This is a genomic window from Bacillus sp. AFS041924 (genome assembly GCF_002577195.1).
Lineage (GTDB): Bacteria > Bacillota > Bacilli > Bacillales > Bacillaceae_G > Gottfriedia.
Genome location: NZ_NULG01000038.1, coordinates 1 through 57,671 on the forward strand (window position 1 = coordinate 1; position 57,671 = coordinate 57,671).

At 35.7% G+C, this 57,671-nt stretch carries 40 protein-coding genes and 1 riboswitch (1 of these 41 running past the window's edge); of the genes, 38 read left to right on the top strand and 2 right to left on the bottom strand.

The window, feature by feature from the left end; translation table 11 throughout:
* Nucleotides 1-281: 281 nt before the first annotated feature.
* From COC46_RS12075 to purD, 14 genes are all read left to right on the top strand, one after another.
* Nucleotides 282-1,379: a PRK06851 family protein gene (locus COC46_RS12075; protein ID WP_098809967.1), complete on the top strand. Its 1,098-nt coding sequence runs from the start codon at nt 282-284 to the stop codon at nt 1,377-1,379.
* 482 nt (nt 1,380-1,861) lie between these two features.
* The gene (locus COC46_RS12080; RefSeq protein WP_098809968.1) at nt 1,862-5,362 is read left to right on the top strand and encodes a S8 family serine peptidase; all 3,501 of its coding nucleotides are present in this window, start codon (nt 1,862-1,864) and stop codon (nt 5,360-5,362) included.
* A gap of 268 nt (nt 5,363-5,630) precedes the next feature.
* Nucleotides 5,631-5,732: riboswitch (purine riboswitch) on the top strand.
* A gap of 125 nt (nt 5,733-5,857) precedes the next feature.
* A complete protein-coding gene (purE, locus tag COC46_RS12085) occupies nt 5,858-6,343 on the top strand; it encodes a 5-(carboxyamino)imidazole ribonucleotide mutase (protein WP_098809969.1) in 486 nt (161 codons plus the stop codon).
* Nucleotides 6,340-7,488 carry a 5-(carboxyamino)imidazole ribonucleotide synthase gene (purK, locus tag COC46_RS12090; RefSeq protein WP_098809970.1) on the top strand — a complete coding sequence of 383 codons (1,149 nt, stop codon included), beginning with the start codon at nt 6,340-6,342 and terminating at the stop codon, nt 7,486-7,488. The genes purE and purK overlap by 4 nt, the downstream gene beginning before the upstream one ends.
* Nucleotides 7,485-8,780: an adenylosuccinate lyase gene (purB, locus tag COC46_RS12095; RefSeq protein ID WP_098809971.1), complete on the top strand. Its 1,296-nt coding sequence runs from the start codon at nt 7,485-7,487 to the stop codon at nt 8,778-8,780. The genes purK and purB overlap by 4 nt, the downstream gene beginning before the upstream one ends.
* A gap of 118 nt (nt 8,781-8,898) precedes the next feature.
* A complete protein-coding gene (purC, locus tag COC46_RS12100) occupies nt 8,899-9,621 on the top strand; it encodes a phosphoribosylaminoimidazolesuccinocarboxamide synthase (RefSeq protein WP_098809972.1) in 723 nt (240 codons plus the stop codon).
* Nucleotides 9,609-9,863 (top strand): phosphoribosylformylglycinamidine synthase subunit PurS, encoded by a 255-nt coding sequence (gene purS, locus COC46_RS12105; RefSeq protein ID WP_069032645.1) that lies wholly within the window; start codon nt 9,609-9,611, stop codon nt 9,861-9,863. The genes purC and purS overlap by 13 nt, the downstream gene beginning before the upstream one ends.
* Entirely contained in the window at nt 9,860-10,543 is a 684-nt protein-coding gene (gene purQ, locus COC46_RS12110) for a phosphoribosylformylglycinamidine synthase subunit PurQ (protein WP_098118148.1), read from the top strand. The genes purS and purQ overlap by 4 nt, the downstream gene beginning before the upstream one ends.
* Nucleotides 10,527-12,746, top strand: a complete 2,220-nt coding sequence (purL, locus tag COC46_RS12115) for a phosphoribosylformylglycinamidine synthase subunit PurL (protein WP_098809973.1) — start codon at nt 10,527-10,529, stop codon at nt 12,744-12,746. The genes purQ and purL overlap by 17 nt, the downstream gene beginning before the upstream one ends.
* Nucleotides 12,731-14,143 (top strand): amidophosphoribosyltransferase, encoded by a 1,413-nt coding sequence (gene purF, locus COC46_RS12120; RefSeq protein WP_098809974.1) that lies wholly within the window; start codon nt 12,731-12,733, stop codon nt 14,141-14,143. Before purL ends, purF begins: the two co-directional genes overlap by 16 nt.
* 83 nt (nt 14,144-14,226) lie before the next feature.
* Nucleotides 14,227-15,264, top strand: coding sequence for a phosphoribosylformylglycinamidine cyclo-ligase (gene purM, locus COC46_RS12125; protein WP_098809975.1), 1,038 nt, complete (start codon nt 14,227-14,229; stop codon nt 15,262-15,264).
* Complete coding sequence (gene purN / locus COC46_RS12130) at nt 15,264-15,827, top strand: phosphoribosylglycinamide formyltransferase (RefSeq protein WP_098809976.1); 564 nt, start codon at nt 15,264-15,266, stop codon at nt 15,825-15,827. Before purM ends, purN begins: the two co-directional genes overlap by 1 nt.
* Before the next feature lie 50 nt (nt 15,828-15,877).
* A complete protein-coding gene (purH, locus tag COC46_RS12135) occupies nt 15,878-17,413 on the top strand; it encodes a bifunctional phosphoribosylaminoimidazolecarboxamide formyltransferase/IMP cyclohydrolase (protein ID WP_098809977.1) in 1,536 nt (511 codons plus the stop codon).
* A 19-nt stretch (nt 17,414-17,432) separates the two neighbouring features.
* Entirely contained in the window at nt 17,433-18,698 is a 1,266-nt protein-coding gene (gene purD, locus COC46_RS12140; protein WP_098809978.1) for a phosphoribosylamine--glycine ligase, read from the top strand.
* A 397-nt stretch (nt 18,699-19,095) separates the two neighbouring features.
* Here the strand turns inward: purD and COC46_RS12145 are convergent, their stop codons facing one another.
* A complete protein-coding gene (locus tag COC46_RS12145) occupies nt 19,096-19,353 on the bottom strand; it encodes a YgaP family membrane protein (protein WP_255294891.1) in 258 nt (85 codons plus the stop codon).
* A gap of 221 nt (nt 19,354-19,574) precedes the next feature.
* On the opposite strand from COC46_RS12145, the gene pcrB reads away from it, so the two are divergent.
* The 9 genes from pcrB (at nt 19,575) to gatB (ending at nt 31,981) form a co-directional block, all read left to right on the top strand.
* The gene (gene pcrB, locus COC46_RS12150; RefSeq protein WP_098809980.1) at nt 19,575-20,273 is read left to right on the top strand and encodes a heptaprenylglyceryl phosphate synthase; all 699 of its coding nucleotides are present in this window, start codon (nt 19,575-19,577) and stop codon (nt 20,271-20,273) included.
* On the top strand, nt 20,274-22,451 hold the full coding sequence (gene pcrA, locus COC46_RS12155; RefSeq protein ID WP_098809981.1) for a DNA helicase PcrA: 2,178 nt from the start codon (nt 20,274-20,276) through the stop codon (nt 22,449-22,451).
* Nucleotides 22,452-22,466: 15 nt separating this feature from the next.
* On the top strand, nt 22,467-24,458 hold the full coding sequence (gene ligA / locus COC46_RS12160) for an NAD-dependent DNA ligase LigA (RefSeq protein ID WP_098809982.1): 1,992 nt from the start codon (nt 22,467-22,469) through the stop codon (nt 24,456-24,458).
* Between the two features lie 74 nt (nt 24,459-24,532).
* Nucleotides 24,533-25,735 (top strand): CamS family sex pheromone protein, encoded by a 1,203-nt coding sequence (locus COC46_RS12165; RefSeq protein WP_098809983.1) that lies wholly within the window; start codon nt 24,533-24,535, stop codon nt 25,733-25,735.
* Between the two features lie 203 nt (nt 25,736-25,938).
* Nucleotides 25,939-27,486, top strand: coding sequence for an L-glutamate gamma-semialdehyde dehydrogenase (gene pruA, locus COC46_RS12170; protein ID WP_098809984.1), 1,548 nt, complete (start codon nt 25,939-25,941; stop codon nt 27,484-27,486).
* 446 nt (nt 27,487-27,932) lie between these two features.
* Nucleotides 27,933-28,460, top strand: coding sequence for a deoxycytidylate deaminase (locus tag COC46_RS12175; RefSeq protein WP_098809985.1), 528 nt, complete (start codon nt 27,933-27,935; stop codon nt 28,458-28,460).
* Nucleotides 28,461-28,775: 315 nt separating this feature from the next.
* On the top strand, nt 28,776-29,066 hold the full coding sequence (gene gatC / locus COC46_RS12180) for an Asp-tRNA(Asn)/Glu-tRNA(Gln) amidotransferase subunit GatC (RefSeq protein WP_069032659.1): 291 nt from the start codon (nt 28,776-28,778) through the stop codon (nt 29,064-29,066).
* A 14-nt stretch (nt 29,067-29,080) separates the two neighbouring features.
* A complete protein-coding gene (gene gatA / locus COC46_RS12185; protein ID WP_098809986.1) occupies nt 29,081-30,535 on the top strand; it encodes an Asp-tRNA(Asn)/Glu-tRNA(Gln) amidotransferase subunit GatA in 1,455 nt (484 codons plus the stop codon).
* Between the two features lie 15 nt (nt 30,536-30,550).
* On the top strand, nt 30,551-31,981 hold the full coding sequence (gene gatB, locus COC46_RS12190) for an Asp-tRNA(Asn)/Glu-tRNA(Gln) amidotransferase subunit GatB (RefSeq protein ID WP_098809987.1): 1,431 nt from the start codon (nt 30,551-30,553) through the stop codon (nt 31,979-31,981).
* A gap of 48 nt (nt 31,982-32,029) precedes the next feature.
* Here gatB and COC46_RS12195 read toward each other — a convergent pair whose 3' ends face one another.
* Entirely contained in the window at nt 32,030-32,494 is a 465-nt protein-coding gene (locus COC46_RS12195) for a formate/nitrite transporter family protein (protein WP_098809988.1), read from the bottom strand.
* A 255-nt stretch (nt 32,495-32,749) separates the two neighbouring features.
* Between COC46_RS12195 and COC46_RS12200 the strand changes: the two genes are divergently transcribed.
* The 15 genes from COC46_RS12200 to COC46_RS12270 form a co-directional block, all read left to right on the top strand.
* A complete protein-coding gene (locus COC46_RS12200; protein ID WP_098809989.1) occupies nt 32,750-33,634 on the top strand; it encodes a diacylglycerol kinase in 885 nt (294 codons plus the stop codon).
* Between the two features lie 112 nt (nt 33,635-33,746).
* Nucleotides 33,747-35,129 carry a 23S rRNA (uracil(1939)-C(5))-methyltransferase RlmD gene (rlmD, locus tag COC46_RS12205; RefSeq protein ID WP_098809990.1) on the top strand — a complete coding sequence of 461 codons (1,383 nt, stop codon included), beginning with the start codon at nt 33,747-33,749 and terminating at the stop codon, nt 35,127-35,129.
* Nucleotides 35,130-35,356: 227 nt separating this feature from the next.
* A complete protein-coding gene (locus COC46_RS12210) occupies nt 35,357-36,331 on the top strand; it encodes a tRNA dihydrouridine synthase (protein ID WP_098810048.1) in 975 nt (324 codons plus the stop codon).
* Nucleotides 36,332-37,119: 788 nt separating this feature from the next.
* Nucleotides 37,120-38,040 carry an N-acetylglucosamine kinase gene (locus COC46_RS12215; protein WP_176545138.1) on the top strand — a complete coding sequence of 307 codons (921 nt, stop codon included), beginning with the start codon at nt 37,120-37,122 and terminating at the stop codon, nt 38,038-38,040.
* Between the two features lie 34 nt (nt 38,041-38,074).
* The gene (locus COC46_RS12220) at nt 38,075-39,202 is read left to right on the top strand and encodes a MupG family TIM beta-alpha barrel fold protein (protein ID WP_098809992.1); all 1,128 of its coding nucleotides are present in this window, start codon (nt 38,075-38,077) and stop codon (nt 39,200-39,202) included.
* A 26-nt stretch (nt 39,203-39,228) separates the two neighbouring features.
* Complete coding sequence (locus COC46_RS12225; RefSeq protein ID WP_218012463.1) at nt 39,229-40,596, top strand: nucleotidyltransferase family protein; 1,368 nt, start codon at nt 39,229-39,231, stop codon at nt 40,594-40,596.
* A 32-nt stretch (nt 40,597-40,628) separates the two neighbouring features.
* Nucleotides 40,629-41,345 carry an SIS domain-containing protein gene (locus COC46_RS12230; RefSeq protein ID WP_098809994.1) on the top strand — a complete coding sequence of 239 codons (717 nt, stop codon included), beginning with the start codon at nt 40,629-40,631 and terminating at the stop codon, nt 41,343-41,345.
* Between the two features lie 443 nt (nt 41,346-41,788).
* Nucleotides 41,789-43,729 carry a BglG family transcription antiterminator gene (locus COC46_RS12235; protein ID WP_098809995.1) on the top strand — a complete coding sequence of 647 codons (1,941 nt, stop codon included), beginning with the start codon at nt 41,789-41,791 and terminating at the stop codon, nt 43,727-43,729.
* Between the two features lie 253 nt (nt 43,730-43,982).
* On the top strand, nt 43,983-48,299 hold the full coding sequence (locus COC46_RS12240; RefSeq protein ID WP_098809996.1) for an InlB B-repeat-containing protein: 4,317 nt from the start codon (nt 43,983-43,985) through the stop codon (nt 48,297-48,299).
* 200 nt (nt 48,300-48,499) lie between these two features.
* Nucleotides 48,500-49,804: a PTS cellobiose transporter subunit IIC gene (gene celB, locus COC46_RS12245; protein ID WP_098809997.1), complete on the top strand. Its 1,305-nt coding sequence runs from the start codon at nt 48,500-48,502 to the stop codon at nt 49,802-49,804.
* 114 nt (nt 49,805-49,918) lie between these two features.
* The gene (locus COC46_RS12250) at nt 49,919-50,443 is read left to right on the top strand and encodes an RDD family protein (protein ID WP_098809998.1); all 525 of its coding nucleotides are present in this window, start codon (nt 49,919-49,921) and stop codon (nt 50,441-50,443) included.
* A gap of 28 nt (nt 50,444-50,471) precedes the next feature.
* Nucleotides 50,472-50,780: a PTS sugar transporter subunit IIB gene (locus COC46_RS12255; RefSeq protein WP_098809999.1), complete on the top strand. Its 309-nt coding sequence runs from the start codon at nt 50,472-50,474 to the stop codon at nt 50,778-50,780.
* Between the two features lie 143 nt (nt 50,781-50,923).
* Nucleotides 50,924-51,235: a PTS lactose/cellobiose transporter subunit IIA gene (locus COC46_RS12260; protein ID WP_098810000.1), complete on the top strand. Its 312-nt coding sequence runs from the start codon at nt 50,924-50,926 to the stop codon at nt 51,233-51,235.
* Nucleotides 51,235-52,551 (top strand): 6-phospho-beta-glucosidase, encoded by a 1,317-nt coding sequence (locus COC46_RS12265; RefSeq protein WP_098810001.1) that lies wholly within the window; start codon nt 51,235-51,237, stop codon nt 52,549-52,551. Before COC46_RS12260 ends, COC46_RS12265 begins: the two co-directional genes overlap by 1 nt.
* A gap of 629 nt (nt 52,552-53,180) precedes the next feature.
* Nucleotides 53,181-57,671, top strand: partial view of a S8 family serine peptidase gene (locus tag COC46_RS12270; protein ID WP_098810002.1) — the 5' portion only. Its footprint extends 315 nt past the window's final position; only the first 4,491 of its 4,806 coding nucleotides appear in the window; the start codon lies at nt 53,181-53,183; its stop codon lies off the right edge, out of view.

Here is a 57,671-nt window from a genome sequence, read left to right on the forward strand (position 1 = left end):
GTAGAACGTCGCCTGGTAAACAAAGCATCAGCTAATAAGCTGATGCTTTGTTTTTTGTTTATATTTAAATATGCGATTACTTCGCATAATTTTAATAGAAGCTGCCATAAATAGATAAAATAGGAAAATGCCAAGTTAAAGGACAAATAATAAATAAAATGAAAAAGGTACATGTTTCTTTTCAAAATGATAAAAATTAATAAAGTAAACAATAATATTAATGCTGGGCAAACACCCTTAAATAGAAATCTACATAGTTTAGATTGAATGGAGGGAAAAAGATGAGAGGAAAAATACTCAATTATTATGCAGGTGGTAATACTGCAAAAGGGTTTTATAATCTCTATGACTCAGCTTTAGAGGGTTTAGATAAACTATTCATTCTAAAAGGTGGTCCTGGTACTGGTAAGTCAACATTAATGAAGTCGATTGGTGAATTGATTGTAAACAAAGGGATTGATATTGAATATTTACATTGTTCCTCAGATACTAATTCAATTGATGGATTAATTATCCCAAAATTTCAAATAGGTATAGTGGATGGTACAGCCCCACATGTAATTGAACCTAAAGCTCCGGGTGTTATTGAAGAATATGTAAATTTAGGTGTTGCATGGGACTCTAAGGAGTTGTCTTTACACAAAGAAGCAATCCTATCACTAAATGATGAAATTTCTAAGAAGTTTCAGAAAGCTTATGACACATTTGCAGCATCTTTAAAGGCTCATGATGGGATTGAAGAAGTTTATATTTCAAATATGGATTTTGTAGAAGCTAATAAACTAACGAATGAATTGATAGCGCTTTTCTATGGTAATGATCGTAATAATGAAAAAGACTCTAAAGTAAAACATCGATTTTTAGGTGCAGCAACGCCAAGTGGTGCAGTAGATTATGTTCAAAATTTAACAGAAGACATTGAAAAACGTTATTTTATTAAAGGTAGAGCTGGTTCCGGTAAATCAACGATGTTAAAGAAGATAGCAGCTGCAGGAGAAGAAAGAGGCTTTGATGTAGAGATATATCATTGTGGGTTTGATCCAAACAGCCTTGACATGGTAATTATTCCTGAAAAAAGTATTGCAATCTTTGATAGTACAGCACCACATGAATATTTTCCTGATCGTGAAAATGATGAGATTATTGATATGTACGAAAGATGCATAACACCGGGTACGGATGAGAAATATGCTGATGAAATTGAAAGAACAACAAATTTATATAAAGAGAAAATGAAAGAAGCAATTTCTTACTTGGCTGAAGCTAAGGTTCTCAGAGATGAATTAGAAGCAATCTATATTGGAGCAATGGACTTTTCAAAAGTTGATAAAATTCAATCTGAATTAATAGAAGAAATTGAAAGTATTATTAAACAGTAAAATTATATTAATTGGAAGAAGGTGCACCCAAATCGGTACGCCTTTTTTATTATTTTTAAGGGAAGAAAGTATTAGTACTTTTTAATTATTTTTCTTCGACATTCGAGAAAATACACGCTTAATTAATTGAATTTTCTTTATATTTTAACAAATACTGATAGAAAACAATCAGAAAAACTAAAGAAAACCGACATGATTTTCTATTTTTCGATTAGTTATTTAGCATTTTTAACATTAAGTATGGCTTATAATGAGTTTTTTTGTATTTATTTGTAAAAAAATATCACATCAAATTATGGCAATTTCCCCCAATTTACTTCGGTATATGATGAATGTACATTTAGATTGTATGTATTTACTTGCATAGTGATAAGAGTTGGTCAGATCAAATTGATAATCTATTTTTTAAACTACTAATCTCTTAATCATCGTATTAAAGCTAAAATATCTATAATTTTACATTTATAAAAGGAGAGGCATTTATGAAATTAAGAATGTTAATACCGTTTAAAGTAATGACAACTGTAGCGATATCTTCTTTGATTTTCTCATCATATACAGCTCTTGCAGACAATACATCTATATCTCAGTCGGAAAAAAACCAAGTGCCGCAATTACTGGAAAAAGGTTCAAAAGATAAAAATAGCTTTTATCATGACGTTAAAAAAGAGGATCCAGAAAATAGCTATAAACCAACAGATAAGGTTAGATTTATTGTAGAGGTTGAACAACCAACAGCAACTGTCACATCAAAATCGAACAAAAGATCCTTATTAAAAGAAAAACAGGACAGAGTAATCGATGTCATCAACAAGAAACATAAATCTAAATCAAATTTACCTAAATTAAAGCAACGATTTTTTGAAGGGTTTAATGGATTTAGTGTTGAGACAGAATATCAGAATTTAAATGAAATTAAGGCTATTCCTGGTGTACTTCACGTAAATGTTGCGAGAACATTCCATGAAACGATGGCAACGAGTAAAGAACTAGTACAAGCTCAAAAGGTTTGGAACCAATATGGCTACGAAGGAGAAGGGTTACTTGTAGCCATCGTCGATTCTGGTATCGATTATACTCATAAGGACATGACTTTAACTGAAAAGGGTAAGCAAAAAGAAAAGTTAACGCAAAGTGGAATTAAAAGTAAACTAGACGCTACATCAGTAAATGATGTATGGTACACAGATAAAGTTCCATCGGGCTATGATTGGGCTGATCATGATACAGATGTTATACCTCGTGGAGATGGAAGCCCACATGGTACACATGTTGCAGGTACAGTTGCTGCAAATGGTGACGAGGTAAATGGTGGGGTTCAAGGAATCGCTCCTGGAACTCAATTATTAGCTGAAAAAGTATTCTCCGATTTAGGTGGAGGTGCTTATGAGGATGACCTCATCGCAGGTATTGAGCATGCAGTTACAATGGGCGCAGACGTTATTAATATGAGCTTAGGTGTAGATTCTGGTTTTGTAGGAGAAGATTTTGACCCGGTACAAAAAGCAATTCGTGTAGCAACAGAGCAAGGTACCCTAGTTGTGGTTGCTGCAGGAAATTCAGCTTATAGTACAGAAAATAATTTATTTTTTGAGCCTGCAGCACAACCATATGCGGAAAACCCTGATATTGGAACAGTAGGTGCACCGGGGGTAAGTCCATTTGCTTTATCAGTTGCTTCTTATGAAAATTCAAACATGCACTTAAATACTTTGGGTGATGCTAATGGAAATAAACTTCCTTTCCAAGACCAAACTATGTTTGCCCCAACAAAAAACTTTAAGCTCTCTAAAAATTTAACACCTGGGCAAGAGTATGAAATGGTATATGTTGGTGAAGGTTCGAAACCAACTGATTTTAACAATAAAAACGTAGAAGGAAAAATCGTTGTAGCAAAAATGAATAATCAATATACATCTTATTCGTTTGTTCAGTTTAATGCTGCAAAAAATAAAGCAAAAGCTGTTATTGTTATCCCACCTAATAATTTACCTGATTACCCGTATCTAAGATTTAGTGAATTTTCAATTCCAGCTGCTACAACAGGTAAAGTAGTAGGTCAAGAGTTAATCAATAAACTATCAAATAATCAAGTTGTTAAAATGAAATTAGATGGGGATATTTGGGTCGATAATCCAGATAAAAATACGATGTCAGATTTTACTTCATATGGTGCACCAAGTACTTTAGATTTTAAACCAGAAATTTCTGCGCCTGGTGGAAACATCTATTCAACTGTACCTGGTAATGACTATGAGGTAATGAGTGGTACATCAATGGCAACCCCTCATGTCGCAGGTGGTTCAGCATTAGTGCTACAGTCACTATATGAAAAGGGATTGCAACATTCTGAAGATTCAGCATTAAAAGCCAAAATTGCATTAATGAACACATCCAGTATTGTAATGGATCCAAAAACAAACGGGGAAGTTCCTTATTCACCACGAGTACAGGGGTCGGGGGTGATGCAAATTCAAAATGCAATTAAAACACCAGTAATTGTGACAAGAAAAGACACACCACTAGAGCAAGCGGGAGCAGTAGCATTAAAAGAAATTAAAAACGATCGAGCGATCTTTAATTTAAATGTAGAATCTCTAGAATCGAAAAATCCAAAAGTAGAATACGAATACTCTGTTAATGTAGACCTCTTAACAGATGAAACAAAAACAAAGCAGTTTGACTTAGATAGTGATGGAGCTTTAGATTCAAAGGATTATTTAACTTTAAGTAGTAAACGAATCGAAGGTGCTTCTATCTATGTAAATGGAGAAAAGTTAACTGGGACAGAAGGCGGGAAAATAAAAATTAAACCCGGAAAAGAGAAAAATCTAAACGTCGAGATTCGTTTCCCTAGAACATTAAGAAAGAATGCATTCGTTGAAGGATTTGTTCGCCTAATTCCAAAGGATCAAACTAAAGCAGTACCTTTATCGATTCCGTACATGGGCTTCAATGGAAAATGGGATGAACCAAGAAATATCGATCCACCAGCGTGGGAAAAGGATGCGTTTTTAGGTTACACAGCACTTTGGGATGGAACTTCTGAACGCTATCCAAAAGGGTATAACTCATCGACTGGTACATTTGATCTTAGTAAAATTGCTATTTCTCCAAACTACCATTTAGGTGGAATTTATTCTTCATTTACAGCTTTGCGAAATTTAGCAAAAACCGAAATGTATATCGAAAATCAAAAAGGCAAAATAGTGAAATATTTAGGAGATTTTAGTGAATTTAATGGTGCTCCATATAAATTCAGAAAGAATATTATGTCATACGGTGATACAAGCTATAATGAACTTTATGCTTGGAATATGACAGATGCGTCTGGTCAAGTTGTTCCTGACGGAGATTATAAATATGTTATCCGTACCACATTAGACTATCCAGGAGCTAAACCACAGGAAGTAAAAATGCCGGTAAAGGTTGATTCAATACTTCCTAAAGTCACAGATATTCGGGTAACTCCAAAAGATGGAAAATACGAAATATCTTGGAAAGGTACCGATAATGAAAGTGGATATATAGCTTCTGTTGTTTGGGTTAACGGAAACTATTATACACCGGGGGCTGCACAAACTTTACTAGTAAATATCGAACCAAAAAGTATTGTGATTGGTGGAGCTGACAACGCATTTAATCACTCTTATGCTGTATGGGGAGATCAAAGTGCGAAATATATGAGTGAATGGATGGTACTTTCGAACAGAAGTGTATATCCGACAACAAATATTAACAAGAATAGAGTGGCTTCAGTCGACTTCTTTGCTCAAAACAGAGTAGATTGGAATTTTAATGTGAAAGACGCTAATGGAAATGTAGTAGATACATTCGAGTTTAAAAACGAAAAAGAAGTTCATACAAAATGGTACCCAAAAGCAGATTTGCCAAGCGGAACATATTATATTTCTGCTGATGTTGTAACGAAAGATGGGTTTACAGTAACATCAACTCCGACGAAAGTAACAGTTCTTCAGTAAAAGTCAATAATTGAAAAAGCTATCTTTCCCATTTATTATAGGGATAGATAGCTTATTTTATTTTTACTAAACGAAAAAAGTACTACATGATTCTTTTGGTAACTAGAAATCCGAATAAGAAATAAAAAAATAACAGTTGCTATCAGTAATTTAATTAAACTAGACATCATAAAATGTTAAAAACATAGTAAAACACGAACATTAAAATATTTTTTTATAAAAACATTCATATTTTATTGTAAAAAGAGTTAAAAATTGATACTATAGAGATAGGAAATTTAGCAAACCTCATATAAGTTTGGGAATATGGCCCAAAAGTTTCTACCTAGTAACCTTAAATTACTGGACTATGAGGGGAAGTTAATCACACGTGTACGTTAGACTAGTATACGCCTAAGTAGATTATCTTTCTCGACATAGAGGGGATAGTACTATTTAGGCGTTTTTTGTTGAAAATTTATATAAAAAATAGCGAATTAACTTGGGGGAAAGCAGATGAAACCGGTAGTTGGTGTCATTATGGGGAGTACAAGTGATTGGGAAACAATGAAAAATGCTTGTGATGTGTTAGAAGAGCTAAATATTAGCTATGAGAAAAGGGTTGTTTCGGCACATCGTACGCCAGATTTAATGTTTGAATATGCAGAGGCAGCTAGAGAACGCGGTATTAAAGTAATCATAGCTGGTGCTGGTGGAGCTGCACATTTACCAGGAATGGTAGCAGCAAAAACAACACTTCCAGTAATCGGTGTACCAGTACAATCAAAAGCTTTAAATGGTTTAGATTCATTATTATCGATTGTGCAAATGCCAGGTGGAGTGCCTGTTGCAACTGTTGCGATTGGTAAAGCAGGCGCAACGAACGCAGGTTTACTTGCAGCTCAAATATTAAGTATCCAAGATCAAGAAGTTTATTTAGCATTAGAAACTCGTCGTGAAAACACTACAAAACAAGTATTAGAAAGCAGTGATTCGCTATGAATAGTAAAGTAATTCTACCAGGACAAACAATAGGGATTATCGGTGGAGGGCAACTTGGAAGAATGATGGCGCTTTCAGCGAAAGAAATGGGCTATAAGATAGCTGTTTTAGATCCAACTCCAAACTCACCTTGTGGGCAAGTATCTGATATAGAAATTACGGCTGAGTATTCCGATATTGAAGCAATTAAACAGCTTGCGGAAGTAAGTGATGTTATAACATATGAATTTGAAAATATAGATGTAAATGCACTTGAGTATTTAGATGAGCATTCATATTTACCTCAAGGCAGTGAGCTACTAAAGCTAACAAGAAATCGATTAACTGAGAAAACGGCAATTCAAAATTTAGGTATAAAGGTTGCCCCATTTCGTCTAGTAGAAAACGTGGAGCAATTTTCAAAAGCAGTAACTGCAATCGGGTTACCAGCGGTATTGAAAACGACGACAGGCGGCTATGATGGAAAAGGGCAAGTAGTTTTAAAATCCGAAGAAGACTTTGCTGATGGATTAGAACTTGTTAAAAAACAGCAATGTATTCTTGAAGGATGGGTTCCTTTTGAAAAAGAATTGTCAATAATTGTCGCAAGAAATCGTAATGGAGAGGTAAGTACGTTTCCAATAGCAGAGAATGTACACATTAATCAGATTCTGCATACTTCATCTGTACCAGCAAATACTTCGAAATTCGTAATCGAAACAGCTGAAAACTATGCAAAAAAGATTGCGAGTTCATTTCATCTTGTAGGTGTTTTAGCAATTGAGTTATTTGTAACGGAAGATGAGCAGGTTTATATTAATGAATTAGCTCCGCGTCCACATAATACTGGACACTATACAATGGAAGCAGTAGAAACTTCACAGTTTAAACAGCATATTCGAGCGGTTTGTAATTTACCATTAGGCAATACAGAATTACTGAAGCCTGTAGTAATGGTCAATATATTAGGTGAACATGTTGAAGAAGTCTTGAATGTAATGCAAAATGATAGTACATTAAATGTCCATCTTTATGGTAAAGAAGAAAGCAAAAAAGGCCGTAAAATGGGACATATTAATATAATGGCAGCATCAACAGAAGAAGCGATGCAAAAAGTAAAAGAGCTAGGGATTTGGGAACAAAGCCCGATGGAGGTAAAAATATGATTGAACGTTATTCACGCCCAGAAATGGCAGCAATTTGGACAGAAGAAAACAAATTTAAAGCTTGGTTAGAAGTTGAAATCTTAGCATGTGAAGCATGGGCTGAATTAGGAGATATTCCTAAAGAAGACGTAAAAGTGTTACGCGAAAAAGCTTCTTTCGATATAAACCGAATTTATGAAATTGAAAAAGAAACACGCCACGACGTAGTTGCATTTACTCGTGCAGTTTCTGAAACATTAGGCGACGAACGTAAATGGGTACATTATGGTTTAACATCAACTGACGTAGTAGACACAGCACTTTCTTACTTACTACGCCAAGCAAATGATATCCTATTAAAAGATTTAGAGAATTTTATTGGAATCCTTGAAACAAAAGCGAAAGAACATAAATACACAGTTATGATGGGTCGTACTCACGGTGTACATGCAGAACCAACTACATTTGGATTAAAGCTAGCATTATGGACTGAAGAAATGAAACGTAACTTAGATCGATTTAAAAGTGCGATTGAATCAGTTCGTGTTGGTAAAATCTCAGGCGCTGTTGGAACATATGCAAATATTCCTCCATTTGTTGAAGAATATGTGTGTGAAAAATTAGGAATTCAAGCTGCACCAATTTCAACTCAAACATTACAACGTGATCGTCATGCGCACTACATGGCAACATTATCGTTAATTGCAACTTCAATTGAAAAATTTGCAACTGAAGTACGCGGATTACAAAAAAGTGAAACTCGTGAAGTTGAAGAATTCTTTGCAAAAGGTCAAAAAGGTTCTTCTGCAATGCCACATAAACGTAATCCAATTGGATCTGAAAATATGACAGGTTTAGCGCGAGTAATCAGAGGTCATATGGTTACGGCTTATGAAAATGTATCACTTTGGCATGAAAGAGATATTTCACATTCATCAGCTGAAAGAATTATCTTACCAGATGCAACAATCCTTTTAAATTACATGTTAAATCGTTTTGGAAATATCGTTAAAAACCTTACAGTATTCCCTGAGAATATGAAACGTAACATGGATCGAACTTACGGATTAATTTATTCTCAACGTGTACTACTTGCACTTATTGAAAAAGGTATGTCACGTGAAGAGGCTTATGATACTGTTCAACCAAAAGCAATGGAAGCTTGGGAAACTCAAGTACAGTTTAAAGAGCTTGTTGAAGCAGAGGATAAAATTACTTCTTTATTATCTCAAGAAGAAATTAATGATTGCTTTGACTATAGTTACCACTTAAGTCAAGTCGATACAATTTTTGAACGCTTAGGATTAAATTAATTAGAAAAATTGTTTGGCTAAGTATATAGAAAAAGTTTCTTAGCCAAACAATTCAAATATCAGATAAAGCATAAATTCTATTGGGTGTTTAAATGAGGATATGGGAGGCATTGTTAGCATGGCAGAGCAAGTAATGTTGTATGAGGGAAAAGCAAAGAGGATTTTCTCAACTGAAAATCCTGAGATTGTAAGAGTTGAGTACAAAGATTCAGCAACTGCATTTAACGGTGAAAAGAAAGCAGAAATTGCCGGTAAAGGTCGCTTGAATAATGCAATTACTAGTTTACTCTTTTCAAAGTTAAAGGAAGCAGGGATTGCATCTCATTTCGTAGAAAAAACATCTGAACTTGAACAACTTGTAAAACGAGTAACAATTGTACCAATTGAAGTAGTTGTTAGAAATATCGTTGCTGGAAGCTTGTCGAAGCGTATGGGATTAGATGAAGGTGTTAAATTAGAAAAGCCAATCATCGAGTTTTACTACAAACGTGACGATTTAGGTGATCCGATTATTAATGAAGATCATATTGCTGCACTTAAACTTGCAACAACTGAAGATCTTGAAACAATTAAAGAAATTGCTCTCCGTGTTAATGATGTACTAGTAGAACAGTTTAATGAATGCAGTGTTCGATTAGTCGATTTTAAATTAGAGTTTGGCAAATTAAATGATGGAACAATTTTGTTAGCAGATGAGATTTCACCAGATACTTGCCGATTATGGGATAAAGATACAAACGCAAAATTTGATAAAGATGTATTCCGTAGAGATTTAGGTAACTTAACAGATGGATACGAAGAAATTTTAAAACGCTTAGGGGGATTATCATGTTCAAAGTAAGAGTATTCGTTACATTAAGAGAAAGTGTTTTAGATCCACAAGGAAATGCAGTTAAAAACGCACTTCATAGCATGAATTTTAGCGAAGTTCAAGATGTTCGTATCGGTAAATATATGGAATTATTGATTGATAAAAATGTTGCAGATTTAGATACTACTGTAAAAGAAATGTGTGAAAAATTATTAGCAAACATCGTAATTGAAGATTACCGTTATGAGGTAGAGGAGGTAGTCGCACAGTGAAGTTTGCAGTAATTGTGTTCCCGGGCTCAAATTGTGATGTTGATATGTATCATGCAATCAAAGATGAGTTAGGCGAAGAAGTAGAATACGTATGGCATGATTCAACGAATTTAGATGAATTTGATGGTATTTTATTGCCAGGTGGTTTCTCATATGGTGATTACTTACGCTCTGGTGCAATTGCAGGCTTTGCAAACGTGATGGATGCCGTAAAGAAAGCTGCTGCTGAAGGTAAACCAGTATTTGGCGTATGTAATGGATTCCAAATTCTAACTGAAGCAGGACTATTACCAGGTACACTTAGACGTAATGAGAAATTAAAGTTTATGTGTAAACAGGTTGAGCTAGTTGTTGAAAACAATGAGTCAATGTTTACAACTGGTTATGAAAAAGGTCAAGTAATTACAGTACCAATCGCTCATGGTGAAGGAAATTACTATTGTGATCAAGAAACTTATGAATCTCTAAAAGCTAATAATCAGATAGTTTTCCGTTATCAAAATAATCCGAATGGTAGCTTAGATGATATCGCAGGAATTGTAAATGAAAAAGGAAATGTACTAGGAATGATGCCACACCCTGAGCGTGCAGTTGATGCATTATTAGGCTCAGCAGACGGACTTCAACTATTTCGTTCGATTGTAAGAAACTGGAGGGAAAATCATGTCGTTACTTCTTGAGCCAAATCCAATGCAAATTGAAAATGATAGAATTTATGCCACTATGGGCTTAACTGATGAAGAGTTTCAATTAATTAAATCAATTATTGGTCGCAATCCGAACTATACAGAGCTTGGATTATTCTCAGTAATGTGGTCAGAACATTGTAGTTATAAAAACTCAAAGCCTTTATTACGTAAATTCCCAATAAGCGGCGAGCATGTTTTACAAGGACCAGGTGAAGGAGCAGGGATCGTTGATATTGGTGACGAGCAAGCTGTAGTTTTTAAAATCGAAAGCCATAATCACCCTTCTGCAATTGAACCATACCAAGGTGCTGCTACTGGTGTAGGTGGAATTATTCGTGACGTATTTTCAATGGGAGCACGTCCTGTTGCTCTTCTAAATTCTTTACGATTCGGTGAACTAGAAACTCCTAGAGTTAAATATTTATTTGAAGAAGTTGTTGCAGGTATTGCTGGATATGGAAACTGTATTGGTATTCCAACAGTTGGTGGAGAAGTAAACTTCGATCCATGTTATGAAGGTAATCCTTTAGTAAATGCAATGTGTGTTGGTTTAATCAATCATAAAGATATTAAAAAAGGTCAAGCGCACGGTGCTGGAAATACAGTTATGTATGTCGGTGCTTCAACTGGTCGTGATGGTATTCATGGCGCAACATTTGCTTCTGAAGAACTATCTGATGCATCAGATGAGAAACGCCCAGCGGTTCAAGTAGGCGATCCATTCATGGAGAAGTTATTACTTGAAGCTTGTTTAGAAGTTGTTCAAAATGATGCACTTGTTGGAATTCAAGATATGGGAGCAGCTGGATTAACTTCTTCATCTGCTGAGATGGCTTCAAAAGCAGGAATGGGAATTGAGATGAATCTTGATTTAGTTCCACAACGTGAAGCTGGTATGACTGCATACGAAATGATGTTATCAGAATCTCAAGAACGTATGTTATTAGTTGTAGAAAAAGGTAGAGAACAAGAAATCGTAGACTTATTTGAAAAGTATGATTTACATGCTGTATCTGTAGGACGTGTTACAGATGATAAGATGCTTCGTTTACTTCATAAAGGTGAAGTTGTAGCTAATTTACCTGTAGATGCTCTTGCTGAGGAAGCACCTGTATATCATAAGCCATCTACTGAACCTGCATATTACGGCGAGTTCCAAGCGATGGAAAACTATATTCCTGAAATTAGTGATTCAAAAGAAACGTTAAAACAATTACTTTCTCAACCTACAATTGCAAGTAAAGAATGGGTTTACGGTCAGTATGATTATATGGTTCGTACAAATACAGTAGTTGCTCCTGGTTCTGATGCTGCAGTTATCAGAATTCGTGATACAAAGAAAGCTCTAGCAATGACAACTGACTGTAATGCACGCTACTTATATTTAGATCCAGAAGTTGGCGGAAAAATTGCAGTAGCTGAAGCAGCACGTAATGTAATTTGTTCAGGAGCTCGACCTCTTGCAATTACAGATTGCTTAAACTTCGGAAACCCTGAAAAACCTGAGATTTTCTGGCAGTTAGAAAAAGCAACTGATGGTATGAGTGATGCTTGTAATGTTCTAAGCACGCCTGTAATCGGTGGTAACGTATCATTATATAACGAAACAAATGGTGAAGCAGTTTACCCAACTCCTGTAGTTGGTATGGTAGGTCTTATTGAAGACGTTGAACATATCACGACTCAAAACTTTAAAACTGCTGGCGATTTAATTTATGTAATCGGAGAAGCAAAAGCAGAATTTGGTGGAAGTGAGCTTCAAAAATTATTAAACGGCAAAATCTTTGGTAAAGCACCAAGTATTGACTTAGCGATCGAATCTAGTCGCCAAGAGCAAATTCTTGCAGCAATTCAAGCTGGTGTAGTTGCTTCAGCGCATGATTTATCTGAAGGTGGATTAGCAGTTGCGATTGCAGAAAGCACATTTGGTCCGTCAGAAGTTGGTGCAACGATTACAATCGAAGGAAATGAAGTTGTTTCATTATTTAGTGAAACTCAATCACGTTTCTTACTTTCAGTTAAACCTGAACATAAAGAACAATTCGAAGCATTAGTAGATGCAAAGTTAATCGGTACAGTTACAGAAGAAACATCAGTAACAGTTCGTAATGAAAACAATGAAACAGTTCTTCATGCTTCAGTTGAGGAACTGAAACAGTCTTGGAAAGAGGCGATCCCATGCTTGCTGAAATAAAAGGACTAAACGAAGAGTGTGGAATATTTGGAATTTGGGGGCATACTGATGCTGCCCAAATCTCCTACTATGGTCTTCATAGTTTACAACATAGGGGCCAAGAAGGAGCTGGAATTGTTGTAACGAATGGAAATGAGCTTGAAGGTGCAAAAGGACTTGGTTTAATAACAGAGGTTTTCAGTAAAGGTCAATTAAACGATTTACACGGAAAAGCTGCTATTGGTCATGTGCGTTATGCAACTGCAGGCGGAGGTGGGTATGAAAATGTTCAACCTCTATTATTCCAATCACATACTGGAAGCATAGCTCTTGCTCATAATGGTAACTTAGTAAATGCTTCAAGATTACGTAAGGATTTAGAAATGCAAGGTAGCATTTTCCAAACAACATCTGATACAGAAGTACTTGCTCATTTAATTAAACGTAATGGTTCGGCTCCATTAAAAGACAGCATTAAAGCATCTTTAAATATGATTAAGGGAGCATTTGCTTACTTAGTTTTAACAAAGGATGCAATGTATGTTGCACTAGATCCAAACGGCTTTAGACCATTAGCATTAGCTAAACTAGGTGATGCTTATGTTGTAGCGTCTGAGACATGTGCATTTGATGTAGTCGGGGCGAAATATATCCGAGATATTAATCCGGGAGAATTACTGATTATTTCAGACAAAGGAGTGGAAACTGATCAGTTTACTTCTTCAGTTAATCACACAATTTGTAGTATGGAATATATTTATTTCTCTCGTCCAGATAGCAATATTGATAATATCAATGTTCATGCTGCACGTAAGAGCATGGGGCGTGTTTTAGCAAAAGAAGCACCAGTAGAGGCAGACGTTGTAATTGGTGTACCTGATTCAAGTATTTCAGCAGCAGTTGGTTACGCAGAAGAATCTGGTATTCCATATGAACTTGGATTGATTAAAAATCGCTATGTTGGTCGTACATTTATCCAACCTTCTCAAGAACTTAGAGAGCAAGGGGTTAAAATGAAACTTTCTCCAGTTCGTTCGATCGTTGAGGGGAAACGTGTAGTAATGGTAGATGATTCAATCGTTCGTGGAACTACAAGCCGCCGAATTGTACAAATGTTACGTGATGCAGGTGCAATTGAAGTACATGTTCGTATCGGTGCACCACCATTGAAAAATCCATGTTATTACGGAATTGATACTTCTACTAGAGAAGAGTTAATTGCTGCGACTAATACAATAGAAGAAATATGCCAAGAGATTGGTGCAGATTCATTAGAATTTATTAGTCTTGAAGGATTACTAAATGCTATTGGTAGAAATCATGAAGGTCCAAATAGAGGACAATGTACTGCTTGTTTTACAGGATGTTATCCAACAGTAATTTATGATGAAAATGAATTAGTACATTCTCAGAATTAATATACAAAAATAGAGGCGGTGATCAAAGTCGCCGCCTCTTTTGAATTGAATTATTCATAAGGAACGGAAGGGGAAATCATCACATGGCGAATGCATATAAACAAGCTGGAGTAGATATCGAAGCTGGCTATGAAGCAGTGAACAGAATGAAAAAACACGTTCAAAAAACAATGCGTCAAGAAGTTCTTGGTGGATTAGGAGGATTTGGAGGAATGTTTGATCTTTCTAAATTCAACTATAAAGAACCAGTTCTTGTATCAGGAACAGATGGAGTAGGAACAAAATTAAAATTAGCTTTCCAAATGGACCGTCACGATACGATTGGCATTGATGCAGTCGCGATGTGTGTGAATGATATTGTGGTTCAAGGAGCGGAGCCTTTATTTTTCCTAGATTACTTAGCAGTTGGAAAGGCTGTACCAGAACGAATTGAACAAATTGTTAAAGGTGTATCAGATGGCTGTATTCAAGCAGGCTGTTCTTTAATTGGAGGAGAAACTGCAGAAATGCCTGGTATGTATCCAGAAGATGAATATGATATTGCTGGTTTTGCAGTAGGGATTGCTGACAAGTCAAAGCTTGTAACAGGATTAAACATTAAAGAAGGAGATATCTTATTAGGAATCTCATCAAATGGTATTCATAGTAATGGATATTCTCTAGTTCGTAAGGTTTTATTAGAAAAAGGCGGCTTAACACTTGATCAACATATTGATAAATTAGGTCATACATTAGGTGAAGAACTGCTTCGCCCAACAAAAATCTATGTAAAACCAATCTTAAATGTCCTAAACAAGTTTGAAGTAAAAGGTATGGCTCATATTACTGGTGGCGGATTCATTGAAAATATCCCTAGAATGCTACCAGAAGGTATCGGCGCTGAAATTGATTATGGTTCATGGCCAATCCAACCAATCTTTGATTTATTAGAAGAGATTGGCGAATTAAAACGTGAAGAAATGTTTAATATTTTTAATATGGGTATTGGTATGGTTCTAGCTGTTAGCGAAGAGAACCTACATGAAACGATTAAACTAATAGAAGAAGACGGAGAAAAAGTATTTATTATAGGAAGAACAACATCAGGCGAAGGTGTAACCTTTGGTGGAGGTTCTCTGTAATGAAGAAGATTGCCGTATTTGCTTCAGGGAATGGCAGTAATTTCCAAGCCATTCTTGATGCAACTGTAAGCGGGGAATTAAATGCTGAAGTGAAATTACTTGTTTGTGATCGTCAAAATGCATATTGTATCGAACGAGCAAATCAAGCAAATATTCCTTCGTTTAACTTTACAGCGAAAGATTATGAATCAAAGGAGCAATATGAAAGTGAGATTATTGCCCATCTTAAAGAGTTAAATGTCGAATTTATCGTATTGGCTGGCTATATGAGACTAATTGGGTCGACAATTTTAGACTCATTTCCTGGTAAAATCGTAAATATTCATCCTTCATTTCTACCATTATTTCCTGGAAAAGACGCAATTGGTCAAGCTCTCCTAGCTGGTGTCGAATCGACTGGTGTAACGGTTCATTATGTCGATGAAGGAATGGATACTGGGCCAATCATAGCGCAAGAGGAAATTCTGATTGAAAAGGGAGACTCTAAAGAGACCCTTGAACAGAAGGTCCATAGTGTCGAGCACGTTTTATATGTGGAAACATTAAAGAAATTATTTAGTTAACTAGATTTAGATAAAGAGCATGAAATCGATTAGATAGGGGAATGTAGATCATGAAAAAACGAGCTTTAGTTAGCGTTTCAGATAAACAAGGGATTATTGAATTTGTAAGTGGATTAATTAAACATGATTTTGAAGTTATTTCAACAGGCGGAACGTTTAATTTATTAAAAGATGCTGGGTTAAATGTAATTGGTATTTCAGAAGTAACAAACTTTCCAGAAATTATGGATGGTCGTGTAAAAACATTACATCCTTCAATTCACGGTGGTTTACTTGGCGTTCGTTCAAACGAAGAACATATGCGCCAAATGAATGAATTAGGTATTCAACCAATTGATTTAGTTTGTGTGAATTTATATCCATTTAAAGAAACAATCATGAAACCTGATGTAACATTTGAAGATGCGATTGAAAATATCGATATCGGTGGTCCTACAATGCTTCGTTCAGCAGCTAAAAATCATGAGTTTGTATCTGTAGTGGTAGACCCGACTGACTATGAAGTAATTTTAGCTGAGTTAGCTGATCATAATACGGTTTCTATTGAAACGAATCGCAGATTAGCTGCAAAAGTTTTCCGTCATACTGCAGCTTATGATTCATTAATTTCTAATTATTTAACAGAGCAAGTAGGAGAAGAAAATCCTGAAAGCTATACTGTTTCTTATGAGTTAAAACAATCTTTACGCTATGGTGAAAATCCTCACCAAAAAGCAACATTCTATCGTGCGCAGGTGCCAACAGCTTCATCTATTGCTTATGCAGAGCAATTACATGGGAAAGAGCTTTCTTACAACAATATTAATGATGCAAATGAAGCACTAAATATCGTACGTGAGTTCTCAAATCCTGCAGTTGTCGCTGTAAAACATATGAATCCTTGTGGTGTGGGCGAAGGTACTACAATTGAAGAAGCTTATGATCGTGCTTATACTGCAGATCCAGTTTCAATTTTTGGCGGAATTATCGCGACAAACCGTGAAGTGGATGCTGTTACAGCTAAGAAAATGCATGAATTATTCTTAGAAATTATCATCGCTCCTTCATTTACTGAAGAGGCTTTAGAAATCTTAACTAGCAAAAAGAATTTACGTTTATTAACAGTAGACTTAGAAACTAAGCCTACATTTGCTCCTAAATTAACGACAGTACATGGTGGTTTACTACGTCAAGATATGGACACATTTGGAATAGATGAAGCAACAATTACAATTCCAACAAAACGTCAACCAACTGATGAAGAGTGGGAGAACTTAAAATTAGGTTGGAAAGTTGTAAAGCATGTTAAATCAAATGCAATTGTTTTAGCGAAGGATCATATGACGATCGGTGTTGGAGCAGGTCAAATGAACCGCGTAGGAGCTGCAAAAATTGCGATTGAGCAAGCTGGTGAAAAATCAAATGGTGCTGCATTAGCTTCAGATGCATTTTTCCCAATGAATGATACTGTAGAAGCAGCGGCTAAAGCTGGAATTACAGCAATTATTCAACCAGGTGGATCAATCAAGGACGAAGATTCAATTAAAAAAGCTGATGAATATGGAATTGCAATGGTCTTTACAGGAGTTCGTCACTTTAAACATTAAGAAATAAGGAGATGACAAGATGAAAGTATTAGTCATTGGTCGCGGAGGCCGTGAGCATACAATTGCTTGGAAGGTAAATCAATCAGAGAATGTAACGGACGTATTTGTTGCTCCAGGAAACGATGGAATGATTGATGTTGCAACACTTGTCAATATTGATGAAGGTGACAATGAAGCACTTATTGCATTTGCAAAAAAGGAAGAAATCGATTTAACAATCGTTGGTCCAGAAGTTCCGTTAATGAATGGAATTGTAAATGAATTTCGTGCTGCTAACTTAAAAGTATTTGGTCCAACGAAAGAAGCAGCAATTATCGAAGGAAGTAAAAGTTTTACAAAAGATTTAATGAAAAAATATGAGATCCCAACTGCAGCATATGAAACGTTTACTAACTTTGAAGAAGCAAAGGAATATGTTGAAAAAATGGGTGCACCAATCGTTATTAAAGCAGATGGTCTAGCAGCAGGTAAAGGTGTTGTTGTTGCGATGACTATTGAAGAGGCGATTGTAAGTCTTCATGATATGCTACTTGATGAAAAGTACGGTGATGCAAGTGCTTCTGTAGTAATTGAAGAATATTTAGAGGGCGAAGAGTTTTCATTAATGTCATTTGTGAATGGAAATCGGGTTTACCCTATGGTAATCGCACAAGACCATAAACGTGCTTATGACGGCGATAAAGGACCTAACACGGGTGGTATGGGTGCTTATTCACCAGTACCTCAAATCCCTGAATCAATCGTAGAACAATCTTTAAAAGAAATCGTTTTACCAGTTGCGGAAGCAATGATTTCTGAAGGTAGACATTTTACAGGAATCTTATATGCAGGTTTAATGTTAACAAGCCAAGGACCTAAAGTAATCGAATTTAATGCAAGATTCGGTGACCCTGAGACTGAAGTTGTTTTACCTCGTTTAGAGAGTGATTTAGCTGAAGTAATGTTAGCAATTTTAAATGAAGAAGAGATCCAATTAGAATGGTCAGAAGAAGCCGTTGTTGGAGTTGTACTAGCTGCAAATGGATATCCAGAGGTTCCAGAAAAGGGTGCTGTCATTAATGGATTAAATAATGTAAGTGATGAGACAATGGTTTTCCACGCAGGTACAAAGCTTGAAAATAACGAATTTGTAACAAACGGCGGAAGAGTATTAATCATTGCACATAAAGGAAGCTCAATTAACCAAGCTTGTGAAAATGTATATAAGCAAATTGATACGATTCAATCGACTGGCTTATTCTATCGCCACGATATTGCGCATAAAGCAATTAAAGTAAATAGTTAATCAGAAAGGGTCGTCTCAGACTGCCCGCCAAACGCTCGCTTTCTTCGTTGCTTCGCCTGTGAAGCGGTACTCATTACCGTTTAAGGTAACTCCGCTCCTCATCAGGCTTCGCGCCTCGAAAGACAAGCGCTCGCAATCTTCTTTTAGAATCAAATTTTTGGGACTTTGTCTACACACTGGGTCGTCAGCTTTGACGACTCTTTTTTTAGACTGTAAACAAACTAGTTTTAGAAAAACAAAAATCTAATTCAAGAAAAAATCGGTAAAAACCCGCTAGGAATCCTAATCTCTTCTAGCGGGTTTTTACCGATTTTTGAAACAGTTTCTTTTTCTTTAAAAATAAGAACTAATGTTCTGTGTTATCTATACATTCAAGTCCAGATTTGTTAAACTACTTTTATGAAGGTTGAATATAATCTTCGAATGAATCTTCCTCGTCATGTTTATCTGCCATAATCATACATTTCTTACCGAGTGCAGTCATTGGGCAAAAACGTAAAATTCCTTCTGCAACTTTCATGGCACCGATTATAATCAAAATGATTACAGAATTACTACATCTTCTGCGTGTAAGCTTTGCTGTGCCGTAAGCTAAAATAGTCAATCCAGCAGTTATACGTATAAGTGCATTTATTATGCTAATATTTGGTCTCAACAGTAACTCCCCTTATAATAAGTATCAGTGACTACATCACTCTTTACCATTTTTCCCTTTAATTGTTTCAATATCATAGGAAACAATTAGCATTTATTACTTAAAATGGGAGGTAGGGTTACTTTTCCTTTTTTAATAAGATACAATACATTTATATTTTTGATAAAAAAGTACTTATAAATAGATAAATTTATCGTTAAAAAACAATTCCGGAGGACAAAATGTACGATTATTCACAATGGAATCACATATTTAAATTAGATCCAAACAAAGAAATCTCTGATGATGAATTAGAAAAAATTTGCGAGTCAGGTACTGATGCAATATTAGTTGGAGGTACGGACGGTGTAACGCTAGATGATACGTTATCATTGTTAGTTAGAATTAGACGTTATGCAGTACCTTGTATATTAGAGGTTTCAAATCTTGAAGCAGTAACGCCGGGTTATGATTTTTATTTTATCCCGACAGTATTAAATAGTAATGATCCAAAGTGGATTGTTGGAATGCATCAGGAAGCAATGAAGGAATTTGCTCATTTAGTTCATGCTGAAGAATTGGTGATGGAAGGTTATTGTATTTTAAATGAAGAATGCAAGGCTGCAAAGCTGACTAGTGCAGTAACCGATCTTTCAGTAGAAGATATTGTGGCCTATGCGGAAGTTGCAGAGCAATTATTAAAACTACCTATTTTTTATTTAGAATATAGTGGCACTTATGGCTCACCACAGGTCGTAGAAGAGGTTTCAAAAGTAGTAAACAATACGAAATTATTCTATGGTGGAGGAATTTCATCAACTCAGCAGGCGATTGAGATGAAGGAATTTGCTGATACAATTGTTGTTGGGAACATTATATATGAAAACTTACAAGAAGCTTTACTTACTGTGAAAGCTGTGAATGAAGGAGCGACGAAATAAATGAAAACAGCAGAAGAATTATTGCAAGGCTTAAATCCTATGCAAAAAGAAGCCGTTAAAGCGGTTGATGGACCTTTATTAATTATGGCTGGAGCGGGTTCAGGTAAAACTCGAGTACTAACACATCGAATTGCATATTTATTAGGAGAAAAAGGCGTCGCTCCATGGAATATACTTGCGATTACATTTACAAATAAAGCAGCTAGAGAGATGCAAGAGCGTATTTTTAATTTAGTTGGAAAAGATGCAGAAGATATTTGGATTTCAACATTCCACTCTATGTGTGTTCGTATTCTGCGTAGAGATATTGATCGTATTGGAATTAATCGAAGCTTTTCTATTCTAGATACAACTGATCAACTAACAGTTATAAAAAACATTCTAAAAGAGAAAAACTTAGACTCAAAAAAATTTGAACCACGCAGTATTTTAGGTACAATCAGCAGTGCGAAAAATGAGCTTCAAACACCTGCTGATTACTCAAGAGATGCTTTTACACCATATGAAAAAATTGTTGGTGAAATTTATGTATCTTATCAGGATCGACTACGTAAAAATCATTCATTAGACTTCGATGATTTAATCATGATGACAATTAATTTGTTTGAACGTGTTCCAGAAGTACTACAGTATTATCAACGTAAATTTCAATATATCCATGTGGATGAGTATCAAGATACAAACCATGCTCAATATAAAATTGTAAAAATGCTAGCCGAACAATTTAAAAATATTTGTGTAGTTGGTGATTCAGACCAATCAATTTATCGCTGGCGTGGTGCAGATATTTCAAATATTCTCTCATTCGAGAAGGATTATGAAAAAGCACAAGTCATCTTGTTAGAACAAAATTATCGTTCGACTCAAACGATTCTTGATGCAGCGAATGCGGTAATTACGAATAATTCAAATCGTAAAGCGAAGAAACTGTGGACTGAAAATGGACAAGGTAATCCAATTCATTATTTTAGAGCTGCTTCAGAGCAGGATGAAGGATATTTCGTAGCTGGAAAGCTAGCACAATGGAAAAAAGAAGGAATTCATCAATATGGTGATTGTGCAATTCTTTATCGTACGAATGCTCAATCTCGTGCAATGGAGGAAGTGTTAGTTAAGTCTAATATTCCTTATAAAATGGTCGGTGGAGTAAAGTTCTATGATCGTAAAGAGATTAAGGACATACTAGCATACTTAAGATTTATAGCAAATCCAGATGATGAGATTAGTTTTTCAAGAATTATTAATGTGCCAAAACGTGGTGTAGGTGCTGCATCTGTTGATAAAATTATTAACTATAGCATAATGAATGACTTATCTTTATCTGATACTTTAGAGCAAATAGATTTCGTTGGATTAAGCGGGAAAATTACGAAAGCAATTGGCGATTTTCATGCTATGGCGAAAAACTGGCAGCAAATGCTAGATTATTTATCAGTAACTGAACTAGTAGAAGAAGTTTTAGATAAAACAGGCTATATTCAAATGTTAAAAGATGAAAATACAATTGAGTCTGCTTCTAGAATTGAAAATATTGAAGAGTTTTTAACCGTTACAAATGCTTTTGAAGAAAGTAGTGAAGATAAGAGTTTAGTATCATTTTTAACTGATTTAGCGCTTGTTTCTGATATCGATCAAGCTGATAAAGAAGAGTCACAAGCAGATGAAGTTATTCTTATGACACTTCACTCAGCGAAAGGACTAGAGTTCCCAGTTGTCTTTTTAATAGGCATGGAAGAAGGGATCTTCCCTCATAGTCGTTCATTAATGGATGAAGAAGAAATGGAAGAGGAAAGAAGACTAGCATATGTAGGGATAACGCGAGCGGAAAAAAACTTATATATTACAAATGCTCAAACACGTACACTCTATGGTCGCACTAGTGTGAACCAGGAATCTCGATTTATTAATGAAATTCCTGATGAACTTTTAGATCGTGCAAATAAGAAGGTTGTTACTGAGCGACGTGCTGTTTCTAGACCAGCAGTGGCAATGAGAACAACAGGTGGCGAGTCACTTGGATGGCGAGTTGGAGATAAAGCTTCTCACGGTAAATGGGGAATTGGCACAGTTGTAAGTGTAAAAGGAGAAGGCGAAGCAATGGAATTAGATATTGCTTTCCCAAGCCCTGTTGGTATTAAACGTTTATTAGCAAAATTTGCTCCAATTACGAAAGCGTAGAAGGGATGGTAGCTCATGGATCAAAAAATCATAGATAAAATTGAAGAACTACGAACAACATTAAATCAATACAACTATGAGTATTATGTATTAGATCAGCCATCAGTGCCAGATGCCGAGTATGACTCACTTTTACATGAATTAATTGGATTAGAAGAAAAATATCCTGAATTATTAACACCAGATTCTCCTTCTCAACGTATAGGTGGACAGGCAATTGATTTGTTTGAAAAAGTTGTTCATAGCCACCCTATGTTAAGCCTAGGAAATGCATTTAGTGAAGGGGATTTAAGAGATTTCGACCAAAGAATTAGACAAGATTCACAAGATGTAACGTATGTTTGTGAACTGAAAATAGATGGCTTAGCAGTTTCTCTCCAATATGAAAATGGACTGTTTGTCAAAGGGGCAACTCGTGGTGATGGTACAGTTGGAGAAGACATTACACATAATTTAAAGACGATTAAAGCAATTCCGTTAAGACTTACAGAACCAATCACAATAGAAGCTCGTGGTGAAGCATTTATGCCAAAAGCTAGCTTCGAAAAGGTGAATGAATCACGTGAGAAAAATGGTGAGGAATTATTTGCAAACCCAAGAAATGCAGCGGCCGGTTCATTGCGCCAACTTGATCCAAAAATAGTTGCAAAAAGAGATTTATCATTTTTTGTTTATGGGTTCCCTACTGCTGAGGAATTTTCGATTCAAAAGCATAGTGGGGCGCTAGACTATCTACAAAAGCTTGGATTTAAAACAAATGTATTCCGTAAAAAATGCCAGACAATTGATGAAGTAATTGAATACGTTGAGGAATGGAAGGAAAAACGCCCTTCATTACCTTATGAGATAGATGGAATCGTCATAAAAGTAGATGAATACAGTACTCAGAAAAAGTTAGGATCAACTGCAAAAGTACCAAGATGGGCTATTGCATTCAAATTCCCAGCTGAAGAGGTAGTAACAAAACTTGTTGATATTGAATTAAGTGTTGGACGTACAGGTGTGGTAACACCGACTGCAATTTTAGAACCTGTTCGTGTTGCAGGTACAGTCGTAAAACGTGCGTCGCTTCATAATGAAGATTTAATTAAAGAAAAAGACATTCGAATTGGTGACTCAGTTGTAATTCGAAAAGCTGGAGATATTATTCCAGAAGTAGTAAACGTACTATTAGATCGTCGTACGGGGAATGAACAGCCATTTGCGATGCCAACTCATTGTCCTTCATGTGATCATGAATTAATAAGAGTGGCCGGTGAGGTAGCACTACGATGTGTAAATCCATTCTGTCCGTCTCAAATTCGAGAAGGATTAATTCATTTTGCGTCTCGTGATGCAATGAATATTGATGGATTAGGTGAAAGGGTAGTATCACAATTATTCGAAGCAAATTTGATTAAGACTTTTACAGATCTATATCACCTAACGAAAGAACAATTATTGTCATTAGAACGTTTTGGAGAAAAGTCAGCAGATAAATTAATTTCTGCAATAGCGACATCTAAAGAAAATTCATTAGAAAAATTATTATTTGGTTTAGGTATTCGCCATGTAGGAGCTAAGGCAGCAAAAACATTAGCTCAGCATTTCCAAACAATTGATCGACTAATGGAAGCGTCAGTTGACGAAATAACAGGTATTAATGAAATTGGTTCAAAAATGGCTCAGTCAATTAATGATTATTTTTCACAAGACGAAGTAAAAGAATTAATTTCAACATTTAAGTCTGTTGGCGTAAATACTGAATATAAAGGCATTCAAATAGAAAATATTGACACTGATTCTCTTTTTGCTGGTAAAACAGTCGTATTAACTGGTAAGCTAGAACAGATGACTAGAAGTGAAGCTAAGAAGCAATTAGAAGCACTTGGTGCAAAAGTAGCTGGAAGTGTGAGTAAGAGTACTGATTTAGTCATTGCTGGTGAGGCTGCTGGTTCGAAATTAGATGCTGCACGTAAATTAAATATCGAGATTTGGGACGAAGAGAGAATGATTAAAGAGCTTTAGGCAGCAATAACTCTTTCAATCAACTAGAGGGCGGATTAATTTCGTTCACTTTATAAATAGAAGGTGTGAGTTAGATGAAGAAACGTATAGGAATGCTCCTATGTTGTTTTTCGCTCATCTTATCTGGCTGTTCCTTAACAATAAAGAATGAAGATAAGGTTGTACAAGAGAGCAAAAATAAAAAAGGGGAAGACGCGATTATCCCTCGTTATTCAATTTCAAATGATTACTACAAGACAATACTTCCGTTTAAACCTAGTACAACTAGGGGTGCTGTCGTTGCAAATGTCGATAATAGACTTGATATTAATGAATTTGAATTAGGTTTAATGCGAATTGTACAAGAGCAATATTCAACAAAAGATTACTTGTATCAAGAAGGACAATTATTAACAAAAAAAACGGTGGAATCTTGGCTGAATAGGAAGTATACTCCTGCACAATTTAAAGCAAAACAAGATGCACTTAAAGCAGCTAACTTAAATCCTAAGTCGATCAGGAATGATGGATTGAATCCAATTCAAACGGACACTAAAAACTTAAGTGAAGATGAAAAAGCTAAACAAGCTCCAATTTTCTTAAACCATATTTTAGAGCAGGATTATCTAAAAAAAGATGGAAATGAAGTGAAAGTTGAAGGAGTAGCAATTGGTTTAGCGATGAACTCTGTTTATTATTATCAAGAGGAGCATGGCTATCCAAGAGAGCTTAAAATTCCTCAGGATGAAATGTTAAAGCAAGGGAAAGCAATCGCTCAAGAAATTTTGACTAGATTACGTAAAATGGATGAATTTAAGAATATCCCGATCACTTTTGCTATTTTCCGTCAGCAAAGCCAATCATCTGTTGTGCCTGGAAACTATGTTTCAATGACTTCAGTTTCAGGAAATGACTTCACAATAAGCAACTGGGATAAAATAAATGAGAAGTATTATTTATTCCCATCGGCGGCTGCAACGGCAGATTACCGTGATGATGCAATGAAAATGGTTAATTTTAAATCAGATATAGAAAATTATTTTCCTAATTATACTGGTGTAGTGGGCACTGGATTTTATAAGGATAATGAATTAATACAACTAAAAATTGATATACCTATGCAATTTTATGGTAAGGCAGAAGTCATAGCCTTTACTCAATATGTTGCGGGACTTATGATGGACCATTTCCCTTCATACTTAAAGGTTGAGACAAATATTTTCTCATCAAATGGTCAGGAAGCGCTCATAGTAAAAGAAGTAGATGCTAAAGAGCCGAGTGTGCATATTTATAACTAAAGGGAAGAGGTTTGCTCTTCCTTTTTTTTCTATTATAGGGAAGAATCTGTAAGCGTTTCATATTTGAAGAATATATAGGAATATTGTATTATGTAATTGTGAGTTTTTTATATAGTAGTTATTCTACTAGCAATTGACTGAAAAATTTGATAGAAAAACGTTTACAGTTATTGCTATTTTCAATCTAAAGGGGGATTTATTCAATGGTTATACCTTACAAACATGAGCCATTTACAAACTTTGGCTTAGAGGAAAATCAAGAACAATACAAACAAGGATTAGCAAAAGTTTCATCTTACTTAGGTGAAAAATATCCGCTAATCATTGGTGGAGAGCGTATCTTTACAGAAGAACAAATCGTATCTGTAAATCCTTCAAATCATAAAGAAGTAATAGGTTCTGTATCTAAAGCAAGCCGTGACTTAGCTGAAAAAGCTATGCAAATTGCTGATACAACATTTAATACATGGAAAAAAGTTAAACCTGAAGTTCGTGCTGACATTTTATTCCGTGCGGCTGCAATTATTCGTCGTCGTAAACACGAATTCTCAGCTTTATTAACAAAAGAAGCTGGTAAGCCTTGGAACGAAGCAGATGCTGATACAGCTGAAGCAATCGATTTCTTAGAGTTCTACGCTCGTCAAATGTTACAATTAAAAGACGGAATTCCTGTTGAAAGCCGTCCTGGTGAATATAACCGTTTCAACTACATTCCATTAGGAGTTGGTGTTGTAATCTCTCCTTGGAACTTCCCATTTGCAATCATGGCGGGAACAACTGTAGCTGCTGTAGTAACAGGTAACACTGTACTATTAAAACCAGCAAGTACAACTCCAGTAGTAGCTTACAAATTCTTAGAAGTATTAGAAGAAGCTGGATTACCAGCAGGTGTTGTAAACTTCGTACCAGGTAGTGGTGCTGAAGTTGGTGACTACTTAGTTGATCACCCACGCACTCGTTTCATCAGCTTTACTGGTTCTAAAGAAGTAGGTATCCGTATCTATGAGCGTGCTGCAAAAGTTAACCCAGGTCAAATCTGGTTAAAACGTGTTATCGCTGAAATGGGCGGAAAAGATACAATGGTAATTGATAAAGAAGCTGATTTAGAATTAGCGGCTAAATCAATCGTTGCATCTGCATTCGGTTTCTCTGGTCAAAAATGTTCAGCATGTTCTCGTGCAGTAATTCACCAAGATGTGTATGATCAAGTTCTTGCTCGTGCAATCGAATTAACAAACGAATTAACAGTTGGAAACCCTGAAGATCAATCAACTTACATGGGTCCAGTTAATGACCAAGCTGCTTTCAATAAAGTAATGAGCTACGTACAAATCGGACGCGAAGAAGGCCGTGTAGTAACAGGTGGAGAAGGAGACGATTCTACTGGTTGGTTCATCAAACCTACAATCGTTGCTGACGTTAAAGAAGATGCACGTTTAATGAAAGAAGAAATCTTTGGACCAGTTGTAGCATTCTGCAAAGCTAAAGACTTTGATCACGCTTTAGAAATTGCTAACAACACAGAATACGGTTTAACAGGTGCTGTTATTTCTAACAACCGTGCAAACATCGAAAAAGCACGCGAAGATTTCCACGCTGGTAACTTATACTTCAACCGTGGATGTACTGGTGCGATCGTTGGTTACCAACCATTTGGTGGATTTAACATGTCAGGTACTGACTCAAAAGCAGGCGGACCAGACTACTTAGTTCTTCACATGCAAGGTAAAACAACTTCAGAAATGCTTTAATAAATAAGTTAGGCTTGTCTTATGGACATGCTTTAATAGAAGAAACCCACGAAGAAGTATCTTTGTGGGTTTCTTTTTGTTCTTATTAGATCGGTCATTTATCAAAAAGCTTAGGTTAAATAGACTTTTGTCTATAGTATGACTAAATATGGAATATTTTTTAAAACATCCTGTTGTTCCGTAAAAAATGTATTCTAGCCATTAGTATAATAGGTGAAAGGAATTTAATAAAAGCAAGAATAGAGGACTTTTTAGCATGAATCCTAAAAAAAAATTCTTGAAATTCTACGACTTTATTATGTTAATTTTAATTTTTTGTCTCATGATTACGAGCGCTCTTTTTGTTATGACTAATACTTTACACATATTACATCCAACTAAGCCCTTCTCCATATTATTATGCTATAATTTTAAGTGATCAATAGTGAACTGAGAGAAGGGATATTATGCAAATTTTACAGAAAATTATTCAATTAGTAGATTCAATTCCATTAGGGACTCGTGATGATTGGGATTCTTATTTTTTAGGACAAGCATTTATTACTTCTCTTCGTTCAACATGTGGAAGTAGAAGGGTCGGAGCAGTTATTGTAAGTGATAATAGAATTATTGCTTCTGGGTATAATGGATATCCAAAGGGAGCTAAGCATTGCATTGATGGTGGATGCCCTCGCTTTGCTGCTCGTCAAGAAGGTTTATTAGATAGTGGCAAATACTCTGATGATTATCCATGTGATGCTTTCCATGCTGAAGAAAATGCAATTTATCAATTAGTGCAATCGGGAATTCAAAAAACGAAAGGTGACAATTGGACAATATATTGTACAACTGCGCCGTGTAGGGCTTGTGCGAAAATGATAAATGGCGCGGGCATTACTAGGGTTGTTTATAATGTAGGTTATCCGGATGATTATTCAATTGAGTATTTTAAGAAATATGGAATTGAACTAACACGAATACCTTCTGAAAAATAGTAAATTCAATTTTAAACAAACGTTTGATTTGTTTTTATAGTTTTAAAATTTCAGTGTGTAAATAGATTTGATTTCAGACTGATTGAAGATGTTTGTCTTTCGAAGTGTAAGGTCGGACCTGGAACATGATTACCTTTAGAGGTATTGAACATTGGTCATTCCGGCGAAACTAAGAAGAAAGCGAACGTTTTTTTGACGGTCTGAAATTTTTTTATTTATTTTAATTGGATTTAAGTGGAATGTTGCCCGACACATGGGAAATTTGGTATTATCAGTATATTGTATGTTGTGCGAATAATATGGAGGTGCATATAAATGTCAAAAATTACAATGGAGCAAGTTAAGCACGTTGCTCATTTAGCGCGTTTAGCGGTGACTGAAGAAGAAGCAGAGAAGTTTTCAAAACAACTTGGAGCAATTTTAGATTTTGCTGAGCAGTTAGGTGAACTTGATACAACAAATGTGAAACCAACTACACATGTTCTAAAAATGCGTAATGTATTACGTAAAGATGAGCCTGGTAAAGGTTTACCAATTGAAGAGGTACTGAAAAATGCACCAGACCACAAAGATGGACAAGTTAAAGTACCGTCAATATTGGATTAAGGGGGGGAATTAGAATGTCATTATTTGAATATACAGTTTCAGAATTACATAGCAAATTAAAAACAAAAGAGATTAAAGTAGAAGAATTAGTAAATGAATCTTATGAGCGAATTTCTGCAGTTGATGGTGAAGTAAAATCATTTTTAACTTTAAATGAAGAAAAAGCGCGTCTACAAGCAAAAGCACTTGATGAAAAACCTTGGGATGAGACTCGTGGAATCCTTGCTGGTATGCCTATTGGTGTAAAAGATAATATTGTTACAAAAGGACTTCGTACTACTTGTGCGAGTAAAATTCTTGAGAATTTCAATCCAATTTATGATGCGACAGTTGTAACGAAATTAGCACAAGCTGAAAGCATCACGATCGGAAAATTAAATATGGATGAATTTGCAATGGGTTCATCAAATGAAAATTCTGCTTTCGGTGGTACTCGTAACCCTTGGAATACTGAGTATGTACCTGGTGGAAGTAGTGGTGGATCTGCAGCATCAGTTGCTGCTGGAGAAGTATTATTCTCTTTAGGTTCTGACACAGGTGGTTCAATCCGTCAGCCAGCTTCATTCTGTGGGGTTGTTGGTTTAAAACCTACATATGGTCGTGTATCTCGTTCTGGATTAGTAGCATTTGCTTCTTCTTTAGATCAAATTGGTCCAATTACTAGAAACGTAGAAGATAATGCACTATTATTACAAGCAATCTCAGGATTAGATGCAAGTGATTCAACTTCAGCAAATGTAGAAGTTCCTTCATTTGTGCAGAGCTTAACAGGTGATGTAAAAGGTCTTCGTATTGCTGTTCCTAAAGAATATTTAGGTGAAGGAGTAGGAGAAGAAGCTCGTGCATCTGTAATGGCTTCCTTAAAATTATTAGAAAGCTTAGGTGCAACTTGGGAAGAGGTTTCATTACCACATTCTAAATATGCATTAGCTACATATTACTTAATTTCTTCATCAGAAGCATCAGCTAACCTAGCACGTTTTGACGGTATTCGTTATGGTCACCGTGCAGCGGATGTAGAGAACTTAATTGATCTTTATAAGAAAACAAGAGCTGAAGGCTTTGGTGATGAAGTAAAACGCCGTATCATGTTAGGTACTTATGCATTAAGTTCTGGTTACTATGACGCTTACTATAAAAAGGCGCAACAAGTACGTACATTAATCAAAGAAGATTTCGAGAAAGTATTTGAAAACTATGATGTTATTATTGGACCAACTACGCCAACTCCTGCATTTAAAGTAGGAGAAAAAGTAAGTGATCCAATGACAATGTACGCAAATGATATTTTAACAATTCCGATTAACTTAGCTGGTGTTCCTGCCATTTCTGTTCCTTGTGGTTTCCATAATGGTTTACCATTAGGATTACAAATTATCGGTAAACATTTTGATGAGTCTACTATTTACAAAGTTGCTCATGCATACGAGCAAGCAACAGACTTTACAAAACAAAGACCACAACTATAAGGAGGCGCGGGAAAGATGAATTTTGAAACGATAATTGGTTTAGAAGTGCACGTAGAATTAAAAACAAAATCAAAAATCTTCTCACCAAGCCCTAATGCGTTTGGTGCAGATCCAAATACTAACACTGGTGTAATCGATTTAGGCTACCCAGGTGTGTTACCAGTATTAAATGAAGAAGCTGTAAACTTTGGTATGAAAGCTGCAATGGCACTAAATTGTGAAATTGCAACTGAAACAAAATTTGACCGTAAAAACTACTTCTATCCTGATAATCCAAAAGCTTACCAAATCTCTCAATTTGATAAACCAATTGGAGAAAATGGTTGGATTGAAATCGAAGTAGGTGGCAAAAAGAAACGTATCGGTATTACGCGCGTTCATTTAGAAGAGGATGCTGGAAAATTAAATCATACGGATGAAGGTTATTCTTTAGTAGACTTTAACCGTCAAGGAACTCCATTAATTGAAATCGTTTCTGAGCCAGATATGAGAACTCCTGAAGAGGCTTATGCATACTTAGAAAAACTTAAGTCAATTATTCAATTCACTGGCGTTTCTGACGTGAAAATGGAAGAAGGCTCTCTTCGTTGTGATGCAAACATCTCATTACGTCCATTTGGACAAGAGAAGTTTGGTACGAAATCAGAGTTAAAGAACTTAAACTCGTTTGCTTTCGTGCAAAAAGGTTTAGAGCATGAGCAAGTTCGTCAAGAAAAAGTATTATTATCTGGTGGAATCATCCAACAAGAAACACGTCGTTACGATGAGGCTACAAAAACTACCATCCTAATGCGTGTAAAAGAAGGATCAGATGATTATCGTTACTTCCCAGAGCCAGACTTAGTTGAATTATACATTGATGACGAGTGGAAAGAACGTGTTCGTAATAGTATTCCGGAGCTTCCAGATGCTCGTCAAAAACGATATGTAGAACAACTTGGCTTACCTGCATATGATGCGATGGTATTAACTTTAACAAAAGAAATGTCTGATTTCTTCGACGCTACTGTAAATAATGGTGCTGATGCAAAATTAGCGTCTAACTGGTTAATGGGTGAAGTTTCAGCATACTTAAATAAATCTCAAAAAGATTTCCATGAAGTAGCTTTAACACCTGAAAACTTAGCTAGCATGCTTAAATTAATTACAGACGGCACAATCTCGTCTAAAATTGCGAAAAAGGTATTCACTGAGCTAATCGAAAACGGTGGAGACCCGAATGAAATTGTAAAAGCTAAAGGTTTAGTACAATTGTCTGATGAAGGTGCTCTTCGCACAATCGTTATTGAAACACTTGATGCGAATCCACAATCAATTGAAGACTTTAAAAATGGTAAGGACCGTGCTATTGGTTTCCTTGTTGGTCAAATGATGAAAGCAACTAAGGGTCAAGCTAACCCACCATTATTAAATAAGATTTTAATGGAAGAAATTCAAAAAAGATAAGTATCTAAAAAAAACTACGGGCATTATTACGCTCGTAGTTTTTTGTGGTTAAAATGCATCAATAATATTGTTTGCTTGGTGGTGCATACAAATGGATATCCATTTCACTGTTGGATCATTATATAATCCAGATAAATGGATTAATAAAGAGAAGCAAAAAGTACCAATTATATTCCCTAAGTAAGTTATAAGCCATAAATGAAACACTTCTGGCCACTTCATTTTTCCTCTAATAGCAGTAAAGGCAAAATAAAATATGTTTCCTACGAAAAGGTCAGTACCTCCGTATGCGATGAGGAGAATGGCTACACCAAATGTGATCGCAGCCATAGGAAAGGCAAAAAGTGAGTGTTCATTAAAAAAATTGCTTGATTTAAATGCTACAATCACTCCGAAGCCTATGAATATACTAGCCATTATTGCTCTTAATAAAAAACGAAAAATGCTCTCACGGTATACTTTTAACTTCTTTAATGCAAAATGCTCTACATTCACTAACGGTTTGTTTTCCATCATTATCAATCCTTAATTCTACTTTAATGTGTTTATCATCAATATGTACTATAATGATTAAGTTGTTCAAAACGATTGAAAATATAACAGATAAACGAATGTAATTTAAATTTAATACAATATTGTATGAATAATTCGTGTTTGAACCCCCTTTAGAAAGGGAAAAATAGATAAGTAAATGGAAAAAGTTTACTATAAAAACTTTTTAGGTTAGGATATAAGTTAGAGAACTTAAATAAATAAGTAGGATGGTTAATGATGAAACGTGCTAGAATAATCTATAACCCTACTTCTGGTCGTGAAGTTTTTAAGAAAAAGCTTCCTGATGTGTTGCAATTGTTTGAACAAGCTGGGTATGAGACCTCTTGTCATGCAACAACTGGAGCAGGTGATGCGACAATCGCAGCAAGAGAAGCATGTGAACGTAAATTTGATTTAGTTGTAGCTTGCGGTGGAGATGGAACACTTAATGAAGTCATTAGTGGTTTGGCAGAACAAGAGTATCGACCAAAGTTAGGATTAATCCCAGTTGGGACAACAAATGATTTTGCTAGAGCAATTGGTGTAAATGTTTCAATTATGGAAGCGGCTGAAGTCATAACAAATGGACAAACTGTACCACTTGATATTGGTAGGGTAGACGATAAATACTTTGTAAATATTTTAGCTGCCGGTAAAATTACAGAATTAACGTATGAAGTACCTAGCAAATTAAAAACAATGTTAGGACAACTAGCATATTATTTAAAAGGGATTGAAATGCTACCAAGAGTTAAGCCTACTCGATTAAAAATTGAGTATGATGGCAAAGTCTTTGATGAGGAAGCTTTTTTGTTCTTATTATCGAATACAAACTCCGTTGGCGGTTTTGAAAAAATTGCACCAGAGGCAAGTATTAATGACGGACAATTTGACTTATTAGTATTAAAGAAATCAAATATAGCCGAAATCATCAAAGTATGTGCTCAGTTATTAAGAGGTCAACATGTACAAAATGAACATGTTCTTTATACTAGAGCAAGTCATTTGAAAATTATGTCTGATGATAAACTACTATTAAACATTGATGGAGAGTATGGTGGAGAAACACCATGTACTGTTGATATGCTTTACAACCATCTAGAAATCTTTGTACCATAATAAGTGAAATAGTAGTAAATACTTGTAAAAGTAACCACGGTAGTTAACGTGGTTATTTATTTTGTATAATAAATAAATGGTTTAATAAAGGGTTGAAAGGTAGGTAAGGGACTTGTCGAAAAGAGTGTTACCTGTAGAAAAAAATCAATTCATAGAGGTTGAATTTATCGATTTAACTCATGAAGGACATGGAGTAGCAAAGGTAGATGGCTATCCAATATTTGTACCAAATGCACTTCCAGGTGAAAAAGCACAAATTAAAGTGCTAAAAACAAGTAAGGGCTTTGGATTCGGTAAAATTATCGAATTCCAGAACGAAAGTGATGTTCGAGTTGATCCAATTTGTTCAATTTATCATCAATGTGGTGGTTGTCAAACTCAACATATGAGCTATGAAGGACAGCTTGAAGCAAAACATAAACAAGTAGTTGAAGTTGTAAAACGAATTGGGAAACTAGATGACGTGGCAATTCATCCAGTTTTAGGCATGGAAAATCCATGGAGTTATCGTAATAAAGCACAGGTACCAGTAGGTGAACTAGAAGGTGGATTAGTAGTAGGCTTTTATCAAAAGAGAAGTCACGAAATCATACCGATGAATGAATGTTATATTCAAGGCAAAGAAAATGATGAAATGATTCAAGGGGTTAAAGACCTTTGTGATGAATTAAAAATAGAGCCATACGATGAGATTAACCATAAAGGTCAGTTACGTCATATCATGGCACGTTACGGATACTATACAAATGAATCAATGGTAGTTCTTGTAACAAATAAAGTTAAATTTGCGAAAAAAGAAGAATTAGTAGCTAGAATTATTGAGAAATATCCTACAATTACGAGCATCATTCAAAATGTAAATAATGAAAAAACAAATGTGATTCTTGGAAATCAAACAATTGTATTATATGGAAGTGAAACAATTAAAGATAAAATTGGTGATATTACTTTTGAAATTTCGGCTCGATCATTTTATCAAGTAAACCCTACTCAAACTAAGGTCTTATATGATAAAGCACTCGAGTATGCAAATTTAAATGGTAGTGAAACAGTTATAGATGCATATTGTGGAATCGGATCAATCTCACTATTTTTAGCTCAAAAAGCTAAAAAGGTATACGGTGTTGAAATTGTTCCAGAAGCAATAGAAGATGCGAAACGAAATGCAATGATTAATGAGATGACAAATGTTGAATTTGAAGTTGGTAAAGCTGAAGAAGTTATACCAAATTGGTACAAGCAAGGTATTACAGCGGAAGTATTAGTTGTGGACCCTCCAAGAAAGGGCTGTGACGAGGCTTTATTGAATACGATCATTGAGATGAAGCCAAGCAAAGTAGTTTACGTTTCATGTAATCCTGCTACATTAGCAAGAGATTTACGAGTACTTGAAGATGGTGGCTACAAAACAGTAGAAATACAGCCAGTTGATATGTTTCCACATACTAGTCACGTGGAGACGGTCGCGAAATTAGTACTGAAAGAAGGCAACTGACCCTTTGGGCATTGCCTTTTCTTACGTATCATCGGTTAAAATTCTTTGTAAATTCCTCTTTGCGTAGACAAAAAGGTCACGTATGAAGGATGTAAAATAAATGTTATCAATCAGTTTGATATTAAGTGAATAAGCATGGTATAAAAAGAAGCAAGGACAACTTGTTTTTTAATTTTGGGATAAGTCTTGGCCTAGGTATCCCATCATGAGAGGATTTGAATTTGAATATGAAAGATAATTTTTGGCGTGAATTACCACGACCTTTTTTTATACTAGCTCCAATGGAAGACGTAACGGATGTTGTTTTTCGCCATGTAGTAAGTGAAGCAGCCAGACCAGACGTGTTTTTTACAGAGTTTACAAACAGTGAGAGTTATTGTCACCCTGAGGGGAGACAAAGTGTGCGCGGGCGCTTAACTTTTACAGAAGATGAACAGCCATTAGTAGCTCATATTTGGGGGGATAAACCTGGATTCTTTAAGGAAATGAGTATTGGTATGGCGGAACTTGGGTTTAAAGGTTTGGATATCAATATGGGATGTCCAGTACCTAATGTGGCAGGGCATGGGAAGGGAAGCGGACTGATTCTTCGCCCAGATGTTGCAGCAGAGTTAATACAAGCAGCAAAAGCAGGAGGCTTACCTGTCAGTGTAAAGACAAGACTCGGTTTCTCTGAGGTAGATGAATGGCGTGACTGGCTGACACACATATTGAAACAAGACATTGCCAATCTATCCATTCATCTGCGTACAAGAGATGAAATGAGTAAAGTTGATGCTCATTGGGAACTAATTCCTGAGATAAAGAAACTCCGTGACGAAGTGGCACCAGATACACTCTTGACGATCAATGGGGATATCCCTGACCGCCAAACTGGCTTAAAGCTTGCTGAACAATACGGTATAGATGGGATTATGATTGGGCGTGGTATTTTCCATAATCCGTTTGCCTTTGAAGAGGAGCCAAAAGAACATAGTAGTGAGGAATTACTTAATCTGTTAAGATTGCATTTGGATCTCCATGACAAATATGAGCTGCGTTCGTTCAAGGCTCTTCATCGCTTCTTTAAGATTTATGTTCGTGGGTTTCGAGGCGCAGGTGAATTAAGAAATCAGTTAATGAACACTGAGTCAACAAATGAAGTGCGTGCGATGCTTGATAACTTTGTATCAAAGTATATGACTGGAGCTGTGGAAAAGTAGAAGTGTCCTAATTTCAAAGCACCAACACTCCACATATGTAAATAAATGAATTAAAAAGTACCCTATAGAGTAGCCACTTTAAAAGTCTACCTATAGGGTACTTTTTTGTTTTCAACTATATAACCTATAAATGCTATTTTAATTATGTACAAAAATGATTGCATAAGAATGTACAGTTTCGGGTAGTACATGGCATACTCTGTTTGAGGTAGAGAGGATGTATGTGCAACCAGATGTAACAACTAATATAGAAATTAGACGTCTTACAGATTACTCATAACCCCACATGAGTTAAGAACTCTCTTATTTTTCGTTGTTCTCTTACTCATGCCCCCCACATGAGTTAAGAACTCTCTTATTTTCCATTGTTTTCTTACTCATAACCCCTCATGGGTTAAGAACTCTCTTATTTTCCATTGTTTTCTTACTCAAGCCCCCCACATGAGTTAAGATTTATCTTATTTTCCATTGTTTTCTTACTCATGCCCCTCTCATGAGTTAAGATTTCTCTTTTTTTCCCAAGGTTCTTTACTCATAACCTCCTGATTAACAAATCTATACTTTAAAAGTAGTTCATCTTTAATAAGTGGTTTTTTTCCCGTGAAAGTAGAAAATATCCACCTAGTAAAAGAGAAATGTATACTTTACAATTAATGCAACTATACATGATAAAAAAATTAAAATGAAATGATGAGATATGAGACGTTAAAAAGATTGAACAGCAAAAAAATAGTAGTAGCATGATATGAGCAATTTATCATACGAATGAAAGGATGAATCAAAGGCTAATGAATAATAGATTAATAATTGGAATGGATGGCGGAGGAACGAAAACAAGAGTTATGGTCAAAGAACGACTAGATGGAGAAACGTTATTCGATCAAAATTTTGGGATGTCAAATTATAACAATATCGGTGTAGAAGGGCTTATACCAGTATTTAGTGAAATATATGAATCGCTTATTTCTAATTTTGGAGAGCGCTTACAAAATGCGATTCTTGTACTAGGCTCTGCGGGAGTAGATCGACCGAAAGATATTGATATTTATTTGAATGCATTAAAAGAAAGTGGTTTTACTTGCCAGTTAGAAGTAGTGAATGATGCAGAAATTGCTCTTGTTGGTGGGAACGGAGATCGAAAAGATGCTTTAATGATTGCTGGAACAGGTTCCATTGTGATGGGAGTAGACTCAAAAGGAAATACAATACGCTCAGGCGGATGGGGTGGATTAATAAGTGATGAGGGTGGCGGCTTCAAAATCGGTTTACATGCAATCTCGGCTGTTATGAATGAGTATGACAAAGTTATTGCTCCTACATCATTTACTGAAAAATTACTCGCTCACTTTAAGTTGAATTCTCCGGAAGATTTTATGGACTTATTATACATGGACGATACAATTCCGGTAGATAAGGTAGCTTCATGCACGCCAATCGTTCTAGAAGCATGGGTAAAAGGAGACGAGGCTGCTCGTACAATTGTTGAAGGGGAACTAGATAAGTTGGTTCGGTTAGTCATTGGAATCAGCCGACAAATGGGCTCAATTAATTTCCGCCTTTCTGTGGCAGGAAGTTTGCTAACAAAATCGGCTGAGTATTTTGATACTCTAAAAGAGAAGTTAAGAGTGGCTTTACCACAAGTTGAACTTTCTGCACCTCTTTATGACCCAGTTTTCGGTGCCATCATTATTGGCGAAAAATACAAGTAATTCAAAATAATAATAGTAAGGAATGGCGATCATTATGCGTGAAATAGGAATTAGTGTGTATCCCAACTTTTATCCTTTGAATCAAATTAAAGATTATTTAGAAAAGGCTAATTCATTAGGTTTTAAAAAGGTATTTGTTTCACTGATTTTAAATAATCATGGTTTTGAAGGTGCACTAGATGTAAATGCGGACACTTGGAATGAATTATTCAGTTATTGTAAAGAACTTAATATGAATGTGTCAGCTGATATGAATGATGAAGTTTTCAACGAGTTGGGTTGTACGTTGACAGACCTTACAGCGCTACAAAATATGGGCATCACAAGACTCCGCATTGATGGAGGGTTTACGAGTGAAGAAGTAGCAGTTCTTTCAAAAAATAAGCAGGGAATTCAAATAGAAGTAAACGCTTCGATGTCTTCTTCTAATAATCAAGATGGAAACGCTTTACGCGAATGTCGTGAGTTTTTAGAAACAATAGAAAGAGAAGGAAATATTGGACAACTAACAGCTTGTCATAATTTTTTTCCTCTACCAGATACTGCATTGTCTTTAGAAGACATACGCTCAATTAACAATATGTTTGCTTTATTTGGTGTGCCAGTTGGAGGGTTTGTTGCATCGCAGCTTTCGCCGAAAGATTTACACCACTTAGGTCATGGGGTTTGTACAATTGAAAAACACCGCTTCTTGCCTAGCCATATTGCTATGTTAGAGTTATTTGCTAATGGTTTTAATGATGTGTTAATTGGTGACTCATTTGCAGATTTTTCAGAGCTCAAAGAAATGGCTAGATGTTACAAACAAGATTATATAGAAATTCCAGTTATTTTTAATCAGTTTGTTCCCGAAAAGACAAAGGTGAAAATTAGTGAGCAGGTTCTTATTTCAAGAGTAGATCAACCAGCAAATCTTATTCGTGCAACTGATACAAGGGGAATGGAAGTACCTCATTGCTATTGTGCACCAAGAGGAAAATATACAGTTTCTGTTTTAAATAATCGAAGTGCACAATATGAGGGAGAGGTACAAATCTCATTAAAAGATTTAGGACAATCCGTTGAACATAATGTCATTGGATTTGTTCATCCTTTTGCATACGATTTAACGCCTTATCTATTAGCAGGCAAAAATAAATTTCGATTAGTTGAATATAAGTAAAAAATTTTTATAGTCGAGGTATTGGAATGGTAAAAAATGCAGTTATTCTTGCGGCAGGCAAAGGGAGTAAAATGAATCCCTTCAACGCAGTTCGCTCTAAAACAGCAATAAAAATCGCTGGTAAACCATTAATCCGTTATAATATTGAATCCATTGTAGCAATGGGAATAGAAGAGATTGTTGTTGTCGTTAATGAGGAACATCAAAGAGAGATTGAGAATCTTCTATTCGACATAGATAATGTTAAATTTGTAGTTGATCAATCAAATTTAGGAAGTGCAGAAAGTTTAGTAAAGGGGGTTGAGAAACTTTCAGCTACTAAGGAGTTTCTCGTTCTTTACGGTGATACGATTGTCGAACAAAAGGATCTCGACCAATTAGCTAATTCCAACAAACCTACCGTTTTGTTGAAAAAATTAGAAGAGTCATCAAGAAATTGGATCGGTGCGAGTTTAAAGGATGGATTTGTTCAGTCAATCGGTGCTCACTACCGTGGTGACAGTATTACCCATCAATTCGCAGGATTTCTTTTTGAAGAGTCATTACTAGATGAAGTGAGGAAAACGCCTGATTATTTTCCGAATGTAAAAGTAGGAGTGGGTGTTCCGAAAGAACGATATATCGAAGCTGCACTTCTAAAATCACTTGAGAAAATAAAATTACAAGCGATTGAGTGTAATGGTCATTTCTTTGACATAGACAAGCCTTGGCATATGTTAGAAGCGAATGAATATATGGTGAATCATTATTGTAATGCAATAAAAGAGAACGACCTAGCAGAAGGTGCGACGATTTCTGAAAATGCAACCATTCATGGTCATGTAAAGCTTGGTAAGAATTCCTTAATTGGTGATCGAGTTGTCATTCACGGTAACCTAATTGTAGGTGATAATACAATCATAGATAATGGTGCGATTTTCAATGGCAATGCAGTTATTGGGGATCATACCGCCATTCGTAATTATTGTATGATTTATGATGGAGTTTCAATCGGATCGCATTGTATATTCGACCATTGTGCAGAGTTCCTTGGCGGAATGGTAATGGATAAGGTATATCTTTACCACTATGGCGAGTTTTATGGCGCAATAGGCAGTCATACAGATATCGGTGCTGCAACAGTTTGTGGAACATTACGCTTTGATGACGGTGAAACTGAGCACGTTGTAAATGGACGGAAAGAAATACCTTTACATTTTTCAAATGCAGCTTATCTTGGTGATTATTGTAGAACTGGTGTGAATACGATTATTATGCCTGGATGTAAAATAGGGGCTTATAGTGTGTTAGGAGCAGGTGCGATAATCGATAAAGATATTGAACAAAATAGTCTTGTTTTCGTAAAACAAGATCTAGTTATTAAAAAATGGAGTGAAAAGAAGTACGGTTGGTAATTTATTAAATCAATAAAAGAAGGTATTCATTTATGGAGAATTATTTTAAGTATGTGATGTCAAATCTCGAAAAACTATATACGACACAGAATCCAAAAATGGACGAAGCGGCAACTTGTATTTTTGAAGCCATTCAAAATGGTGGTCGCTTCCTTGTTACTGGTTCGGGTCATTCGCATATGTTTGCAGAAGAATTTTATGTAAGAGCAGGTGGGTTTGCTGGGGTCTCTCCAATTTTGCCGAATGAGTTTTTTTTACACGATCATCCATTAAAAAGTACTGTGATCGAAAGAATAGAAGCTTATGCAAAGGTAATTTTTGATTTATACAAAATAAGCTCAAAGGATATTCTTGTGATTGCTTCCAATTCGGGAAGAAATGGAATGACTGTTGAACTTGCAAAAATGACACAGGAATGCGGCGCAAAGGTTATTGCTTTTACAAATCCAAATCATCCTGAAGGCTCAAAATCAAGACATAGTAGTGGGAAATATCTTTGCGATTTTAGTGATATAGTAATAGATAATTGCACCGGACCTGGAGATGCTCACTTTTATGTAGAAGAAGCCAATACAGGTATGGGGGCAACTTCTACAATGGCTGGAGCCTTTGTTGCTCAAACAATATCCATATTATTAGCAAAAAAATATCATCAAGCTGGTTTAAAACCACCTGTGTTTAAAAGCTCTAATGTAGATGGTGGAGATGAATGGAATAAAGAGTTGTTTGCTAAGTATTATGGTGTTTAATCATTAATCGAATAACTAATAAAAATACCTATAAAGAATTATCTTACTTATTGGCTCGCTTTTGCGTTCTTAGTTTATAGGAGCGCTTTTTCCTGTTTGAATGGATTAAAGTGTTAACCTCGTCTTACAGAATTTCTAATACGTTGTTAAGAAATGCTTAACACAACAAAAAGCTAAAATCCTTGATCTTAGTGCTTTTATGCTAAGATAAGGATTTTTTTTGTATACAAAAGAAATAGAATCTGTTTGTGTTAGTAAAATGTACCTGTATTTTGTGGTAGGACATAGGTCGTATTATTGCAGTAGGATGTAGTGTGACATATGAACTAGAATCATTTGTTTTTAATTGCGAACTATTTTGGAAAAATTCAAACTGTTAAATAGATTTAGTAAAAAGTAAACTAAATATACTAGATTAGGCATCTAGGGTGGTGAGGTAATGTATGCGAAGAGATCTTATTTTGCAATATTTGTATCAAAAAGGAAAATCATTAACTTCACAGGAACTTGAATCGGAATTTGCCATTTCAAATCGTACCTTACGAAATGAATTGAAGGAATTAAACATAATTGGAGAAAAATCCGGTTTTGTGATTCAGAAAAAACGTGGTGAAGGCTATTTACTTCATGTGGAAAACAAAGAACTGGTTCAAACGTATTTGAAAGAAATAGACGGAGCATTAGCGCCAGATTTACCTCGAGTTCGTGTGAACAATATTATTATGCTTTTGCTTCAAACGACAGAGTTTCAAACGATTGATATGTTTGCTGATAGTTTAATGATCAGTAGATCAACAGTTTTTACTGACATGATTGAAGTTGAAAAGCAAGTTAGAATTTTTGATTTAAAAGTGGAAACAAAATCACGTTATGGCGTTCGCTTACTAGGTGACGAAACGAATTTTCGAAGAGCATTTTCCTACTTCTTAAGTCAAAAAGAAACAGGGTTGTTAAAAAAGTCAATATATCAAACTTTTGAGAAAGCGTTTCCTTTTGAGGAAATTCGAGCTGTATTGAGTGAAGAAGTACAGAATAACCAACTGAAATTAAGTTATTTTGCACTTGAGAACATTTTAGTGCATATCCAAGTACTCTCGTTTCGAGTAACTCAACACAACTTTATCCTGCCTAATCAAGAAAAAAAGCTAGATATTTCTCTAATTAAGCCATCGTTTATGAATATAGCCAAGAGAATTTGTGAAATTCTTTCTGTACTATATCATGTCGTATTACCAGAGAGTGAGGTTATCTACTTAGCTGCACATATAAGTGGTAAATCGAGTGTAGACGATATTGAGGAACAAGAAAAAAATGACTTAAAGCAAAAACTAACGAATTGTTTGGAAAGATTAGATCAAACATTCTTGACGCAGTTTTCAGGTGATCAGCAACTTTTAAACACGTTGATCATGCATATGTACCCACTGCTAAGAAGATTATATTTCAATTTAAAGCTTACGAATCCATTGATTGATGATGTATACAGTAGGTATTCAGATGTGTTTATGATTGCTTTAAATTTTTCTGAAATGATTAAGGAAATATGGGGTTTTGAACTTTCTAGTGACGAAATGGGTTACATTACAATGCACTTAGCAGCCCATGTGGAAAGGGAGAAACAAAAACAATTAAGCTCTTATAAAAAAATTCTACTATCGTACGGATTAGGAGCGGGATCGGCCGATTTAATGAAAATGAAACTTGAAGCACTTTTTCAAGGGGCAAAGATTGATGTTGTTCTGTACAGCGAGCTTCAATTAATAAATCTTGATGAATATGATTTATTAGTTTCATCAACTTCAATTCCATTTGATACGATTTCGATTCCGTATATTCAAGTAGCACCGATCCTAACTGAAACGGATGTCCAGAGAATTCGTCGTACGCTTACAAGATACCCTGCTAGTAAGGTTAAAGAGGACGTACCAACGCTCTTATCTCTGTTTCACACAGATTTATTTTATATAGAAGAAAGCAAAGAGTCCTTTGACTACAAAGCTTTTATTAAAGAAAAAGCAAAAAGTGTTGTTGAATTAGGGTTTGCAACACCTGACTATCCTGAATTAGTTGTCGACAGGGAAGAAAAAATCTCGACGATACTGCAAAATGGAATCGCAGCACCACATGCATTAAAAATGGTTGCGATCCAGGACTCTATCAGCGTTGTGATTTTTAAAAATCCACCAACTATCGATGGTAAAGTCGTACAAATTTTATTTTTAATTAATCTCCGTGCTGGAGACTTGTTTTTACACAAGGAGTTAAGTCGATTATTTTTACATTTAATGGATTATCCTGAGGCAAAACAGAAAGTATTAAAATCAAATAACTTCAACGATTTTCAATATGAAATTTCAAAAATTTTGTTTCAGTATGGCTCTTAAACGAATAGCGATTACGAACTATATTAGTAGATTTCGATAATTTGTTTTGTATGGACGCAAAAGGAATGAACTTTACAAATTTATTCGTTCCTTTCATTTTGGAATGTAAGCGATTACGTGTGAGAGGAAAGGGACAATAGAATCTATTTTTATAACGAAATATTGAAATTTTCTGGTAAATACACCCGTTTAGGGTGACATAAAAAAATAACGTTGAATTTCAAAATTAAATCATCTAGATGGAGGATGTTAAATGAAAAGAAATAAATGGTTTTTGGGTAGAGCTTTACCGGCTTCAGTATTAGCAGCTTCAATGTTTGCAGGTACGATTAATGGTGTAGTTGTAAAGGCTGCCCCTACTATTGCAACTCAAAGTACTGTAGCTGATATTTCAACTGGTACTAAGATTTATATGACAACGACACAAATCACTCATGCAAAACCAGCAGGTCTAGATACGACTAAACCAGTAAAATGGACAACTTCTGATCCATATGTAGCTTATGTTGACATGATCGGTAACGCAAAAGGTGATTATAGTGGAAAGATTTTAGGGATATCTGGTGGTACAGCAAGAATCACTGGTACTGGAGTAGATGCGAGTGGTAATCCTTTAACTGTGAATATTACAGTTACGGTAGGCGAGACTCAGTCAGCTACAAATCTTGAAAAGGTTGTTTACTATTACAATGCAGGAGATGCTAATATTCCGGCTGCACTGAAAGACTCAAAATGGGAAACAACAAATATTCCTACTGCACCATCAGGAACGAAATTCCCTTCTAAGAACTATGTTGGCTATGTAAATGGAGAAAGTGGCGTAAAATGGTTAATTTCAAAAGATACTTTAATTAAGTCAAACGATAAAATTATTCTTGGTGATGAAAGACCTCATGGAGTAATTACTGGCATCGTATCTGATGCAATTACACTCTACGATCCTAACTTATCACCAGCGGATCAAATTCAATACTTGCAGGGTGGAAGATATATACCTCAAACTGGTGAGTCTTCAGGCTCTGGTACTAATAATGGTGGTGCTGCTGCCACATATAACGCCAAAGAAGTGATTACAAACATTATGCCTGATGGTAATAATGGACTCTGGGTTCTAGGTGAAAAAGGTAATGCAACGCATATCGTTAGAAAGCAAATGTCACTAATGGGTAAAGCTTTATTACAAACAGAGATTTCTAGAAACTATACAGACAGATTTGGATTTCAATCTGGTAGTATGTCTTTCTCTTCTACAGTGGATATGATTAAAGCCCTAATGACAGCTGATAAAGACGCTGCTAGAGCAACAGGCGATACAGACAATGATGGTCTTTGGACGACAATGTATGCATCTGGTGAAATCTGGAGATATAACTACATGAAGGAAAACTTCGGAGAATCAGATGCAAGAACAAAAGATGCAAAAGCATCTGCTATTCGTGCAGTTGAGTCAATCGTAACTCTTGGTTATATATCTGGTACACAATTAAAAGTTACATCTAAGAACAATGTAAATGACTATGTGTATGTTGTTAACTCTTATGGTGGAAACGTAAAAACAATCGATGAAGCAAAAGCTTGGCTTGCAGAGAACGAAGGAAAGCCAGTTTACGTCGATGCAAATGGTAAGTATACATTAGATTACACAAAAAAACCTGCTTCATCTGGTTTCTTTGCTAGATCGTATAAAGTTAACACAAGTAACAATGGCGCTACAGTTCCAGAAGCTGAAACTTGGGATAATGCATGGATTAAAAAGAAGGCTGGACAAGCTACAGATATAAATGGAAATACAGTTTACTATAACGTTCCAGGAACTTTCAAAAATGGAACTAATAGTGCTCTTAAAGCTTATGACACTGTTTCGGTACCTAGTCGCTTAACAGAAATATTTGCAAACCAAAATGAAGGTTTTGATGCTGATACAAAAGCCTTAGATTCAGATAAAGTTGTTTACAAAGCAACAACGTCTACAGATGAATTAGTAGGTCATTATTTTACACTTGATCTAGCATACAAAGCATTCAAAGACGAGGATCCAGAACTTGCAGCGTTAATCAAAAATAATATGATTAACCACACGAATGCGTTAATTCTAAACAACTATTTCCAATTGACTGTTAATGGTGAGAACCCAACTGAATCACGTTTTAATGAGGGAACTATTCGTGGGAATGGATTAAACGTTCCAAATGCTCCAACTAGATGGGCAAATATGAACCCTGAATACCTTGATGGTAATAAGGATGCATGGGAAAGAGACGCAGACTATGAAGATGGTCCATTAAATGCACAATTACTATTACAAGCACTTGTAGTTGCTAAAGATTTAGGTGGTTATACTGACAATGAAAGAGAATTACTAAAAGCTCAAAAAATTGATATTGCTGAACCACTTGATTTTGCGAACGAGTACAAAGTAATGAATGGGGAAAAAACGTCAACAAAGGCTAATGAACACAATGATTTTGAAGTAAGATACCCAAAAACATATAACTCAAAATCGATGCTTGATATGACATTACAATATCTTTCAAGATACTTTGGTATTGCTGCTCATAACGGTGATGATATTGGTGTAAGCGGTGTAACTCACGAATCATACATGAACTATTCTGATGAAGAAGAAGAAGCATTAGCATACTACACATTATCTCATCATGCTGATAAGTTTAACGGTGACGAAATCTTAGAAGGTATGAACCAATGGTGGACAAATGAAAAGAGAGAGAAAAATCCATTCATGACAACTTTCTACGCAGCTTCACTAGGTGCATTGAAAGCTAAAGGGATTAATATCGGAAATGCACAAGTTGATCTTGCAGGATCAGAATGGCAAATGACACGTATCCCTAACAACTTTATGAACTGGGATGTACTTTCTGCCAATAGAAATGACGTAACACATGTAGCGCCAAATCTTATGGCTGACCAATTAATTCCACGTGATGAAGTTATGATGTCTAAATACAACACAAACATTTTCGGTACGATGGATCGAAGAACAATTGATTCTGGTAACAGCAGAACAATGGAATCTTCAACTGTAATCTCAATGCCTTACTGGATCACTCAAAACCCTGAGGATGCTGAATACGTAAGTGAATTAGGTGCAAAAGTGACTAAACCTGTAAATAAAGGTACAGAAAGCTTAAGTTATCCAACGAACATTGCAAAAATGAATCCTCATGCGAAATATAATGAAGATACACATACATTTACAATTAACGTAGGTGATTCTGTTAAGCTAGATGCGAAAACTTCGGGTTATGTTAGAAATGTATCTTGGGCAACGAACGCTTGGGATCAAGCAGGATACAGCAATGGACTCCCTTCACAAATCAATGCTGAATCAAATGTTTCTGGGGTGATTGACCTAAGAAATTTAGCAACTTACGGTGATGAAGGAAACGTAAGTCCAACTGATTTAAGTGTCAATGGTGAGTACTATGGTTCTTATGCAACTGCTTTAAAACCAGGAACAGCTACGGTTACAGCGTATGTAATTGATGGATTCTTTAGAACTCCTGCTAAAATCACATACACAATCAAAGTGGTTGATCCTAAGAAATCAGCAGAACTAATTGCGCCATCTAATCTTGACAAAAATTCTTTTGCATACCCAACATGGTTAAAAAATGCAATGGCTGAAAAAGGTTTAAATACGGATGGAAACAAAAATATAAAAATTAGTTACGAATCATCTTCACCAGACGATGTAGCTGTTGATAGTGAAACTGGAGATGTTACGTATAAAACAGATAAACCAGCAAATATTACTGCGACAGTTGTATACTCTGCAATGACAATTGATGGAGAACCTAGATTTGAAACAGATAGCCACGTAATGACGTTCGTACGCACGGTTTCTAAAAATGCAAAACAAACAGTTTCATTTAATTCACAAGGTGGATCTGCAGTAGATTCAAAGAATGCTAGTTACAATGAAGCAATTACATCTCCAACACCAACAAAATCGGGCTATACATTGCAAGGTTGGTATAAAGATGAAGCAGGTACTCAAGCTTGGAACTTTGCGACTGATAAAGTAACAGAAACTACTACTCTTTATGCTAAATGGGGTATTAACAAATACACAGTTGCATTTAACAGTAATGGTGGATCGACAGTAACTACTAAAACAGGAAATTATAATTCTGTTATCGCAAAACCGGCTAGCCCAACGAAAAAAGGATTTGTTTTTGCAGGTTGGTACAAAGATGCGGCACTTAAAACAGCTTGGAACTTTACGACTGATAAAGTAACAGCAAATACAACACTATACGCAAAATGGGTTGTTGCTACACCAACATCAGTAAAAGCAACAAAAGCAAGTACGACCTCAATTAAAGTATATTGGTCTACTGTAAGTGGTGTTTCTGGCTATGAAATTGATCGCGCAACAGCAAGTAATTTCACTGGGAAAACAACAAAAACAACTACAACAGGTACATTTACGGCTACAGGTTTAGTGAAAGGTAAAACTTACTACTTTAAGGTTCGTGCTTACACATTAGTTGGGAAGGTCAAAGTGTACAGTAACTACACAACAGTAGTTAAATATAAACTTTAATATTAAAAAATTAGGCTCTGTTAATNNAAAGGCTTGTCGAGGAGGCTTTAGGGTCACGCCCTATGGAAAGCGAAGTACCTGGAATGGAAAATCAACATTCTTTTTTAACAGAGCCAAAAATTAAATAACAAAAGGATCTTGGTATATGGGGAAATTCTTGATTTACCAAGATCCTACATCCTTAGAGAGGTGACAACAAAATGAAAAGTAATTTTTTTGAGAAAAAATTCTTACCAATCGCTTCAAAAATAGGTAATCAAAGACACTTACTTGCCTTACGTGACGGTATTATGTTTGCTATGCCACTAATGATTATTGGTTCATTTTTCATTATCGTAGCTTGGTTAGAAGCAGAGTGGTATCAAAATTTCATGTCAAAAGTATTTGGCGAAAACTGGAATGCTTTTGGTGATATAGTTTATAACGGATCAATGGGGATCATCGCTTTAGTAGCAGTTTTTGGTGTAGCGTACTCCTTAGCAAGCAGCTATAAAGTCGATAAAAAGAATATTGATGGAGTTCCAGCTGGAGTATTAGCATTAGCAAGTTATTTAATAGTTAACATTATGAGCACTTTCAAAGATGGTAAAGAAAGCGTAACTGCTTGGTCACCTGATCTTTTTGGTGCACAGTACTTGTTTGTTGGATTAATTGTTGCAATTATTACTGCTGAAATATATCGTTATTTCTTACAAAAGAAGATTATTATCACGTTACCAGATACAGTGCCGCCAACGGTTTCACGTTCATTTACGGCTCTTATTCCTGGTTTTGTCATTATCCTTTTCTTCCTACTAGTTCGTTATGGATTTAGTCATACTGGCTGGGGAGATTTTGCAACGTTTGTTCAAAAGGTTGTGACACAACCGTTTACGATCTTAGGATCTACTTATATTGGTACACTTGTCGCATGTTTAATGGAACATCTTTTATGGAGCTTTGGTATCCACGGTTCATCAATCATTACATCAGTTATGGAACCAATTTGGATTACAAATGCAGATGCAAACTTAGCAGCGGTTAAAGCAGGCAAAGATATTCCACATATCATTACGTATACATTCTATGAGAATGGTATCTGGATGGGTGGATCTGGTGCTACTTTACCAGTTGCAATCTATATGACGTTTTTAGCGAAGTCAAAACTTCTAAAGAAGGTAGGACGTCTAGCAATTGGCCCTTCTATCTTTAACGTAAACGAACCAATAATGTTTGGTGTTCCGATTGTTTTAAATCCATTTTTAATGATTCCTTACATTCTTGCACCAATAGCAGTATTAACTGTAACGTACTTTGGTACGTCAATGGGAATTTTCCCACATACAACTGGTACGATCATTCCATGGACAACCCCATATTTCATAAGTGGTTATCTTATGACTGGCGGTAAGATTATGGGGGTAGTTATGCAATTGGTTGCATTTGCAGTGGCTTCAACTATTTGGTTCCCATTTATTAGAATGTGGGATAAGAAAAATTTAGACATGGAGAAGGCTAGCAATTAATTTAGGCCTATGTTCTCTCGGGTGTCATTCAACCAAAGCTTGGCACCTTAGCCTATTTGATCTAGGGTAGGTCGTTAAAAAAAGACGGATTATTGAATAGAAGGGAATACAACTATGGAAAATCGACAAAAAATGATTACTTCGTTTCGATTAAAAAGAATCGGTGCCTTTGTCATTGATGCAATCATTGTTTCAATCATCTTGTCAATTGTATATCGAATCACCGGACTTCCAAACTTTCCTGGAGTTCTAGCGAATATGATTGAAATTCAAAAGTCAGTGGGCGAGGCTGCTAGTCAAGAGGCGACTATAAAAGTAATGGCTCTTTTTAATGAAGCCTTTCTTCAATCACTTATTATCTACTTTTGTTATGAGGTTGTGACTACTTTATTGTTAAATGGATCGACAATTGGAAAGATGATTTTTAGATTAAAACTAACACGAATGAATAATAAAAAAGGAATGCTTCCTTATATATTACTTGTGATTGTTCGAAGTTTCTTTAAATTTTTGACGATGTTTATTTTTCAGGGCATCCCATTCTTTTTATCCGTTATAAGCATTTTTGCTAATAAAAAATCATTAGCTGTACACGATCGAATCGGTAGATTTGTCGTTATCAATAAGAACGAAGTATAAAAACTTACTAAAGAAAGAGGAAATCATCATGAATATTTTACTTTGCTGTGCTGCTGGTATGTCAACAAGTCTAATCGTTTCAAAAATGGAGAAGGTTGCTGAGTCAAAAGGAATTTCGGCACGTATTTGGGCAGTTTCTGAATCAGTTGTTCGCTCAGAGGTTGAAGAGGCAGATGTGTTATTACTAGGACCACAAGTCCGTTTTCTTTTAGAAGAAATGGAAGAAATCTGTGGAGAGAAAAATATCCCAGTTGAAGTAATTAATATGATGAATTATGGCATGTGCGATGGTGAAGCGATTCTAGAGCAAGCGATCAATTTAAAAGAAAATAAATAATTTTAATTTTTTGAAGTGACTCTTCTGATCTTTACTAAAGCAAGAAATGATGATTACCTAATAGGTTTATAACAGGAAATTTGTGACCATAGGGTTATGACGATAAAGAATTTTTAATCCAAAAGAGAGGAGGTCAGTTTTTTATGGTAAAAAATGAACAGGAAATTTTCACGCTGATTTTACACGGGGGAAATGGTCGTAGTGCGGCAATGGAGGCTATTAGCGCTGCCAAAAAACAGGATTTTGAATTAGCTCACAAAAAATTGAAAGAGTCAGGTGATGCTCTAAACGAAGCACACCATATTCAAACAACACTTATTCAATCAGAGATTGGTGGCAATCAGACGGAAATCTCACTTCTAATGATTCACGCACAAGATCACTTAATGAATGCAATGACCGTAAAAGACCTAGCAAAAGAGTTCGTTGACTTGTATGAGAGGGGCCTAAAATAATGTCAAAGAAATTTAAAATCGTGACAATAGGTGGAGGCTCAAGTTACACACCAGAACTGGTAGAAGGAATTATAAAGCGCTATGAGCAAATACCAGTTACAGAACTGTGGCTTGTTGACGTTGAAGCAGGTCAAGAAAAATTAGAAATAGTTGGTGCATTAGCAAAGCGTATGGTCAAAAAAGCGGGAGTACCAATGGAAATTCATCTTTCGTACGATCGACGAGAAGCACTAAAAGATGCTGATTTTGTTACAACACAGCTTCGTGTTGGACAATTAGCAGCACGTGCACTTGACGAAAGAATTCCGCTTAAACACGGAGTAATTGGTCAAGAAACAAATGGTGCAGGTGGCCTGTTTAAAGCACTGCGTACAATCCCAGTTATTTTAGATATTTGTAAAGAAGTTGAAGAGCTTTGTCCGAATGCTTGGATTCTTAACTTTACAAACCCTGCAGGTATGGTAACGGAAGCGGCATTAAGATATTCAAACATTAAGAGGTTTATAGGACTTTGTAATATACCAATTGGAATGGAAATGGGTATTGCAAAACTATTAAACGTAGATCACTCTCGTGTACGAATTGATTTTGCCGGACTTAATCATATGGTATTCGGAGTTGAAGTTTATTTAGACGGAGTTAGTGTAAAAGAGCAAGTACTTGAAATGATTATGGACCCTGCTAATGCAAGCTTTGTAAAAAATATAGATGCAGAAGAATGGGCACCTGAATTCCTTAAAGCAGTTCATGTCATTCCTTGTTCGTATCATCACTACTATTACAAAACATCTGAGATGCTAGAAAGAGCATTAAAAGATTTTGAGTCGAACGAAACTCGTGCAGAAGTCGTACAAAAAATTGAAGCATCTTTATTTGAAAAATATAAAGATGAAGCGCTGGATGTAAAACCACCGGAACTAGAAAAACGTGGTGGGGCTTACTATTCTGATGCGGCTTGTCGTTTAATTTCATCAATCTACAATGATACAAGGGATATCCAACCATTGAACACGATGAACAAAGGTGCAATTACAGGCTTACCGTATGACGGTGCTGTAGAAGTTAGCTGTATCATTACAAAAGATGGTCCAATTCCATTAACAATCGGGGAATTGCCAGTACCAGTTCGAGGTTTAATTCAAACAATTAAATCTTTTGAACAGACGGCAATCGAGGCTGCAGTAGAAGGAAATCGTGAAAAAGCAATTCTTGCATTAACAATTAATCCACTCGTAGCTAATGATAAAGTAGCAGTAGCTATTGTGGACGAAATGCTTGAGGCTCATAAAGAATATTTACCGAGATTTTTTAACTAACTTACTGTTTAAGACAGCGTCCTTTCGGATGCTGTCTTTTTTTTTTTTTTTTTTTTTTATTTAAAGATAGTATGAGACTTTAATAAATCTACAAGTGATCCTTAAACTTTCATCATTTTACCTTAATATGAATCCACACTCTTCTAAAGTCTTAGAGTATCCCTATATGTTTTTCAAAAACTCTATGAATATATATCTAGAAAGAAAAAGAGAAATAGAACTTTAAATCTATTAAAAATAGCCTGAAAACGATAAGACAATACAAAAATTTACATATTTTTAGTAAAAATACAAAAAAAGTATAAAAATTTTAAAATATTAAGAATTTTATGAAGGGATTTTGACTCAAAAAAAGAATTACTTAATTTATCTATTATTCCTTAAAAACTTTATTTAAACTTTATTAAAAAAGTATAGGCATTAATAGGGCTAATTACGATGAAAGGAGAAATTAGGGGGTTATCTGGTAAAAAATGATAGGGGTATTTCGGTATGTTCTTTATTGAGAAAATCTCGAAGAATCTGTCGATGTTCCTCGAATGTCTGTATTACAGGGGAAGTTTTTAAAGAAGGTTTTGCGCTAATTTATTTAATTATTTAACTAAAATTTTCTTGAGAGGAAATGAGAAATGAATAACAAAAAGAATCGTAAAATTACTACATACGCTTTAGCGTCTGCTCTTGCTCTTTCTAATTTGGCTTTTGTTTCACCAACATCAGCTGCATCTTACCGACCTGGCGATTTAGCATCGAAGTTAGACCAAATTAGACAATCACAGGAATCAAAGGAATTACAAAATAAAAATAAAGTATCTGATGCGAAAGCAAATTTAAAAGCGTCAGATAAAGTGCGTGTCATCGTTGAAGTGGATGGACAATCACCTGTTGAGTATGCAACAAAACAAGGTAAATTGTTTAAGGACTTATCTGAAAGTCAAAAGTCTAGTCTTTATGCGAAAGTAGAAAGCCAACAAAACTCAGTTAAATCTAAGCTACAATCAAAAGGGATTAATATTAATTATAAAAAACAATTTTCAACTGCATTTAACGGTTTCAGTGGTGTAGTTGAATTTGGTGATGTAGCAAAAATTGAAGCTACTTCAGGTGTAAAAAGTGTTTATCTAGCAAAGGAATATAATCGTCCTGAATCTGAGCAAGTTACGCCAGATATGACAAAAAGCCATCAATTTATCCAGTCTAAAGAAACTTGGAAAGACACTGGATATGACGGTAAAGGAATGGTTATCTCTATTATTGATACAGGGATTGACCCTACACACCGTGACTTCAAATTAACGGATCCTTCAAAAGAGGACTTAACAAAAGATTCAGTAGCTCAACTTGTAAAAGATAAAGGTTTACAAGGTAAATTCTACACTGACAAAGTTCCTTATGGTTATAACTATTATGACCAAAACGATATCGTAACGGACCTTGGACCTGGTGCTTCTATGCATGGTATGCACGTAGCTGGTACTACAGCTGCTAACGGTGATGAAGCAAACGGTGGTATTAAAGGGGTTGCACCGGAAGCGCAAGTTCTTGCGATGAAGGTATTCAGTAATGACCCAAGCTACCCTTCAACTTGGTCTGATATTTATCTTGCAGCAATCGACGATTCGATTAAACTAGGTGCTGATGTATTAAACATGAGTCTTGGATCAGTAGCATCTTCTTATCAACCAGAAAGTGCAGAGGATCTTGCTATTACTCGTGCAGTAGACAACGGTATCGTATGTGCTGTTTCTTCAGGTAACTCAAATCATATTGGTTATGGATGGGGAGATCCTTTAGCACAAAACCCTGATATCGGTGTTACTGGAGCACCTGGTCTTAATAAAGATACAATCTCAGTAGCTGCTTCTGGAAATGAAGCTTATCTATATGAACATGCTATAACTGTTGAAGGTAATAATAGTCTAAGTGTTGTTGGTAAAGGAATTGATGATTGGAAAAAACTATCAGACAAGTTTGGCGGGAATCTTCCGATTGTAGACCTTGGTAAAGCTGATAATGGAAGCTACAAATTAGGTTTCCCAGAAGATTACAACGGTGTAGATGTTAAAGGTAAAATTGTTCTTGTAGCACGTGGTTCGTTAGCGTTTGCTGATAAAACGAAGTATGCATCTCAAGCTGGCGCTGCTGGTATTATCGTATGGAATGCGACAAACGGTGTTCAATACGCTGACCAAGGTGGCTGGGAAGTTCCAATCATGCTAGTTAACTCAAAAGCAGATGGAGAAGCATTATCGAATGCAATTAACGGATCAGGGACATTACATGTTAACCAAACTGCTAGAAATGAAAGTCCTGAAATGGGCCGTATGACAAGCTTTACTTCATGGGGTGTTACGCCTAGCCTTGGGTTAAAGCCTGAAATTACAGCTCCTGGTGGAAATATCTTATCAACTGTTAACAACAATCAATATGAAGTGATGAGTGGTACTTCAATGGCAGCTCCACACGTAGCTGGTGGATCTGCATTAGTACAGGAATACTTGAAAAATGATAAACGCTTTAGCTCTTTAGGCGTTAGCGAGCGTACCCACTTAGCTAAAGTATTATTAATGAATACTTCAAAAGTAATCAATGACCTTGATGGACACCCATTCTCTCCACGCCGCCAAGGTGCTGGTATGATGCAAATCGAGAATGCAGTTACAACACCAGTTTACTTCTATAACAAGTCAACAGGTGAAGCAAAATATGAATTGAAGGATTTCCAATCTAAACAAGTTTCAATGACTTTCACAGCGAAAAATATTTCTACTAAAGATGCATTTTATAAAGTAGATACAACGGCATTAACTGATGAATTCTATCAAACTACTGGTGTTGACCGTAATGCTCTTCAAACAGGCAAATTAGATGGTGTAAAAATAGATGCACCAGAATCGGTTATGGTACCAGCAGGTCAATCTGTTGATTTCACTGTAAAAATTGATTTAACGAATGCAAAAATTCCAGGATTCGATAAAGGTGGAAAAGAAATTCTAGCAGATCTTCATGAGAATATTTTCGTTGAAGGTTCTGTAAACCTTATTGGTACTCTAGGTAATCCAAACCTAACTGCTCCATACGTAGGTTTCTACGGTAAGTGGGACAGTCTACCAATTCTTGATGGATTCAAGGATTTAGGCGAAACTCGTTATTTTGATTTACAAACACTTTATGGACCAGGTGCACATGATATGGCGCGCGATGGTGATAATTATTTCTATGGTTCTGTTCCAGGTAAGAATTTCTATGCTTTATCACCTAATAAAGACGGATATGCTGATGATATTAACGCACTTCCATCATTCTTAAGAAATGCAGAAGAAGCACAATATAACATACTTGATAAAGACGGTAAATTCCTTCGCCGTTTAAGTGCACAAGCTGATGTTACTAAAAATAACTTTAACAATGGTAGAGGCGCAATCATGAAGGATAGTGCGTCAACTATTTGGGATGGTAAAGTAAATGGTGAAGTTGTACCAGACGGTTTATACAATTACGAGATTAAAGCTGTAATTGGTTACGATGGTGCAGAGTGGCAGTCTAAGAAAATTCCAGTTTATGTAGATACTCATGCTCCAAGCATTAAAGCAACTTATGATGCAGATAAGAAAGTTGTAACTTGGGAAGGTTCAGATGATGGAACTGGAGTTAAAACTTATGGTATCTTCGTAAATGGAAAACTTGTTGGACAAACTGACAATACAAAATCTTCATTTGATTTATCAACTGCTCCGGAAAAATCAGTAGTTGAAGTATTAGCACTCGACTACGCAGGTAATGCGGCAGAAGATACTGCGGCAATCGGTGACGTAGATCTTCCATTGGTATATATTACTGATGGCTCAAAAGATGATAATGGTGAATATGTTCCTAACTCACCAGAACCATGGGGAGCTTATAGTGACAACAAAGTTCCAGTAAAAGGTTTCGTAACAGATGAAATCGGTATTAAAACAGTTAAGGTTAATGGAAAAGAAGTTCCAGTTGAATTCGATGCGAAGACTGGACACTATAACTATTCAACAACTGTAACGTTTGATCAAGACGGTCCTTACACTGTACAAGTTGAAGCAACAGACTATGCTAATAAGAGCTTCTCAGTTGCTCGACATGTTTATGTTGATACACATGCAGCAGAAATTACTACAGACGCTCCTGCTCGAGTGGACAAAAATGTAGATCAAGTTACATTTAATGTAAATTTAAAAGATAACTATAGCTACTTAAACTTCTTCGTTGGTGAAAACCATGAATTTGAAGTACCTTTAATTAGCCCAGTAGATGTAGTAAAACCATTAAATAAAGATCATAAAGTTACTGTACCTTTAAAAGAAGGCGAAAATAAAATTACGTTAAGAGCAACTGACCTTGCTGGAAATGAAACAGTGAAGGAAGTAGTCATTAATCGTGAAGATGCTCCATTAACAACTGGTTGGGTAGTAAATGACGATAATAAAGTTTACTATTACGACGAAGATGGAAAAATGCACAAAGGCTTCTTAGAATTAAAACAAACTGAAGAAGATTACACTTGGGTAACTACATTCTACTTTGACCCATCAACTGGCGAAATGCACACTGGTTGGTTAGATTTAAATGGAAAACGCTATTACTTTGACCAAGGCGGTTCAATGGCAACAGACATCGCGTTTGTTCCTGAAAACAATACGTACTTCTACTTTGATTCAAAAGGAGTAGCACAATCTGGTATCTTTGATTTATTTGGTGACAGAGCGTACTTTGATGCTAAGTCAGGTTTATTACGCAGCGCTTGGAAAAAAGTTGGTTCTAAAACGGTTTATGCAGACAAAGATGGTACTTTACACATTGGCTGGTTAAATAATAGTGGCAAGTGGTACTTCTTTAATAAAGATGGCTACATGCAAACTGGTTGGTTAAATGATGGTAAAGACACTTACTATTTAAATAGTAAAGGTGAAAAAGTATTTGGCTGGAATACAATCTCTGGTAAAACTTACTACTTTAATTCAACTGGTGTGAAAGCAAAAGCTGGTTGGTTAAAAGTGAGTGGCAAGAAGTTTTACTTAAACAGCGACGGTTCAAGATTTAGCAATGGCTGGAAATCAATTAGTGGTAAATACTATTACTTCGATAAA

What these genes read in the sequence shown, in the direction of transcription:
- gatC (WP_069032659.1), top strand. Translation starts at nt 28,776, where the DNA reads ATGTCAAAAATTACAATGGAGCAAGTTAAGCACGTTGCTCATTTAGCG.
- purF (WP_098809974.1), top strand. Translation starts at nt 12,731, where the DNA reads ATGCTTGCTGAAATAAAAGGACTAAACGAAGAGTGTGGAATATTTGGA.
- COC46_RS12240 (WP_098809996.1), top strand. Translation starts at nt 43,983, where the DNA reads ATGAAAAGAAATAAATGGTTTTTGGGTAGAGCTTTACCGGCTTCAGTA.
- purE (WP_098809969.1), top strand. Translation starts at nt 5,858, where the DNA reads ATGAAACCGGTAGTTGGTGTCATTATGGGGAGTACAAGTGATTGGGAA.
- COC46_RS12230 (WP_098809994.1), top strand. Translation starts at nt 40,629, where the DNA reads ATGGAGAATTATTTTAAGTATGTGATGTCAAATCTCGAAAAACTATAT.
- purH (WP_098809977.1), top strand. Translation starts at nt 15,878, where the DNA reads ATGAAAAAACGAGCTTTAGTTAGCGTTTCAGATAAACAAGGGATTATT.
- gatB (WP_098809987.1), top strand. Translation starts at nt 30,551, where the DNA reads ATGAATTTTGAAACGATAATTGGTTTAGAAGTGCACGTAGAATTAAAA.
- purB (WP_098809971.1), top strand. Translation starts at nt 7,485, where the DNA reads ATGATTGAACGTTATTCACGCCCAGAAATGGCAGCAATTTGGACAGAA.
- gatA (WP_098809986.1), top strand. Translation starts at nt 29,081, where the DNA reads ATGTCATTATTTGAATATACAGTTTCAGAATTACATAGCAAATTAAAA.
- purL (WP_098809973.1), top strand. Translation starts at nt 10,527, where the DNA reads ATGTCGTTACTTCTTGAGCCAAATCCAATGCAAATTGAAAATGATAGA.
- purD (WP_098809978.1), top strand. Translation starts at nt 17,433, where the DNA reads ATGAAAGTATTAGTCATTGGTCGCGGAGGCCGTGAGCATACAATTGCT.
- pruA (WP_098809984.1), top strand. Translation starts at nt 25,939, where the DNA reads ATGGTTATACCTTACAAACATGAGCCATTTACAAACTTTGGCTTAGAG.
- pcrB (WP_098809980.1), top strand. Translation starts at nt 19,575, where the DNA reads ATGTACGATTATTCACAATGGAATCACATATTTAAATTAGATCCAAAC.
- COC46_RS12235 (WP_098809995.1), top strand. Translation starts at nt 41,789, where the DNA reads ATGCGAAGAGATCTTATTTTGCAATATTTGTATCAAAAAGGAAAATCA.
- purN (WP_098809976.1), top strand. Translation starts at nt 15,264, where the DNA reads ATGAAGAAGATTGCCGTATTTGCTTCAGGGAATGGCAGTAATTTCCAA.
- COC46_RS12080 (WP_098809968.1), top strand. Translation starts at nt 1,862, where the DNA reads ATGAAATTAAGAATGTTAATACCGTTTAAAGTAATGACAACTGTAGCG.
- ligA (WP_098809982.1), top strand. Translation starts at nt 22,467, where the DNA reads ATGGATCAAAAAATCATAGATAAAATTGAAGAACTACGAACAACATTA.
- COC46_RS12165 (WP_098809983.1), top strand. Translation starts at nt 24,533, where the DNA reads ATGAAGAAACGTATAGGAATGCTCCTATGTTGTTTTTCGCTCATCTTA.
- purC (WP_098809972.1), top strand. Translation starts at nt 8,899, where the DNA reads ATGGCAGAGCAAGTAATGTTGTATGAGGGAAAAGCAAAGAGGATTTTC.
- COC46_RS12220 (WP_098809992.1), top strand. Translation starts at nt 38,075, where the DNA reads ATGCGTGAAATAGGAATTAGTGTGTATCCCAACTTTTATCCTTTGAAT.
- COC46_RS12250 (WP_098809998.1), top strand. Translation starts at nt 49,919, where the DNA reads ATGGAAAATCGACAAAAAATGATTACTTCGTTTCGATTAAAAAGAATC.
- purM (WP_098809975.1), top strand. Translation starts at nt 14,227, where the DNA reads ATGGCGAATGCATATAAACAAGCTGGAGTAGATATCGAAGCTGGCTAT.
- COC46_RS12175 (WP_098809985.1), top strand. Translation starts at nt 27,933, where the DNA reads ATGCAAATTTTACAGAAAATTATTCAATTAGTAGATTCAATTCCATTA.
- COC46_RS12075 (WP_098809967.1), top strand. Translation starts at nt 282, where the DNA reads ATGAGAGGAAAAATACTCAATTATTATGCAGGTGGTAATACTGCAAAA.
- COC46_RS12255 (WP_098809999.1), top strand. Translation starts at nt 50,472, where the DNA reads ATGAATATTTTACTTTGCTGTGCTGCTGGTATGTCAACAAGTCTAATC.
- pcrA (WP_098809981.1), top strand. Translation starts at nt 20,274, where the DNA reads ATGAAAACAGCAGAAGAATTATTGCAAGGCTTAAATCCTATGCAAAAA.
- COC46_RS12260 (WP_098810000.1), top strand. Translation starts at nt 50,924, where the DNA reads ATGGTAAAAAATGAACAGGAAATTTTCACGCTGATTTTACACGGGGGA.
- purS (WP_069032645.1), top strand. Translation starts at nt 9,609, where the DNA reads ATGTTCAAAGTAAGAGTATTCGTTACATTAAGAGAAAGTGTTTTAGAT.
- COC46_RS12225 (WP_218012463.1), top strand. Translation starts at nt 39,229, where the DNA reads ATGGTAAAAAATGCAGTTATTCTTGCGGCAGGCAAAGGGAGTAAAATG.
- purK (WP_098809970.1), top strand. Translation starts at nt 6,340, where the DNA reads ATGAATAGTAAAGTAATTCTACCAGGACAAACAATAGGGATTATCGGT.
- COC46_RS12195 (WP_098809988.1), bottom strand. Translation starts at nt 32,494, where the DNA reads ATGGAAAACAAACCGTTAGTGAATGTAGAGCATTTTGCATTAAAGAAG.
- celB (WP_098809997.1), top strand. Translation starts at nt 48,500, where the DNA reads ATGAAAAGTAATTTTTTTGAGAAAAAATTCTTACCAATCGCTTCAAAA.
- COC46_RS12210 (WP_098810048.1), top strand. Translation starts at nt 35,357, where the DNA reads ATGAAAGATAATTTTTGGCGTGAATTACCACGACCTTTTTTTATACTA.
- COC46_RS12200 (WP_098809989.1), top strand. Translation starts at nt 32,750, where the DNA reads ATGATGAAACGTGCTAGAATAATCTATAACCCTACTTCTGGTCGTGAA.
- COC46_RS12265 (WP_098810001.1), top strand. Translation starts at nt 51,235, where the DNA reads ATGTCAAAGAAATTTAAAATCGTGACAATAGGTGGAGGCTCAAGTTAC.
- COC46_RS12215 (WP_176545138.1), top strand. Translation starts at nt 37,120, where the DNA reads ATGAATAATAGATTAATAATTGGAATGGATGGCGGAGGAACGAAAACA.